Raw genomic sequence first — 54684 nt, forward strand, 5'->3', positions numbered from 1 at the left:
ATGATCGACCTGCGCGAGAGCGCTCAGAACGCGTTGAAGGCCTGCGGCGTCGAGGACGCCGCCCTGACCGGCGGGCTGACCGTCCGCACCCCGCTCACCGGCGTCGAGCTGCTGAGCGTGCGCGAGACCGCGGACGTCGACGCGGCCGTCACCGCGGCCCACGCCGCCTACCAGCAGTGGCGCACGGTGCCCGCGCCGGTGCGCGGCGCCCTGGTCAAGCGGCTCGGCCAGCTGATCGATGAGCACAAGGACGACCTGGCCACGCTGGTGACGCTCGAAGCGGGCAAGATCCGCTCCGAGGCGCTCGGCGAGGTGCAGGAGATGATCGACATCTGCGACTTCGCGGTCGGCCTGTCCCGGCAGCTCTACGGCCGGACGATGCCCTCCGAGCGCCCCGGCCACCGGCTCATGGAGACCTGGCACCCGCTCGGCGTCGTCGGCGTGATCTCCGCGTTCAACTTCCCGGTCGCGGTCTGGTCGTGGAACACCGCGGTGGCGCTCGTCTGCGGCGACGCCGTCGTCTGGAAGCCCTCGGAGAAGACGCCGCTGACCGCGCTGGCCTGCTCGGCGCTGCTCGACCGGGCCATCGCCGAGGCCTCCGCCCCGGCCGACCTGCACAGGGTCGTCATCGGTGGCCGTGAGGTCGGCGAGGCGCTCGTCGACTCGCCGCTGGTGCCGCTGGTCAGCGCGACCGGCTCGACGCGGATGGGCCGCGAGGTCGGACCGCGGGTGGCGGCCCGGTTCGGCCGCACGCTCCTGGAACTCGGCGGCAACAACGCCGCGGTCGTGACGCCGTCGGCCGACCTCGACCTCGCGACCCGCGCGATCGTGTTCGCCGCCGCCGGCACCGCCGGACAGCGCTGCACGACGCTGCGTCGTCTGATCGTGCACTCGTCGGTCGCCGACACGCTCGTCGAGAAGCTCGTCACCGCCTACCGGAAGCTTCCGATCGGGAGCCCGCTCGAGGCCGGCACGCTCGTCGGCCCGCTGATCGACGCGGCCGCCTGGGGCCACATGACCGACGCGCTGGACGCGGCTCGCCGTGACGGCGGCGAGGTGCTCGTCGGCGGCGGCCGGCGCGAGGTCGACGGCGACGGCTACTACGCCGAGCCGGCCGTCGTCCGCATGCCGGCCCAGACCGACATCGTGCGCACCGAGACGTTCGCGCCGATCCTGTACGTCCTGACCTACGAGACGCTCGACGAGGCGATCGCGCTGCACAACGACGTCCCGCAGGGGTTGTCGTCCGGCATCTTCACCCGCGACCAGCAGGAAGCAGAGCGCTTCCTGGCCGCCGACGGGTCCGACTGCGGCATCGTGAACGTCAACATCGGCACCTCCGGCGCGGAGATCGGCGGCGCGTTCGGCGGCGAGAAGGAGACCGGCGGCGGCCGCGAATCCGGCTCCGACGCGTGGCGCGCCTACATGCGCCGCGCGACGAACACCGTGAACGCCTCCGGTCAGCTGCTGCTGGCCCAGGACGTGTCGTTCCTCTGAGCTCTCGCGATCGCCTCCGCTTGATGGGGGAGTAGCCGCCCGCCGTAGTTCTCGACGATCGGTAGGAACGGATCCTCCACCTCGGTGCGGACACCGCTGAGTTCCTCGACGACGGCCAACCCGCAGAACGGCACCGCGAACGGCGAGTACCCACCCTCGTGGGTCAGCACCAACCGCCCTTCGCAGTGCCGTTCCGCGGCGGCCTTCACCCGGCCGGTCATCCACCGGAACGACTCCGAGCTCAGCATCTGACGGGCCAGCGGGTCGAACCCGTTCGCGTCGAACCCGCAGGCCACCAGGATCAGGTCGGGGGCGAACCGGTCCAGCGCCGGCTCGACGACGTCGGCGAACGCGGCCCGGTACGCGCCGTCCCCCGACCCGGCCGGCAGCGGCACGTTGACGATCGTGCCGTGCGCACCGGTGTCGGTCACCGGCCCGGACCGCGGCGGGTAGACACCGTCCTGGTGGATCGAGACCGCCAGCACCGACGGGTCGTCCCAGAACGTGTCCTGGGTTCCGTTGCCGTGGTGGACGTCCCAGTCCACGATCGCGATCCGTCCGACGCCCAGCGTCGCCTGCGCGTGCCGCGCCGCGACCGCGATGTTGTTGAACAGGCAGAACCCGCGCCCGTGCTCCGGCGTTGCGTGGTGGCCCGGCGGCCGCACCAGCGCGTACGCGTTCTCCACGGTGCCGCCGACGACCGCCTCCACCGCGGTGATCGTCCCCCCGGCGGCCAGCAGCGCGATCTCGTAGGAGAACTCGCCGAACGGCGTCCCGCCGCCGAGGTTCCCGCCGCCGGCGGCGGCCTGCCGCGCGATCTCGTCCACGTACGAGCGCCGGTGGACGCGGGTCAGCTCGGCGACGGTGGCCGGGCGCGGCGCGAGAACCGTCAGCCGCTCGAGCAGCCCGGACGCCGCGACCAGGTTCGCGAACCGGCGTTTCGCGTCGGGGCCTTCGATGTGCGTCATCGGCTCCACCCACCGGCTCACCGGCAGCGGCCCACCCGCCGTCCCGGCGTCGTGCCACATGTACCGCTCGCTCCACACCCAGCCGGTCGCCATGGCACCAGCTTTGCTCAGAACGGCCCGGGAGCGGCCGAAGAGGGAGTGAGAACTGACGAGGGGCGGCGGGGATGGCGCGGTTGCTGGTGGTGGAGGACGAGCCGGACCTCCGTGACCTGCTCGTCCACCGATTCGAGGCCGCCGGCCACGAGGTCGTCCCGGTCGCCACGTCCGCGGCCGCCCTCCGCACCGTCGAGGCCGACGGCCCCCCGGACGCCGCCGTGCTCGACGTCGACCTGCCGGGCCGGGACGGCGTCGACCTGCTCGCCGACCTGCGCCGACGCCACCCGGCGCTGCCCGCGCTGTTCATCACCGTGCTCTGGTCGGGTGAGCTGCTCGCCCGCATGAAAGCCACCGGCTGCCCCTACCTCACCAAGCCGTTCGCCGCGCGAGACCTCCGCGACGCCGTCGCCGATCTGCTCCACGGCGGAAACACGCCCGGATGAGCCCGGCGCTCGGCTCGGTCGGCTTCGCCACGCTGTTCGGGCTCGCCGCCGTCGCCGGGCGGCTCACGATCCTCGACGGCACGAACCTGAGCCTGGTCTGGCCGGCCGCGGGCGTCTCGATCGTCTGGTTCGTGGCCCGCCGCGCGACCGTGCTGGACTGGGCCCTGCTGGTCGGCGTCACGCTCGCGGTCAACCTGGTCACGCACGCCCCGCCGGTGCTCGCCGCGGGGTTCGCGGTGGCCAACGTCGTCCAGATCAGTGTCTTTCTCGCGGTTCTCGGCCGGCTCCGGCCGGACTGGCGCCGCGGCGGGGCCGATCCGCTGACCACGCTCTCGGACCTCTGGCGCATGATCGCGGCGACGGTCGCCGGCACGTTCGCCGGGGCGCTCATCGGACCCACTCTGGCCAACTGGTACGCCGGGTCCTGGAACTGGCTCGGGGAAGTCGTCTGGCTCACCCGCAACGTCTCCAGCATCCTCGCGATCGGCATCCTCGGGCTGCTGTTCCTCGGCGGCCGCACCGGCGAGCGGCTGAGCGGCTGGCGGCACGCGGAGCTGGTGGCGCTCGCGGCCTGCTCGGCCGCCGCCTACGCGCTCGCGTTCGCGCAGGCGCACGGGCTCCCGCTCGCGTTCCCGCTGCTCCTGGTCACGGTCTGGGCCGGAACCCGGTTCCCGGCCACGCTCGTCGCGCTGCACGGCGTCACGGTGGGCACGGCGGCGGTCATGTTCACCCTGCACGGTCAGGGCCCCTTCGCCACCGTCGAGTCGTATCCGGGGCGGGCGCTGATGGCCCAGGCGTTCGTCGCGATGGTGGCCGTACTCGGAACCGTGCTGGCCCTCGGGCGCGACGAGCGCCGGGTCCTCACCGGCGAGCTGGCCGAGACCGCCGCGGCCAGTGCGGCGCAGGCGGAGCTGCTCACCACGATCGTCGACTCGATGAGCGACGCGTTGATGGTCGTCGGGGCCGACGGGAAGATCCTGCTGCGCAATCCGGCCGCGCTGGAGCTGTGGCGCGGGGTGGGCCGGCGCCCGGAGCACGTGGGCGCCAGCGGCGAGTTCGAATTCGGCGAACCCGGCGGTGGCCCGATCCCGGTCTCCGATCTGCCGCACGCGCACGCGTTGGCCGGCGTGACCGTCGTGGACCGCGACGTCGTGGTGCGCCAGCGCTCCACCGGCACCGAGCGTGTCCTGCAGGTGTCCGCCGCGCCGCTGCCGGCCGAGGACGCCGGCCCCCGAGCGGTGGTGGTCTACCACGACGTCACCGTCGACCGCAGGCACCGCGACGAGCTCACCGCGTTCGCCGGCGTCGTCGCCCACGACCTGCTGAATCCCCTCACCACCGTGGAGGGCTGGACCGAAGCGCTTGCCGACACGCTCGGCGACGACCCCGACGCCCGCGACTGCATCACCCGGATCCGCCGCGGCTCCACCCGGATGCGTCACCTCATCAACGATCTGCTCGGCTACACCACCGCCCGGGACGGCGCGCTCACCTCGGCCCGCGTGCCGCTGGCCGAGCTGGTCGGGGAGATCGCGAGCGCCCGCATCGACCAGGCCCTGGCCGCGAGCGCGCTACCCCCACGCTTCACCGTGGGCGCGCTGCACGACGTGGAAGCCGACCCGGTGCTGACCCGGCAGCTGCTCGAGAACCTGCTCGGCAACGCGATCAAATACACCGCGCGCGGGGTCGTGCCGCACGTGACGGTCACGACCGACCTCGTCGACGACCGCGTCCGCCTCACGATCGGCGACAACGGCATCGGCATCCCGCCCGGCCAGCACGAGGCGATCTTCGCGGACTTCCACCGCGCCCACCGCGACGCCGGGTACACCGGCACCGGCCTGGGGCTGGCGATCTGCGCCCGCATCGTCGAGCGCCACGGCGGCACGATCGCGGCGTCCGACAACCCGGGTGGGGCGGGTTCCCGCTTCGTCCTGACCCTGCCCGCGGCGACGACGTCGGCACCGGCACGCGAGTCGGCCGGGGTGGATTCGTCCGGAGGCTGATCCGCGGGGCGCGGGGCGTCGGGGTCAGGTGCGGGTGCGTCGGATCGTGACCGGGGGCTCGTCGTCGTCCGGCGTCTGGTTCGGCGCCGTGCGGTGCTCCTCGGCGAAGATCTCGAACCGGGCCTCGTGAGCCGAGGGCCGGTACATCTCATCGAACACGTCGAGAATCGGCGCGCTGATACCCCGCTTCCGTACCCGGGCCGCGAGAACCACCAGGCCGACGATCACCCCGACGTAGCCGGCGGCGACAACGAGTGCTCCCACATCTTCCTGCGACGATCGAGCCCCGGCCGTAGTTCCCGAAGGTCTGGGGTTTCCCGGGGTGCCACTTCGCGGTGCCCGCTCCCGAAGGTGCCACCACCGGCCGAGCACCCCTCGCGACGCCCGTGCGCGGCGGTTTTGTGTGGCGGCTTGTATCGACCGTGTGCATCGGCCCTGCGCATCGGCCCTGCGCATCGGCCCTGCGCATCGGCCCTGTGCATCGATGGTGGGCGAGGCGGCGTGATGCGCGCGACGATGGAGTCTTCGTGCGGTGGCCTTCGTGCGGTGGCCTTCGTGCGGTGGCCTTCGTGCGGTGGCCTTCGTGCGGTGGCCTTGTGCGGTGGCCTTGTGCGGTGGCTCTGTGCGGCGATTCTGTGCGGCAGTCGTGCCCGGCGGCCCTGCGTCGGTGAGCTGCGGGGCTGCCGATTGGTATCGGCGGGGGAGGTGGTGATGCATTTCGTGAAGCGAGTACGGCCGGCGGGGTCGGTGAGCGCCAGAGCTGACACGAAGGTCGGCCGGGTCGCAGCCTCGGCACCAACGAGTTCCGGGGGCCTCGACCAGTTCCCGGGCCTACGCGACCCGAGGTAGACCCAAGCAATCGTCGTAGGCCCGGAAAGCTGCCGCGCAGGCCGAAGCTGAGCCGCTGAGCCGCTGAGCCGCTGAGCCGCTGAGCCGCTGAGCCGATAGCGCCGGGACCAACGGGATCACCGGGGCTACCGGGGTTACCGGGGCGATCGATGCAGTCAAGGCAGTCGGGGTTGTCGGGGCAGCCGGGTGATGAGGCTGCCGGGCGTGGAAGGTCAGGCAGGTCGCAGCCGTGGCCTGAGCGGTCCGGGCAGCCTTGCGTGGTCTCCACGGCTGACGTGTCCACTCCGGGTCGCCGAGATTCGTGGTGTCGATACGGATCAAGGCACTGGCGAGCGGGACGACCTCGTCCACGGCCCGTGGTCCGGTCGTCACGTGAACCTCCGGAGCAGCGGCTTGCTGCGCCGCTCCCAGTCGGTGTGGCAGTCGCGGCTGGAGTGAAAACCTGGGCGGGCGTGGTGGACATCGTGGGCGTGACACCTGCAGTATCGCGGCGGCGCTGGATCTCGCATTCGTTGCTGGCGTGACGGACCTGGTGGGCGTGCCACCTGTGACTGGCGAGGCGGCCGTGGCGTCCGTCAAGGCAGTGCGCGGTCCGCGTGTTGTGCTACGCCCGAACGGGTTGGGGCGGCACAGCGGCAGGGCGGGGCGTTGAGGCTGGGCGGGGCGCTGAGGCGGACTGCCCAACTGTGGTGGCGCCGAGCGGTGTGGTGGGGCTGAGCGGTGTGGTGGGGCCGACCGTGGTGGTGGGGCTGGGCGTTGTGGTGGCGCCGAGCGGTGCGGTGGGGCTGAGCGGTGTGGTGGGGCCGACCGTGGTGGTGGGGCTGGGCGTTGTGGTGGCGCCGAGCGTGTTGGTTCCGCCGCGTGTTGTCGTGGGGCTGGGGCCGCTTGTGGGGGTGGTGGGGCGCGGTGCGGGGGTGGGCTGGGGTGTGGGGAGGATCGCGGCGCGGGCGGCGGTGAGGACTGCGGCGAGGACGGTGGCTACGCCCAGGGCCTGGGTGAGGGTGAGCGCCTGGCCCAGCACCAGCCAGCCGGCGAGCACCGCGACCACCGGGCTCAGCAGGCTGAGGAACGACGTCGCGCCGGCGGGGAGGGCGGCGAGCCCGCGGAACCAGAGCGCGTAGGCGAGCGCCGTGCCGACCACCGCGAGGTACGCGTACCCGCCGACCGCGGCCGCGTCCAGGGCCGGCGGCGCGCCCTCGACCGCGAACGCCACCGGAGCCAGCACCAACCCGCCGGCCACCAGTTGCCAGGCCGTGCTGACCAACGGGGGCGGGGGCGTCCCCGCGCCCCGGGCGGTGCGGGTGGGGGAGGACCAGCGTTTCGTGAGGACGATCCCCAGTGCCATCGAGGCGGCGCCGCCCAGAGCGGCGGTGATGCCGAGGGCGTCCAGGCGTGCTTGGGCAGTGAGGACGACGAGCGCGACCCCGGCCACGCCCGCGGCGCCGGCGGCGACCATCCGGGGGCGCAGGCGTTCTCCCAGCGCGGGGACGGCGAGTGCGGCCACCAGCAGGGGCTGGATCGCACCGGCGATCGCGGCCACCCCGCCGGGCAGGCGGTACGCGGCCAGGAAGAGGAGGGCGAAGAACGCCCCGATGTTCAGGGTGCCGAGGACGGCTGAGCGCCACCACCACGAACCCCGGGGTAACACCCGCACGATCGCGAGCAGCAACAAGCCCGCCGGGAGGGCGCGCAGCACACCGGCGAGCAAGGGGCGTCCGGCCGGGAGGAACTCGGTCGTGACCAGGTACGTGGTGCCCCAGGTCGCCGGGGCGGCAGCGGTCGCGATCAGCACGCGAGCTCGATTGCTAAGCACTTAGCAATAATAGCTAAGTGCTTAGGTAAATGGCTAGGGTGGTGGGGTGAGCAAATCCGCGCCGGGACCCGACCACGTGGACCGGATCCTCGCCCAGTGGCACCGCGAACGTCCCGATCTGGACGTGTCGCCGATGGCGGTGATCGGGCGGCTGAGCCGTGCCGCGGCGGCGGTGCACGGGCGGCTGGATCGCACGTTCGCCGCGCACGATCTCGACCGGGGCTCGTTCGACGTGCTCGCCACGCTGCTGCGCAACGGCCCGCCGCACCGGCTCACCCCGGCCCAGCTCGCGGCCGACGCGATGATCACGTCCGCCGCGGTGGCGCAGCGACTCAACCGGCTCGAGTCGCGGGGCCTCATCACCCGCGCCCCGAATCCCGACGACGGTCGCGGCAGCCTCGTCTCGCTCACGCCGTCGGGCAAGGCCGCCGTGGAGGCCACGCTCCCGGCCCACCTGGCGACCGAGCAGGAGTTGCTGGCCGGCCTCTCCCCGGAGGAACGCGAAACCCTGGCTGCCCTCCTGTCCCGCGTGTCCCATGCCGCCGACCCGAAACGGCAAGCTCCGCCCACCGACTAAGCCCCGGCGCCCACTGCTGAGCGGTTTGGAGATGCCGAGCTGAGCGGCACATGGGTGTCGAGCCGAGCGGCGAGGGCTTGCCGGGCGGCGGGGGCGGGTGCGTCGGGTTCGGTGCCGACCTACGGGGTCGAGCTGCCGATCGGGTAGCGGTAGACGCGGATCCAGTCGATCAGGGCGGTCGCGGGCACCTGGGGCGCGGGGCCGTCGATCGCCAGTTCCAGGGCCAGGGTATGGGGGCGGCGGAACGAGGCCCAGGCGGCCCCGGCACCGGCGGCGCGGAGTTCCTGGGTGACGACGCCGTCCACGGACCAGCGCAGGTGGCCGTTCTCGCCGGGCTTCCAGTCCAGCGCGTAGACGTGCCAGTCGGTGGCGGCGCCGCGGGCCGGGAGGTCGTGGGCGCGGCCGTAGGCCAGGTCGGGGGTGCCGCCGTGGGCGAACTGGCGTACCAGGCCGGGTCGTTCGCCGGCGACTTCGGCGATGTCGATGCCGCCCGACTCCGGCCAGGCGACGCTCGCGGCGTCCGCGCCGATCGTGCGGAACGCCGGGCGCAGGCCGCGGCCGGCGGGCAGCTTCATCCGGGCCGCGAAGTAGCCGCCCTGCTGCGACCAGGCGGCCGCGCCGTCGTTGCCCGAGCGGTCGAGCATGCTGAGGCGGGGTGCCACCGGGCCGGGTTCCGCGGTCAGGGCCAGGCGGCCCAGGCCGTCGAGTTTCGCCTGGTCGAGTGAGTACCGGGCGTCGCCGCGGGGGTCGTCGAACCACATCGCGGTGGAGAGGCCGTAGTTCGGGCCGGCGCCGGCCGGGCCGCTGAACTCCTGGCGGAACGTCACCGGGTTGGTCCGCACGGTCAGGTACCGCGGTGGGGTGAGCGCCGTCCAGACGCCGGCGATGCGGACGGCGGCGGCGACCAGGTAGTCGCCGGGTGGGAACGTCCGTTGCCCGGTAGCGAACGTGTACCCGCCCGGCGGGACGGTGGCCGGCTGGACGCCGGGGAAGTCGAAGTTCGCGCCGTCGGAGTTGCGGACCGCGACGGTCAGGGCCTCGACCGCGACCGGCGTCGACTTCGCGTGGAGCCGGACGGTCGCGGCGATCGCCTGCCCGGACTCCGCGGTCGCCGGCACGCTCAGCCGGTCCAGCACCAGCCCGCTCGCCGCCGCCGTCCGCGCCGACCACACCGGAAACGCCCGCCCCGCGAGCGCCACGTCCCGCCCCCCGCCCGTCCGCGCGTCCCCGGTCCGCGCGTCCCCGGTCCGCGCGCCCGCGCCGACCAGCGCGCCGGCCCGGTCGGACGAGAGCGACGGCCAACCGCCCCGGTCGGACGGCAGCCGCACCCCGCCCCGATCGGACGGCAGTGGCGCGCCGGACGCGGCCGGTGGTGCGGACAGTGTGGCCAGCGCCAAGCCCAGTGCGGTGACCGCGCCGATGGTCCGTCGGTTCATCCCGGACACTCCCCTCCGAACGACCTGCTGGTAGCAAGCAGCGTCATACCGCACTGAAAGGGTGTAATTCGCGCGGCGCGCGCGAGCTGAGAGAATGCTGCGAACTTTATGCAGGTTCGCTCAATTACCACCGGAATCTGGCGTGTCGGTCACTCGCTGCAACGAGGACCATTTTGGGTGTCGTCATGCGCCTTCACCATAAAACGGGCATCATCTGTGCACTCGTCGTCGGCCTCCTGACGCCCGCCGTGCCTAGCGCGGCAATCGATCGCCCGGCGTTCAACCGGTACTCCGCCGCCCAGCTCGCGCAGCAGATCCTGGCGCTACGGGCCGCGGGCCGGATCCGCATCTACGACTACTCCGCCCACAAGGCCGCCGACCGCCGGGACCGGTCACTGGCCAGCCAGCAGCTGGCCGACATCGCCGCGGGCAAGCGTGCGAACCTGTCCCGTCGCTGCCACCGGGGCCGCCTGGTGAAGATCCGCCCCGACATCCGGATCCTGCGCTTCCTCGCCGACCTGGGGATGAGCTACGGCGGCTACACGATAAACGTCCTGTTCGGGCAGTGTCACTCGCGCCGTTCGCTGCACTACGCCGGCCGTGCGGTCGATCTCCGGTGCGGCCTCCGGATCACCAGGGCCGACACGAAAGCGATCACGTGGGGAGTGAAGCGAAACCTGGAGACGTGTCGGCGGAACGCGCACTGGCACTACTCCGTCGGCGGCCGATGACCACGGTCACGACCAGGGCCAGCACCGCACCGCACGTGCCGAGCGTCATGTCGCCGAGGGTGTCCTCGTAGGCCGTGTCGAGCTCGGTGCCGTGCCGGATGAACGCGTACCACTCGCCGAGCTCCCAGAGCAGCGCGAGCAGGGCGCCCCCGCCGACCACGACGATCGCGCGGGCCCAGGCCGGGCGCAGCGACGGGACGTCGAGCACCAGCGCGAGGCCCAGGCAGAGCAGGAACCAGTTGACGAAGTGGTTCGCGTCGTCCCACCACGAGATCGAGTCGTAGAGGTCGAGCGTGTTGCCGGTGACGTCGATCAGGAACGGGGTCATCGTCAACGTGAAGCCGGCGATCGGGGGACGCGTGCCCCGCTTCACCGTCCACCACCAGACCGGGACGACGAGCATCATCAGCGGGTAGAGCACCAGGCGGGCGCCGAAGCCCTTGCCGGCGAACTGGGGCAGGTCACTGGCGACGCTCGCGACGACCAGCTGGGCGATCGTGGCGATCAGCACCACCCCGGGCCCGGCCCACTTCTTCAGCTGCATTGCGGCAGTGTGCACGACCGGGCGGAGAGGCGGCCGGGCACCCTCCCGGTTCGCCGCAGAGCGTGAGAATCAGTCGTTGGCGAGGTCGCGCGAGACGGCGCGTGCCGCGTCACGCACGCGGTTGACCAGGGCATTTCTTGGCCGGAGGCCGGGGTCGCAGACGCGGTCGACGGCGCCGCTGACGCCGATGGCGCCGACCACCAGCCCGCCGTGGCCGCGGATCGGGACGGCGACGCCGGCCTGGCCGACGGTCATCTCCTCGATCTCGGTGGCCCAGCCGCGGCGGCGGACCCGGTCGAGGGAGGCGCGGAGCTCGTCGGGGTCGGTGATCGTGCGGTGCGAGTAGGGCGGCAGGCCCTGGGCGAGCACCACCGACGCGTTCGGCGCGTAGGCCAGCAGGGCCTTGCCCAGCGCGGTGGCGTGCACGGGGAGCGAGGAGCCGACGTCGAGCCGCTGCTGGGTGTCGTCGGGGCGGAACACGTGGTGGACGACGACGACCGCGCCGGCCTGCAGCGCCCCGATGCGGACCGCGAAACCGGTGCGTGCGGCCAGCGGGTCGGCCCAGTTGATGGCGTGCGACCGCAGTTCGTTGAGGTCGAGCGGGCCGCTGCCGAGATCGAGCAGGGAGGCGCCGGGGCGGTACTTGCCGCCGGAGCCGTCCTGGTCGACGAAACCGACGCGGTGCAGTGTCCGTAACAAGCCGTGCGTGGTGCCCTTGGCCAGGCCGAGCGCCTCGGCGATCTCGGTGACGCCCAGCGGGCCCGGAGCAGCGCCGAGCAGGCGCAGGATCGCCGCCGCTCGTTCGATGGACTGCACGGAGCCGGGCACGTCCCCAAAAGTATCGGTTCGACAATGTCGAACACGTGCCATTGAGACCGATAGCGGTGCTTTCTAACTTCGGGAATGCGCCGGGACGGCCAACGTCGGCTCCCGGCCCCAGCCCCGGGAGGTCCCATGGCGGAACGGTTGAAGATCCCGAAGGTCCCCGGCACGGTCGGCGAGATGGCGGCGGAGTTCGCCGGAACGTTGATCCTGATTCTGTTCGGATGTGGTGTGGTCGCGCAGGTCGTGGCCGGTGAGCTCGGCGATCACGACAGCATCGCCTGGGCGTGGGGGTTCGGCGTGACCCTCGGCGTGTTCGTCGCCGGGCGGATCAGCGGCGCGCACCTCAACCCCGCGGTGACGATCGCCCTCGCGGTGTTCAAAGGCTTTTCCTGGCGGAAGGTGCCGGCGTACATCGCCGCGCAGACGCTCGGCGCGTTCGTCGCCGCGCTGCTCGTCCGCTGGAACTACAGCGAGGTCCTGGCGAAGGTCGACCCGGGCAACACGATCAAGACCCAGGGCGTGTTCTCGACGTTGCCCGGCAACGGCGCGCTGCCGGTGTCGGAGTGGGGCGCGTTCCGCGACCAGGTCATCGGTACGGCGATCCTGCTGTTCGTCATCCTCGCGCTGACCGACCTGCGCAACAACCCGCCGCTGGCGAACCTGACGCCGCTCATCATCGGTTTCCTGGTGGTCGCGATCGGCATGGCGTGGGGCACCGACGCCGGGTACGCGATCAACCCCGCCCGTGACTTCGGCCCGCGTCTGGCCTCGTACTTGACGGGGTACGAAACAGCATGGAGCGACCAGTACGGGAACGTGTACTTCTGGGTGCCGATCATCGCCCCGATCATCGGTGGTCTTGTCGGTGCCGCCCTCTACGGTCTGCTCATCGGCCGGTTCCTGCCCTCGGACGAGCCGCAGGAGCCGGGCGACCTGCCGTCGGCCGATGCCCGTGACGCCCGTCCCTCCGAGAAGATCGCTTAACCCCGAGGAGCAATCCGCATGCCTGATTTCGTCGGCGCAGTCGATCAGGGCACGACCAGCACCCGGTTCATGGTCTTCGACCACGGTGGCAACGAGGTCGGCCGTCACCAGCTCGAGCACGAGCAGATCCTGCCGCAGGCCGGCTGGGTCGAGCACAACCCGGTGGAGATCTGGGAGCGCACCGCCTCGGTCATCCGCACCGCAATGAACAACCTCAACCTGTCCGCCTCCGACCTGGCCGCGCTCGGCATCACCAACCAGCGCGAGACCACGGTCGTGTGGGACAAGCGCACCGGCCGTCCGTACTACAACGCGATCGTCTGGCAGGACACCCGCACCGACCGGATCGCGTCGGCGCTCGACCGCGACGAGCGGGGACAGACCATCCGGCAGAAGGCCGGCCTGCCGCCGGCCACGTACTTCTCCGGCGGCAAGATCCAGTGGATCCTGGAGAACGTCGAGGGGGTCCGCGAGGCCGCCGAGGCCGGCCACGCGATCTTCGGCAACACCGACACGTGGCTGATCTGGAACCTCACCGGGGGCGCCCACGTCACCGACGTGACGAACGCCAGCCGCACGATGCTGATGGACCTCGAGACGCTGGACTGGGACGACGAACTGCTGTCGTTCTTCAACATCCCGCGCTCGATGCTCCCGGAGATCCGGCCGTCGTCGGACCCGGCCGGTTACGGTTCGCTGGAGGCCGGTGGCCCGTTCCGGGGTGACGTCCCGCTCACCGGTGACCTCGGCGACCAGCAGGCGGCCACCGTCGGGCAGGTCTGCTTCGCCCCCGGCGAGGCGAAGAACACCTACGGCACCGGCAACTTCCTGCTGCTCAACACCGGCAACGAGCTGGTGCGCTCGGAGCACGGGCTGCTGACCACCGTGTGTTACAAGTTCGGTGACCAGGCCCCGGTCTACGCGTTGGAGGGCTCGATCGCGGTCACCGGCTCGGCCGTGCAGTGGCTGCGTGACCAGCTCGGCATCATCAGCGGCGCGTCGCAGAGTGAGGCGCTGGCCCGCCAGGTCGACGACAACGGCGGCGTGTACTTCGTGCCGGCGTTCTCCGGGCTGTTCGCACCGTACTGGCGCTCCGACGCCCGGGGCGCGATCGTCGGCCTCTCGCGGTACAACACCAACGCGCACCTGGCCCGGGCCACGCTCGAGTCGATCTGTTACCAGAGCCGGGACGTCTCCGAGGCGATGGCGCAGGACTCCGGCGTCACGCTCGACGTGTTGAAAGTGGACGGTGGGGTAACCGCCAACAGCCTGTGCATGCAGCTGCAGGCGGACATCCTCGGCGTGCCGGTCAGCCGGCCGGTGGTGGCGGAGACCACCGCGCTCGGTGCGGCCTACGCGGCGGGGCTCGCGGTCGGGTTCTGGAAGAACACCGACGAACTGCGCGAGAACTGGAACGAGTCGGAGCGCTGGCAGCCGAGCTGGAGCGAGGAGCGGCGCACCGAGGGCTACGCGAAGTGGCGCAAGGCGGTCGAGCGGACGCTCGACTGGGTCGACGTCGACTGAGGGTTTCGCGCACGGCGGGGCGGCCTTCCGGCCGCCCCGCCCACACAAAGGAGACGGTATGGACACCGGTCGGCTTTCACCCGAGGCCCGGGAGGCGGCGTTCACCGCGCTGGCCGACGGTGACGAAGTAGATGTCGTCGTCGTCGGAGGGGGCGTGGTCGGGGCCGGGGCCGCGTTGGACGCGGTGACCCGCGGGCTCTCGGTGGCGCTCGTCGAGGCCCGCGACTTCGCCAGCGGAACCTCCAGCCGGTCGAGCAAACTCATCCACGGTGGCCTGCGCTACCTGGAGATGCTCGACTTCGGCCTGGTGCGGGAGGCGTTACACGAGCGAGGGCTGATGGTGCAGCGCCTGGCCCCGCACCTGGTGCGTCCGGTGCGCTTCCTCTACCCGCTCAAACACCGGGGGTGGGAGCGGCTCTACGCCGGCAGCGGCGTGGCTCTCTACGACGCGCTCAGCCTGTCCAGCGCCGGGCGGGGCCTGCCGCACCACCGGCACCTCACGCGCCGCGGCGCGCTGCGTGTCGCGCCGTCGCTGCGCAAGGACGCGCTGGTGGGGGCGTTGCAGTACTACGACGCCCAGGTCGACGACGCGCGCCACACGATGTTCCTGGCCCGTACCGCCGCGGCGTACGGGGCGCAGGTGCTCTCGCGGGCCCGGGTGGTCGGGTTCCTGCGCGAGGCCGAGCGGGTCACCGGTGTGACCGTGCGTGACCTCGAACACGACCGGGAGTTCACGATCCGCGCCAAGCAGGTCATCAACGCGACCGGCGTCTGGACCGACGACACCCAGGCGATGGTGGGGGAGCGGGGCCAGTTCCACGTCCGCGCGTCCAAGGGCATCCACCTGCTCGTGCCGCGCGATCGCATCCAGTCCTCCACCGGGCTGATCCTGCGGACGGCGTCGTCGGTGCTGTTCGTCATCCCGTGGGGGCGGCACTGGATCATCGGCACCACCGACACCGACTGGGCGCTGGACAAAGCCCATCCGGCGGCGTCGAGCCGGGACATCGAGTACCTGCTCGACGAGGTCAACAAAGTGCTCGTCACGCCGCTGACCAAGCCGGACGTGGTCGGCGTCTACGCGGGTCTGCGTCCGCTGCTGGCCGGGGAGTCCGAGTCGACGTCGCAGCTCTCACGCGAACACACGGTGGCCTCGCCGCAGCCGGGGCTGGTCGTGGTGGCCGGCGGCAAGTACACGACGTACCGGGTGATGGCCCGGGACGCCGTCGACGCGGCCGTGCACGCGTTGGACCGGGGCGCGCCGAAGTCGTGCACCGACACCGTGCCGCTGCTCGGGGCCGAGGGGTTCCGCGCGCTGCGTAATCAGCGGGCGACGCTCGCGGCCCGGTCCGGGCTCCACGTGGCCCGCATCGAGCACCTGCTGAGCCGGTACGGGTCACTGCTCGACGAGCTGCTGACCCTGATGGCGGCCGACCCCGATCTGCGTGCGCCCCTCGACGGCGCGGAGGACTACCTCCGGGTCGAGATCGCGTACGCGGCGTCGCACGAGGGCGCGCGGCACCTGGAGGACGCGTTGACCCGACGTACCCGCATCTCGATCGAGGTGCCCGACCGCGGTGTGGCCGCGGCCCGGCCGGCCGCCGAGCTGATGGCGGCGGTGCTCGGGTGGAGCGACGAACAGGTCGATCGCGAAGTAGAGCATTATTTACGACGAGTCGAGGCTGAACGCGCGTCCCAGGACCAACCGGACGACGAGACGGCCGATGCGAAGCGACTGGGTGCCGAAGATGTGGTTCCTCTGATCACTGGGTAATAGGATCGTCACTGCGGCGACCGGGAGGAGGCCGACATGGTTTCGCGGTATGTGATCGCGATCGACCAGGGAACGACCTCCACCCGGTGCATCGTGTTCGACCAGGCCGGCCGGCTGGTGTCGGTGTCCCAGCGCGAGCACCGCCAGCTCTACCCCAAGCCGGGCTGGGTCGAGCACGACGCCGCGGAGATCTGGCGCAACGTGCAGCGGATCGTTCCCCGTGCGGTGGCCGAAGCCGGTATCGAGGCCTCGCAGGTCGTCGGCATCGGCATCGCCAACCAGCGGGAGACGTACGTGCTGTGGGAGCGTTCCTCGGGACGGCCCATCGGGCAGGCGCTGGTCTGGCAGGACACCCGGGCCGACGCGCTGGTGGACGACCTGTCGTCGCACGCCGACGCGAAGGACGTCGAGGCGCGCTGCGGGTTACCGCTCGCCACGTACTTCTCGGCCCCGAAGCTGCGCTGGCAGCTCGATCACGTGCCGGGGCTGCGCGAGCGGGCCGAGCGCGGCGAGGTCCTGTTCGGCACGATGGAGACCTGGCTGATCTGGAACCTCACCGGCGGGGTGCACGTCACCGACGTCACGAACGCCAGCCGCACGATGCTGATGGATCTGCGGACGCTGCGGTGGAGCCCCGAGCAGCTCGATTTCTTCGGCATCCCGGCCGCGATGCTGCCGGAGATCCGGTCGTCGGCCGAGGTGTACGGGGTGTGCACGTCGGTGCTGCCCGGGGTGTCGATCACCGCGGCGCTCGGTGATCAGCAGGCCGCGCTGTTCGGACAGGTGTGCTTCGCGCCCGGCGACGCGAAGTGCACCTACGGCACCGGGTCGTTCCTGCTGCTCAATACCGGTTCCGAGGTCGTGCAGTCCACGCACGGGCTGCTCTCGACGGTCGGCTACCAGATCGGTGGCGCGCCGGCGACGTACGCGCTCGAGGGGTCGATCGCGATCACCGGGTCGCTGGTGCAATGGTTCCGCGACTCGCTCGGGCTGATCAGCACCGCGCCGGAGATCGAGACGCTGGCGCGCACCGTCGAGGACAACGGCGGGTGTTACATCGTGCCGGCGTTCTCGGGCCTGTTCGCGCCGTACTGGCGGAGCGAGGCGCGCGGCGTGATCGTCGGGCTGACCTCGTACATCACCAAGGGGCACCTGGCGCGGGCGGTGCTGGAGGCCACCGGCTGGCAGACCCGCGAGGTCGTCGACGCGATGAACGCCGACTCCGGCCTCGATCTGCGGACGCTGCGCGTGGACGGGGGGATGACCTCGGACAACCTGCTGATGCAGTTCCTCGCCGACGTGCTCGACGTGCCGGTGGTGCGGCCGATGGTGGCCGAGACGGTGTCGCTGGGGGCGGCGTACGCGGCCGGGCTGGCCGTCGGGTACTGGGCCGACCTCGCGACGCTGCGCCAGAACTGGCACCGCGCGGCGGAGTGGCGGCCGGCGATGGCGGCCGACCGCCGCGCCGAGGAGTACGACAACTGGCAGCGCGCCGTCGAGCGCACGTTCGGCTGGATCAAACCGGGCGCCCACCACCCGGGGTAGCGGCGTGTCGTCAGGGCGCCACGCCGTGGCGAAGGCCCGGGTCGGTGACGGTGATGGGCCGTCGAAGGCGCGGAACGCCCCGCTGCGGCCCGGTCGCCGCGACCACGTGGACGCCGGTCGCCCGGGACACCGTCACCAGGGAGCTAGTGGATCTCGTCGAGGCCGGGTGTGCTCAGGTGGAGCACCTCGTACCGCGTGCCGGGGTGGGTTCCGCCGAGCGTGAAGCGCGTCAGCACCCAGTGGTGCGTGTCGATGACCAGGGCCGCCGAGTGGACGTCCGGCCCGGGCACCAGCTCGTCGATCGCGCGCCGGATGACGTCCGAGGGGTCGCCGTCCGGAAGGTGGACGTCCAGGCGGGTCGCGGTCCGCGCCTCGGACGCGGGGCCACGCGCGAACGCGAGGCCGGTCCACTGCCGTACCGGTGGCCGCCCGAAATCGCGGATGATGTTCGCGAAGCCGCCGCCCCAGAGGAACGTGTTCATCCCGGACATGTCGTTCCAGAGGTAGAACGGCGCGTAGGCGTGCTCGCGGATCAGGTAGGCCTTGAGGCCCAGGCCGGGGAAGTGGTCGAGCGCCGCGCCGCGGGTGGCCACCCGGCGGCGGATGATGCCCATGTCGTAGTCGGTGGGCAGCGGGATCTCGTACTGCATCGCGTGCATCAGCGCCGCCCTCCGAGCAGGGCCAGCGCGCCCTCGGCGGCCCGGGTGAACAGCTCCGGGTCGTCCGCGGACCGGGCCAGGACGTAACCGCCCTGCACCACGGCCACCAGGGCGGCCGCGACGTCGTCGGGGTCCAGTTCGGACGAGATCTCGCCGGACGCGATGCCCTCGCGGATCAAGCCGCTGATCCGGTGACGCAACCAGCCGAGCGTCTCCTCCAGCGGCTCGCGCAGCTGCGGGTTCGCGACGACGTCCGGATCCTGGGTGAGGCGCCCGACCCGGCACCCGCGGAGCACGTCCCGGTCGCGCCGCAGGTAGGCCGCGATGCGGTCGTAGGCCGACCCGGGGCCGGCGAACGTCTCCTCGGCCAGCCCGCGCAGTTCGGTGGCGCTGCGGTCGATCGCGGCCCGCGCGAGGTCGGGCTTGCCGGTGAAGTGGTGGTACATGCTGCCCTGCCCGGCGCCGGCCCGCTGCTGGATCGCTTTCGGACTGGTGCCGACGTAACCCCGCTCCCAGAGCAGCTCCTGTGTGCTGGCGACGAGTCGTTCCGCGGCGTCCATGCGAGCACCGTACATACTAGTAGGTACAGAAGTCCAGCCGAATACGATGGGCCGGTGACGCTTCCTACGGACCGGTTGTTCGACGGCTGGTGCCCGGATCCGGGGCACCCGCGGCTCGAGGAGTCGATCAACCCGGTCAGCGAACGGGACGCCGGTTGGTGCACGGAGTGCCAGGCCTGGTGGGCACCGGATCCGTCGTGGGCGCTCGGGATCGAGTCGGTCGATCTCACGGTGCCGGGTCGCGGCGGCGACTTCACGCTCTGGCGCGTCGACGCCGGGGAGCTGAACGCGAGCCGGGGAGGAGTTCCGGCGGTCCTTGCGCGCTACCGCGACCGGACGCTGACCGGGTGGGGCGAGACCGAGTGACGATCGTCGAGCAGGTGGCCGCCCTCGTCGACGAGCACTACGTGTTCCCCGCGGTCGGGCCACGGATCAGCGCGGTGCTGCGCCGCCGTCTCGACGAGGGTGCCTACGCGGGCCTGGAACCCGAGGCGCTGGCCACCCGGGTGACCACGGACCTGCAGTCGGTGAACGGTGACCGCCACACCCGGCTGGTGTTCCACGCCGACGAACTGCCCGCCGACCACGGCGACGACGCGGCGGACGCGGTGCGCCGCGGTGCGCTCGCGGCGCGGTGGGCCGGGGGCGTGACCCGGGCCGAACTGCTCGAGGGGAACGTCGCCGTGGTGGCGCTGGCGCCGATCCTGTTCCCGCCCGCGGCGGCCGGGGAGAGCGTGGGGGCCGCGATGACCTGGGCTCGGCGCTCGTCCGCGCTGATCCTCGACCTGCGCCGCTGCCTGGGCGGTGACCCGCGGACGGTCACGCTGGTCTGCGGCTACCTGGTCGGCGACGAGCGCGTGCACGTCAACAGCCTGCGTGACCGGCACGGGGACCTCACCCAGTTCTGGACCAGCCCGGCGCTGCCCGGGCGGCGGTTCGGGCCGGAGCGGCCGGTGGCCGTGCTGACCGGTGCGGACACGTTCTCGTCGGCCGAGGAGCTCGCCTACGACCTGCAGCAGCTGGGCCGCGCCGAGGTGATCGGGGAGCGGACGCCCGGCGGAGCCCACAACCGGCGGGCGTTCCGGGTGCACCCGCACCTGGAGGCCACGATCTCGGTCTCCGCGGCGGTCAATCCGGTGACCGGCACGAACTGGGAAGGCGTCGGGGTCGTCCCCGACGTCGAGGTGCCGGCGGCGGATGCGCTGGACGTCGCCCACCGGCGTCTTAGGGTGGCCCCATGACGCCGGACGAGTGCTTCGACGACATCCTCGACGAGCTGACCCCCGAGGGGGTGCACACCGCGACGATGTTCGGCAGCCGGGCGCTCAAGCGGGAGACGAAGGTCTTCGCGGTGGTGCACACCGAGGACGCGGTGTTCCGGCTGGGGCGCGGGACCCCGGCGCACGCGGACGCGCTCGCGCTCGACGGGGCCGAGCTGTTCGACCCGTCCGGCCGGGGCCGCCCGATGAAGGACTGGGTACGGGTCCCGGCCGAACACACCGACCACTGGCTGCCGTTCGCGCAGGCCGCGCTCGCCTACCTCCGGGGGGCCTGACCGTGGCCACCTGGGACGACGTGCGGCGGATCGCGCTCGCGCTGCCGGAGAGCAGCGAGGGGACCTCGTACGGCGCGCCGGCCTGGAAGGTGCGCGGCAAGACGTTCGTCTGGGATCGCCCGGTGCGCAAGGGCGACCCCGAGCCGATCCTCGGCGTGCGCGTCGCCGACGAGGGCGTCAAGGCGGCACTGATCGCCGACGACCCGGACGTCTGCTTCACGATCCCGCACTTCGACGGCTACGCGGCCGTGCTCGTGCGCCTCGACCGCATCCCGCTCGACGAGTTGACCGAGCTGATCACCGAAGCGTGGCTCCTCCGGGCCCCGAAGCGGCTGGCCGCCGAGTACCGCCCCTAGGCCGGGGCCAGCTCGTCCCCGACGCGGATCTCGCCCGGCTCCACCACGTCGGCGTAGACACCGAAGTGGATGCCGCGCCCGAGCTCGCCCACCGTCACCCCGCGATACCCCTTGATCAGGTGCAACGTCTTCAGGTCGGTCGCGCCGCCGTCGGGGTCACGGGTGGTCGCCGCGCACCGCGGCACTGGGCCGCCGACACGCAGCACCACCGACCCGGCGCGGAACTCCGCACCGGCCCAGCCGTCCTCGGCGTGCGGCGCACCGCCGGCGAACTCCACCGACATCCGGAAGCGGCGCGAGTCCACCGGCGCCACCCCGGCCCGGGACGCCAGCTCACCCACCGACGCCTCGCCGAGCAGCGTCAGCGCGTGCACGTCGCAGCCGCCGTTCGGCTCGTCGGCGTGCACCAGCCGCACGGGCTGACCGGCCCGCTCGGTGAAGTACGCCGACCACGGCCCGAGCACCTCGTGCGCCGCGACGTGCTTGAGACCGTAGAAGTCGGCCTCCACGGCCGGCCCGAGCTCGATCGGCGCCCGGACCCCCGACACGTCCAGGAAGCCCGGCGACCAGGACGCCCGCGCCCCGAGGAAGGCCCCGGTGCGCGAAGCGGAGAACAGCTTGCCGTCCGCGTCGACCAGGAAGAACTGCCGGTCGCCGACGATGCCGGTGGGCGTCACCACGACCGAGGCCGGGTGCTCGGCACGCAGGCCCTTGACCGGGACGACGGTTAGCCGGCTCACGCGCACGGGCTTAGCGTAGTCAGCATGATCGACGAGGCGGTCCGTGGTCGGCCCGCCCCGGCGCTGCGGCCGTACGTCGCCTGGTACTCCGGTTACCGGCAGGCCGGCATCGCGCCGGGGCGGCACCGGGGCCTGCCGTCGCCGTACCTCACGCTCATCGTCACGATCGACGACCCTCTCGTCGTGGCGGCGCACCCCGACCCGGCCCAGCCGGCCGAGCAGTACACGACGCTCGTCGGCGGGCTGCACACGGTTCCGGCGCTGATCACCCACGACGGACGGCAGTCGGGGGTGCAGCTCGCGCTCCGTCCGCTGGGCGCGCGGGCGCTGCTCGGGCTCCCGGCCGGCGAACTCGGCCACCTCGACGTCCGCGGCGAGGACGTGCTCGGCCCGTTCGCCGCCGAGCTGCACGAACGCCTCCGCGCGGCGTCGAGCTGGCCGGCCCGGTTCGCCGCGGTGGACGCCGTCTTCCTGAAGATCTGCCGGCCCGCGAACGCGCCGCTCCCCGAGATCACCGCGGCCTGGCGTCTCCTGACCGGGGGCGGGCACACGGTCGCCGCGGCCGCGGACGCCGTCGGCTGGAGCGTGCGTCGCCTCTCCGACCGCTTCGGCACCGAGCTCGGCGTCTCCCCGAAGACCGCGGCGAAGATCGCCCGCTTCGACCGGGCGCGGCGGCTCCTGCTGACCACCGACCGCGGCCTCGCCGACGTGGCCGTCGCCTGCGGCTACTACGACCAGGCGCACCTGGCGCGCGACTTCCGCGACCTCGCCGGCGCACCGCCCAGCCAGTGGCTGGCCGAGGAGCGCCGATTCGTCCAAGCCCACGACGACGACGCGGGGGAAAGCTGAGGTCATGACACAGACCGTGTGGCCCACCCTCCGCGCTCGCGACGCCCGGGCGCTCATCGACTTCCTGGTCACTGCGTTCGGGTTCGAGGAGGTGGTGGCGCACTCCGGGGACGACGGCGTCATTCAGCACGCCGAACTGGCCTGGCCCGGCGGCGGCGGGATCATGCTCGGCCAGGAGCGCGACGACCCGGACAACCCGTGGAAGCTCCCGCCGGGAACGTTCGGCGCGTACATCGTGACGAGCACGCCCGACGCGCTGCACGAACGCGCGGCGGCGGCCGGCGCGGAAATTCTCCGGAAGCCGTTCGACACCGACTACGGGTCCCGCGACTTCGCCGTCCGTGACCCCGAGGGCAACCTCTGGTCGTTCGGGACCTATCCCGGCCACGCGCGCTGAGGCCGAGTCGGCGGCGCATCCCGTGCCGCCGACTCAAACCCCGATGTATTGACTTGTCACCATTAGGTCGTTCTTACTCAGCGTGGGGATGCCGTAGTCACGGTCCGCTGGGGGACGGCGTGCGAATACTTCTGGGGATGAGTGTGCTCGTCGTGGCGGCTGTGGCGGCCGACCGCGTACTTACGGTGACGGGGATGCCGTTACCGGTCTACGTCGCGATCGTGTTCGGCCTCACGCTCGTCGCTCCGTTCGGGGTCCGGAGCTGGCACCTGCGCCATCCCGACCGCTGCGAGCACTGCCGCGGCCGCGGCTCGACGACGTTCGTCGCCGCGCGTCGCTTACGCACGCGGATGTGCTCGTTCTGCCACGGCAGCGGCCGGATGAGCGTCTGACGCGGCATTTTGTTCCCGCCGCACATTTACGCGCCGTCCATCCCACTCATACCCTGACGTCCGGTCGGCGGAAGGGAAACGACATGGCCTCGACGACGCTCTCCCCGGTTACCGGACCATCCGCGTGGCGCGGTGACCAGTTACAACACGACCGCAGCTGGATCTATCACCTCACCGAGGAGCAGATCGCCGAACTCGAGGCGGTCGGGCGGAAGTTCGTCCTCGACGACCCCGACCTGCGCACCGTGACCCGTGAGGACTACCCGCTGCCGGTCTGCGCGCCGGCGATCGAGCAGTGGGGTCACGACATGTCGCGCGGGCGCGGGTTCGTGCTCATCCGCGGCCTGCAGACCGAGCTCTACTCCGACGCGCTCTCCGGCGCCATCTTCTACCTGACCGGGCTGCACCTCGGCTCGCCGATGCAGCAGAACGGCATGGGCGACCTGATCGACCACGTGGTCGCGACCTCGGACAAGACGATGGACGACCCGACGGCCCGGTCCTCCCGGGTGCGCGACAAGCTGGTGTTCCACTCGGACAGCTCCGACGCGGTCGCGCTGTTCTGCCTGCGCCCGGCCAAGCAGGGCGGGGCGTCGAGCCTGGTGTCGGGCGCGCAGATCTACAACGAGATCGTGGCGCGGCGCCCCGACCTCGCGCCGCTGCTGCTCGAGCCGGTGCACTTCGACTGGCGGCGGCAGGACTCCAACGCGCCGTCGAACACCTACGTGTCGCCGATCGTCAGCATCGTGGACGGCGTGTGCAGCATCTACGCCGGATCGACGTACATCCTCACCGCGCAGAACTACCCCGAAGTGCCGAAGCTGACGCCCGAGCAGCTCGAGGTCATCGCGATGTTCGACGCGATCACCTACGAGCCCGGGATGGCGCTGGACATGGACTTCCAGCCCGGCGACATCCAATGGGTGTCGAACTTCGCGGCGCTGCACTCGCGCACCGAGTTCACCGACCACCCGGAGTGGCAGCGGCGCCGGCACCTGCTGCGGCTCTGGGACGAGCGGGACCGGGACCGGCCGCGCGTGCCGAACTTCGGCAAGCCGGTCGTGGCCCGCGACCAGAAGCGCGAGGACGACCTCGCCGCGATCCCCGACGTCGGCCAGTTCTCGGTGAAGACCGCGGTCATCCCGCGTCCCGTCGCCTGATCGCCCCCCTCGGCGGCGCCCCGGAAATTCACTTTCCGGGGCGCCGCGGCGTTCGTACCCTGATTCACGTGAGCACGCAGCAGCAGGGACAACGGCGGGAGTAACGCGCGGGCAGCCGCGTCAGCGCCTCCTTCATCGAGAGGCCGTCGCGGGCCGCGCGGATCGCGCGAGCGGCGGTCCCCACCAGCGCGAGGCCCCGGGCTCATCACCCGGAGAGCGCCGCCGGGTTCGTTGCGCCCCGGCCGCGCCGCCCGCGCTGGTACCGGCCGGCGGGACCGCTACCCCCGCCGGCCGGCCCGAACCATGCGGGCTGGTGTAACCAGGCAGCACGACCGGCTCTGGACCGGTCGGTGGAGGTTCGAATCCTCCGCCCGCAGCAACCTCAGCCCTTGGTGCCGGTCAGCGCGATGCCCTCCACGAACTGGCGCTGCATGACGACGAACACCGCGATCACCGGCAGGGACGCCAGCAGCGACCCGGCCATCAGCAGCGGGTAGTCGGTGAGGAACTGGCCCTGCATCGACGCCAGGCCGGCGGAGAGCGTCATCTTCTCGGGGTCGTTGTTGACCACCAGCGGCCAGAAGAAGTCGTTCCAGGACCAGATCGTCGTCAGGATGCCGAGCGCGATCATTCCCGGGCGGGCCAGCGGCACCATCACCGACCACCAGATCCGCAGCGGGTTCGCCCCGTCGAGGCGCGCGGCCTCGTCCAGTTCGGCCGGCAGGCCGAGGAAGAACTGACGCAGCAGGAACGTGCCGAACGCGCTGAACAGGCCGGGCACGATCAGCGCCGGCAGGCTGTTGAGCCAGCCCAGGTCGGCGATGATCTCGTACTGCGGAATGATGAACAGCTGCGGCGGCACCATCAGCACCGAGAGGAACAGCCCGAACAGCACGGTGCGCCCGGGGAACCGCAGCCGCGCGAACGCGTACGCCGCGAGCGAGCACATCAGCACCTGCCCGAGTGCCCGCGCCGCGACCATCACCACGGTGTTGAGGAACTGGGACCCGAACGGCACCAGATCGAACACCTTCGTGTAGTTGCTCCACTGCCCGTCGGGCACGAGCGTCGGCGGCACCGACGTGGCGTGCTCCAACGTCTTGAGCGATGTCAGGAACTGCCAGATGAACGGGGCCACCATGGCCAGCGCGCCGATCGTCAGCAGCAGGTGCGTGAGGCCGAACTTCCTAGTCATAGGTCACCCACCGCTTCTGGAGGCGGAACTGCACCGCGGTCAGGGCGACGATGAGCGCGAGCAGGATCATCGCGATCGCGGCGCCGTAGCCCTTGTCGTTGTTCTGGAACGCCTCGGCGTAGAAGAGGTAGACGATCGTCTCCATGCTCTCGAACGCCGGGTTCGCGCGCGACGCCTGGTTCGAGCCCCCGGCGAGCACGTAGACCAGGTCGAACAGCTGCAGCGATCCGATCACCGACACGACCGAGACGAAGAAGATCGTCGGCGAGAGCAGCGGCACCGTGATGCGGAAGAACTGCTGGACCGGGCCGGCGCCGTCGATCTCCGCGGCCTCGTAGTAGTGCCGGGGGATACCCTTCACCGCCGCGATGAAGATGACCAGGTTGTAGCCCAGCCCCATCCAGATCCCGACGATCACCATCGCGATCAGCGCGGTCCGCGAATCGGCGATCCAGTGCGGACCTTCGATGCCGACCAGCGACAGCAGGTAGTTCAGGATCCCGAAGTCACCGCTGTAGATCCAGCGCCAGATCATCGCGACCGCGACCGGCGTCGTCACGACCGGCAGGAAGAAGAACGTGCGGTAGACGGCGACGCCGCGCAATCCGGGGCGTGAGAGCAGCGCGGCGATCACGACCGCGATCGGGATGCCGATCAGCCCCAGCGCGGTGTACGCGAGGGTGTTGACGAGCGACCGGCCGACCTCCGGGTCGCTGATCAGCTCCTGGTAGTTCTCCAGGCCGACCCACTCGGACGGGCCGCCGAACGGGCCGGCCTCGGTGAACGAGAGGTAGGCGGTCTGCAGCACCGGCCAGAGGTAGAACACCGCGAGGCCGATTCCGGTCGGGGCGATCAGCGCGTACCCCCAGAGCGCCTCGCGCCAGTCCGTGCGCCGCCGCCGGCGGCCACCCGCGGCGGCCCCTACCGCCGCCGCGGGTGGCTCGGCGCCGGTGGCAGGCACTTTCCCCCGCCCGCCACCGGTGTCCAGGAGAGCCACGCTACTTTTCCTCGGCCAGAGCGTCGTCCATCGCGGTGGCGAGCTCCTTCGAGGCGGCCGCCACGTCGGTCGTGCCGTTCCAGGCCGGCGTGAGGTACTTCGTCTCCAGCTCCTGCCAGGCGGCGGTGTTGCGCGAGACCGGGTAGGGCACCGAGTACTCGACCTCGTCGAGGAACGCCTGCAGGTTGAACTCGGGGTGCGACTTCACCCATGCGTCCTGGGTGCCGTTGAACGCCGGGATGACGCCGTTCTGCGCGAGCAGCTCAGCGGCTTCCTTGGAGCCGAGGAACTTCACGAACTCCTTCGCCGCGGCGGGCGACTTCGTCTTCGCCGCGACGACGTTCGCGAGGCCGTGGATGATCGTCGCGCGCTTCTTGCCCTGCGGCAGCACCGCGACGTCGGCGCGGGTCTTCGTGTACTCGTTCGTCGAGAACTCCGCGGCGTTCCAGGAGCCGCCGTAGTACATCGCGATCTTGCCCGACTCGAACAGGTTGATCGCCTGGGTGTCGGTGAGCGTCTTGAGGCTCGGGGACTGGCCGGCCTTGATCAGGTCGGTCCAGAACTTCAGGCCCTCGATCGTCGCCGGGTCGGCGTAGCCGGACTTCGTGGCGTCGTCGGAGAGCACCGTGCCACCGGCCTGGTAGATGGTGTTGTACTGGTACTCCTGCGCCGAGGTGAGCGTCGAGCCGATCGCGTACTGGCCCTTGGCCTTGTTCGTCAGCTTCGCCGCGGCGGCCTTGAAGGTGTCCCACGTCCACGTGTCGTCCGGGTACTTGACCTTGGCCGCGTCGAAGAGCTCCTTGTTGTACCAGAGCCCGACGGTGTCGAAGTCCTTCGGCACCCCGTAGGTCTTGCCCTCGACCGTGTAGAGGTCGACGAGCGACTTCGGGTAGTTGCCGGTGTCGACGCCGTCGAGCGGCAGCAGGACGTCGTTCGTGGCGTAGAGCTGGAAGTTCGGGCCGTTCATCCAGAAGACGTCGGGCGCGGCGCCGCCGGTGGCCGCCGCCTTCATCTTCGTCCAGTACGTCTCCCAGGGGGAGAGCTGGACGTTCACCGTGATGTTCGGGTGGGTCTTGGTGAAGTCCGCGGCGAGCTTCTGCATCGCCGGCACCTGGTTCTTGTCCCAGACCGCGTACGAGATGGTCGCCTTCGCGTTCGGGTCGTCGTTGGTGTCGGAGTCGCCACCGCAGGCGGCAGTGGCCATCACTGCGACTAAGCCGACCAGAGCGCCGGTGCGTCGGAACCATGACATGGGGGAGTCCTAGGGGTGAGCCCGGCCGCGACGCCGATCGAGCGCCGCAGGATTTCCACTATTAATGGACTCCAGTAAAAAGATGTCAAGGGACCAGCTGGGGCTGCACGTGGTCGAGCGCGAGTTTCACGGCACCCAGCGCGACGCTCTCCTCGCCGAGCGTGGAGGCCAGCACCTCCGGCGTCCGAATGCAGTGCTTATCGAGCTCTTTGCGCAGCGGCTCGAGCAGGACGTCGGCGGAGCGTGAAAAACCTCCGCCGAGCACGACCATCTGCGGATCGAGGGCGAGCACCAGCGCGGCCGTGCCGACCGAGAGGTCACGCACGTAGCGACGTACCGCGCCGAGCGCCGACCGGTCGCCGGCGCGAGCGGCCGCGAACAGGTCGGCGGCCTCGCCGTCCCACGCCTGCAGGTGCTCCTGGGCCCGGATCCAGCCGACGTTCGGCAGCGCGCCGATCTCGCCGGCCGCCCCGCCGAAGCCGCGGTGCAGCTTGCCGTCGATGACCAGGCCGACGCCGGTACGCAGGCCGGCGAGCAGGTGGACGAAGTCCTTCGCGTACCGGGCGACACCGCGCCACTGCTCGGCCAGCGCGGCCAGCCGGCTGTCGTTGTCGACCACGACCGGGCCGCGGAACGTGGTGCCGAAATGCTGTGCGAGGTCGAGGCCGGTCCACTCCGGGATCGCGACCGACAGCACGACGCGGCCACCGGGGTCGACCAGCCCGCTGCTGGCCACGCCGACCGCCCACAGCTCACCGGCGGGCAGGCCGGCGGCGCGCAGGCCCTCGCTGACCACGCTGTCGGCCGCCGCGAGCCGGGTCGCCCGCCCCGCGGTCTCCGCCACCGCGGTCTGGGCCCGCCCGAGCACCGTGCCGTCCAGGTCGGTGACGAGCGCACGCACCCGGTGCCCACCGATGTCGACGCCGAGCACGTGACCGGCGTCGCCGCGGAACCGGTAGCGCCGGGCCGGGCGACCCATCGCGCCGGCGACCGGGGGCACCTCGGCCACCCAGCCCTGCGCCACCAGCGCGCCCACCACGTCCTCGGTCGAGGCGCGGGAGAGGCCGGCGCGCGCCGCCAGCTCGGTGAGCGTCGCCGGTTCCCCGGCGCGCAGCACCCGCACCATGGTCAGCGAGTTGAGCTGCCGCAGGCGCGACAAGTCGCCGCCCGCGATCTCCTCGGCCATCCACACTCCCTTGACCTGAAGCCGCACCGGGGGTTACTAATCCTGGAGAGGATAGAAAGTAGGCTCCCGTGAACCAAGTCAGTTTAGTTGTCGTCGGTGCGGGTCTCCGTGGGCAGGGCTACGCCAGACGCGCGGTGAGCAGCGGCGGCGCGCGGATCGTCGCGGTCGCGGAGCCGGACCCGGGTCGCCGGGAGCGGTTCGCGGCCGAGTTCGGGGTGGCGCAGGTCTTCGAGGACTGGACCGGGCTGGCCGCCGCCGGCCGCATCGCCGACGGCGCGATCATCGCCACCCCCGACCAGCAGCACACCGGGCCGGCGATCGCGCTGGCCGACCTCGGCTACCACCTGCTCGCCGAGAAACCGATGGCCCCCACCGAGGACGAGGCCGAGCGCATCGTCGACGCGGTCGAACGCAACAAGGTGATCTTCGCGCTCTGCCACGTGCTGCGCTACACGGCCTACACACGCGGGCTGATGGACGTCGTCGGCTCCGGGCGGATCGGCGAGATCATGAGCATCGAGCACCTCGAGCCGGTCGGGTGGTGGCACCAGGCGCACTCGTTCGTCCGCGGCGAGTGGAGCAACAGCCGCACGTCGACGCCGATGCTGCTGGCCAAGGCGTGCCACGACCTGGACTGGATGTTGTACGTGGTCGGCCGGCCGGTGGAGCGGGTGAGCTCGTTCGGCCGCCTGTCGCACTTCCGCCCCTCGGCGCGGCCGGAGGGGGCCGCGGCCCGGTGCCTGGACTGCCCGATCGAGCCGACCTGCCCGTACTCGGCCAAGCGGCTGTACTTCGACTGCCTCGGTGACCCGGACAAGGAGTTCTGGCCGCTCTCGGCGGTGACCTCCGACCACACGGTCGACGGGGTCACGCGTGCGCTGCGCGAAGGGCCGTACGGGCGGTGCGTCTACGACAGCGACAACGACGTCGTCGACCACCAGGTCGTCTCGCTGGAGTTCGAGGGCGGTGCGACCGGGTCGTTCACGATGACCGCGTTCTCGCCGTTCGAGCTGCGCAAGACCCGGCTGTTCGGGACGCACGGGTACGTCGAAGGGGACGGCGTGCGGTTGCGGGTGGTGGACTTCCGGGACGGCTCGGAGACGGTGGTGGAGACCGGCGGCTCGTCGGTGGACGCCGACCACACCGACGGCGACCACGCGCTCGTCGACACGTTCGTCGAGGCGGTCGCGACCGGTGACCCCACGTTGCTCAACTCCGACGCGACGACCAGCCTGGCCGGGCACCGGGTGGTGTGGGCGGCCGAACGCGCCCGCGCCGCGGGCACGGTCGTCACGCTGTAGTGGAGACCGTCCTCGCCGTCGACCTGGGCGGCACCACCCTCAAATGCGCGGTGTTCGACGCCACCGGCGCCCCGCTCTGGGCCGCGCGCCATCCGACCGGGCGGGAGCGGGGCGCCGACGCCGTCGTCTCGACCGTGCTCGAGGTGCTGACCTCGATGCGCGAGCGGGCGGTGGCCTCCGGCTGGCCCCCGCGGGCAATCGGGCTGGCGGTGCCGGGTCTGGTGGACGCGGCGGCCGGGGTGGCCGTGTGGTCGGTGAACGTCGGCTGGCGGGACGTACCGCTGCGCGACCTCGTCGAGGCGCGGGTGGGGCTGCCGACCGTGCTGTCGAACGACGTCCGCGCGGGTGGTCTGGCCGAGGCCGCGGCGAGTGGGAGCGACGACGTGCTGTTCGTCCCGATCGGCACGGGGATCGCGTCGGCGCACGTGGTCGCGGGTGCGGTGGTGACCGGGGCCAGCGGGGCCGCGGGGGAGCTCGGGCACGTCGTCGTGCGGCCGGGGGGCCGGAAATGCGGCTGCGGGCGCCGCGGGTGCCTGGAGGCCGAGGCCAGCGCCTCGGCGATCGAGGCCCGGTACCGGGAGGCCGGCGACTCCGTTCAGTCCGGGGGCTCCGTTCAGTCCGGGGGCTCCGTTCAGTCCGGGGACTCCGTTCAGTCCGGGGGCTCCGTTCCGGCCGCGATCTCCGCGGCGGGTGCGAGCGCGGCTGAGGTGGCGCGGCTCGCGGCGGCGGGCGACCCGGTGGCGGCCGGGGTGTGGGGAGAGGCCGTCGAGGCGCTCGCGGACGGGTTGGTGAGCGCGGCGGCGCTGTTGGATCCCCGGGTGATCGTGGTGGGCGGCGGGCTCGCGCGGGCCGGCGAGACGCTCTTCGGGCCGCTGCGTGCGGCGGTCTCGGCTCGCGGCTCGTTCCTCCCGGCCCCGGAGATCGTGCCGGCCACCCTCGGGGACGAGGCCGGGTGCCACGGGGCCGCTCTGCTGGCCCGCCCGCTGCTCGCCGGCGTCTCGGGGCTACCCGCGCCGTCGTAGACCTGGAAACCCGTCGTAGGCGCGGAACCGGTCGTCGACCCGGAAAGCCGGCATAGGCCGGAAAGCCGGGGCCTACTCGGCGGGGAGGCCGCCGGGCCAGCCCAGCGCGCGGGAGATGCGGTCGGCCGTCTGGACCACGTGCGGAACGTAGGTGCGCCGCGCCTCCGCGGTCAGGCGGTTGATCGGGCCGCACACCGAGATCGACCCGATCACCTGCCCGTCCAGATCGAAGACCGGAGCCGCCACCGACCCGGCGCCGGGCTGCCGCTCGCCGCCCGACTCGGCGACCCCGTTCTTGCGTGTCTCGGTGAGCAGCGTCCGCAGCTGCTCGGGGTCGACCTGCGTCGCCGACGTGAGCGTGCGCAGCTCCCCGTGGAGCACGTCCTCCCGCTCCCCGGCCGGGAAGAACGCGAGGATCGCCCGCCCCGATCCACCCGCGTGCAGCGGGAACCGGCGCCCGAGCTCCACCGTCATGTTGATCTCGTGGGTGCTCACGACCTGGTCGAGGTACACCCTCCCGCCGGGTACCCGCGCGGACAGCGTCGTGGTCTCGCCGGTCGTGACCTGGAGTTCGCGCAGCAACGGCAGGGACACCCGGCGCAGCTTCGAGTCACGCAGCGCCCGCGCGCCGATCGCCGCGGCCGCGGGCCCCAGTGAGTAGGTCCGCGACGTCGAGTCGAGCGTGAGCAGGCCACGGTCGACGAGCGAGCGCATGATCCGGTGCACGACGGCCTTGCTCAGGTCCAGCTCGCGCGCCATCGCCGAGACGCCCCACGACTGCGGCCCGTCGACGAAGCGGAGCAGGACGTCGGCGACCCGACCGGCGCCCTCCGTGCCGTCGCTGACCATACGGCTCCCTCCTGTCGAAACCGGCCCGTAGACCGTACCGTCTTCGCATCGTTCCTCTAGCAGGAACAGTAGGGCACGAGTCGTCAACGCGGTGTAAATGCTGCGTCTCGGAGGGACAGAACACTTGACGGCTCCACCGGAGGGTGGAACGGTCTGCGTTAACCAAAGCAGCTGTTCCGATTAGCGGAACGCAGCCCTGCACCTTTCGAGGGAGCGACATGGGTAGGCGGACTCTTCCGTTACTGGCGCTGGTGTGTTCCGTCTCGCTCGCTCTGGCCGGGTGTGGTGGCGGGTCGACCGGAACCGGCGACTCCGGCGGCACGATCAAGATCGGCACCCTCCACCCGCTCACCGGCCCGTTCGCGGGCGACGGCCAGCAGATGGAGAACGGCGTCAAGCTGGCGATCGAGGACATCAACAAGGCCGGCGGGATCAAGGCGCTCGACGGACGCAAGCTCGAGCTGGCCGGCGGTGACACGCAGGGCAAGCCCGACGTCGGGCAGAGCGAGGCCCAGCGCCTGGTCACCGAGGGCGTCACCGCGCTGGTGGGCACCTACCAGAGCGCGGTGAGCGCGAATGTCGCCCCGCTCGCCGAGCGGAACAAGGTGCCGTTCGTCATCGACATCTCCGGCGACGACGGGATCCTCTCGCACGGCTACGAGTACGCGTTCCGGATGCAGCCGCGCAACAGCGTCTTCGGTACCGCCGGGGCGAAGTACCTGCAGGAGATCTCGAAGGCGGCCGGCAAGCCGCTCACCAAGGTCGCCTACCTGCACGAGAGCACCGCGTTCGGCACCGGCGTCTTCAAGGCGTTCAAGGCCGAGGCCGAGAAGGCCGGCATCACCGTCGACCCGGAGATCAGCTACGACGCGGCCAGCGTCTCCGACCTGACGACGCAGATCACGCAGGTCAAGGCGTCGGGCGCCCAGGCGCTCGTGGTCACCGGCTACTACAAGGACGGGGTGCTCGCGGCGAAGGCGGTGTCGACCGTCAAGCCGACGCTCGACGCGGTGTACGGCATCGCGAACGGCGCCTTCGACCAGCCGCAGTTCCCGACCGACGCCGGTGCGGCCTCGGCCGGCTACTTCGACGTCAACTACCACCTCAACGACAAGAGCCCCGAGGCGACGAAGTTCGCCCAGGCCTACCAGGCGAAGTACGGGCAGCCGCCGCGCACGGGCGCCGCGCTGGCCTACGACTCGGTGCGGGTGATCGCCGCGGCGCTGGAGCGCTCGAAGTCGGTCGACGGGTCGAAGCTGCGGGACGCGATCACCGACACCGACCTCACGCCGCTGACGCTCAACGACGGCCCGATCAAGTTCGACGACAAGGGTGAGAACTCGACCGCGCTGCCGGCGCTCACCCAGGTGGTCGAGGCCAAGCCGACCGTCGTCTACCCGGCGGAGTTCGCGACCGCGAAGGTCACGTACCCGGCCGCCCCCGGCGCATGAGTACGGCCGAAGCCCTCACCGCGCGGTGGCGGTCGGTTCCGGCCGCCCCTGCGGTCGCGGTCGGGCTGGTGTTCGTGTTGATCGCGGCCGCGCTGCTCAAGTCCGGCAGCGGCACGATCACCGGGCAGGCCGTGCTCACCGGGCTGGTCAACGGCGGGGTGTACAGCCTGCTCGCGATGGGGCTGACGCTGATCTTCGGCGTCCTCGACATCGTCAACTTCGCGCACGGCGCGTTCCTCGCGGTCGCGCTGTTCACCACGTACCAGTTCGTGGCGACCACCGGAGCCAACCCGTACGTCGCGCTGCCGATCGCGATCGCGGCGCTGTTCGCGCTCGGCGCGCTGGCGCAGTGGGCGCTGCTCAACCACACGATGGGCCGGCCACTGGAGAGTCAGCTCCTGCTGACGCTCGGCCTGTCGCTGCTGGTGTCGAACCTGCTGCTGCTGGCGTTCGGCGGTGATCCGCTGTCGGTCGCGGTGGCCGGCGACCACGGCATCAACGTGCTCGGGGCAGTGGCGAACCAGACGCGCCTGGTCGCGTTCGGCGGCGCCCTGGTGCTGGCGGCCGGTCTCTACCTGCTGCTCGGACGCACCCGCCTGGGCCGCGCGATCCGGGCCGTTGCGGCCAGTCGGCAGGGCGCCGGGCTGGTCGGCATCGACGTACGGAAGATCTACGTGCTGACGTTCGGCCTCGGCACCGCGTGCGCCGGCGCGGCGGGCATGCTGATCGCGCCGTTCACCACGATCACCCCCACCGCCGGCGACCAGTTCAACATCCTCGCGTTCGTGGTCGTCGTGATGGGCGGCCTCGGCAACGTCGCGGGCGCGCTGATCAGCGGCATCATCGTGGGCCTGGTCGAGCAGCTGGGCGGCGTCCTGCTCACCGGGCAGAGCCCGCTGTTCGGCGTATTCCTGGTGTTCATCCTGATCCTGGTGGCCCGGCCGCAGGGCCTGTTCGGGGCACGACAATGACATTTCAGACGGTGACGGCTCCCGACGCGGGGGAGCACGAGGGCACGGTCCGCCGTCGCCCGAGCCGGGCGAGGGGCACGCTCGGGGTGCTCGCGGTGGTCACCGTCGTCGCCGCCACGATGCCGTTCGTGCTGCCGGAGTCGCAGCAGGCGGTCGCGATCCGCGTGCTGATCTTCGCGTTGATGGCCACCGGCTGGAACCTGATGAGCGGGTACGGCGGCATGTTCAGCTTCGGCAACGCGGCCTACTTCGGCGTCGGTGCCTACGCCGACGTGGTGCTGCTCGTCGGGTTCGACGTGTCGCCGTGGATCGCGATGCTGGCCGGCGCCGCCCTGGCCGCCGCCCTGGCCGTGGGTACGGGCTACGTCGCGTTCCGGTACAAGGTGCGCGGCGCGTACTTCGCGTTGGCGACCTTCGCGATCGCGGAGATGCTCCGCCTGCTGGCCACCGACACCACCTGGGTGAACGGCACGATCGGCTACCACGTGCCGCTCCTCCAGGAGGAGTCCTGGTGGAAGTTCCAGTTCGAGGCCAACGCGCCGGAGTACTTCTGGATCGGCCTGGCTCTCGTCGTCGTCGCCTTCCTGGCCGTGTTCTTCTACCTGCGGTCGAAGGCCGGTCGCTACGCGGTGGCGATCCGCGACGACGAGGACGCGGCCGCCGCGCTCGGCATCCCGGTGATGCGCTACAAGCTCACGACGATGGCGCTGGCCGCGGCGATCACCGCGGTGGCCGGGGCCTTCTACGCGCAGTACTACATGTTCGTGGACCCCGACATCGTGCTCGGGCAGGCGCAGTCGATCCAGGCGATCGTGCCCGCCGTGGTCGGTGGCGTCGGGACGCTCTGGGGTCCGGTCATCGGCGCCGTCATCGTCGGCCCGTTGTCCACGGTGACGGCCACGCTGCTGCGGGAGCCCCCCGAGGCGCTGTCGTTCCTGGCCGGCCGGGGCGGGCTGGACGTCGTCCTGTACGCCGTGCTGGTGATCGTGATCGTGCTGGCGCTCCCGAAGGGCCTGTACGGAACGATCCGCCAGCTCGTGATCGATCGGTGGCGGTCGCGGTGAGCTCTGTGCTGACGGTGAAGGGCCTGAGCAAGTCCTTCCGCGGGATCGCCGCGCTCAGTGACGTCGACATCGACGTGACGGAGGGGACCGTGCTGGGCATCATCGGTCCCAACGGCGCGGGGAAGACGACGTTCTTCAACGTCGTGGCCGGGGCGTTCAAGCCCGACACGGGAAGCGTGACCCTCGACGGGAAGGACATCACCGGGTTCCCGGCGCACAAGGTGGCGCGGGCCGGGATGACCAGGACGTTCCAGCTGATGCGCCCGTTCGCGACGCTGAGCGTGCTGGAGAACGTGGCGATCGCGGCCTCGGTGGGCGGAGGATCGCAGCGGGCGGCGCGCAGACGGGCCGAGGAGGTCGTCGCGTCGGTCGGGATGGACGAGTGGGCCGACACGGTCGCCGGCACCCTGCACACGGCCGCGCTCAAGCGGCTCGAGCTGGCGCGGGCGATCGCGACCAGGCCGCGGGTGCTGCTGCTCGACGAGGTGCTGGCCGGGTTGGTGCCGACCGAGCGGCAGCCGGTGCTCGACCTGCTGGCGAGCCTGCGCGACGAGCAGGGGCTGAGCCTGGTGTTCGTCGAGCACATCATGGCGGCGGTGATGCGGCTGTCCGACTCGGTCGTGGTGTTCGACCGCGGCCGGGTGATCGCCCGCGGAGCGCCGGCCGAGGTCGTCGACGACCCCGCGGTGGTCGAGGCGTACCTGGGTACGGCCCCGTCGACGGGGGAGACGACCGATGAGTGACCAGGGACTGCGGATCGAGGAGGTCTCGGCCGGGTACTCCGGGCTGCAGATCCTGCACGGGATCTCGCTGCACGTCGACGCGGGCGAGCTGGTGTCGATCGTCGGCGCCAACGGCGCCGGGAAGTCGACCACGCTGCGGCTGATCAGCGGACTGCTCCGCGCGTCCGCGGGCACCGTGACCTACGCCGGGGAACGCATCGACGGGCGGCGCCCGCACGAGATCGTGCGCCGCGGGGTCGTGCAGGTCTCGGAGGGCCGGGACCTGTTCGGCCCGATGAGTGTGGACGAGAACCTGCGCCTCGGCGCCTGGACCGTCCGGTCCGGCGTGGACGAACTCCTGGACGAGGTCTACGCGCTGTTCCCCGCGCTCGCCGAGCGGCGCAGGCAGGCCGCGCAGACGATGAGCGGTGGCCAGCAGCAGATGCTGGCGATCGGGCGGGCGCTGATGAGTCGTCCGAAGCTGCTGATGCTCGACGAGCCCTCGACCGGGCTGTCGCCGAAGCTCACCTGGGAGGTGCTCGAGGCGGTGCGCTCGATCCGGGACCGCGGCGTGGCCGTCCTGCTCGTCGAGCAGAACGCCGCCCAGGCGCTCGGCATCTCCGACCGGGCGTACGTGCTGGAGAGCGGCACGATCGTGCTCGACGGCCCGGGATCCGCGCTGGCCGAGGACGCCCGGGTGCGGAAGGCTTACCTCGGCCTATGAGCACGTCACCGGTGGACGACCTGGCCGCCTGGGCGGCCGGGCTCCGCACGGTCGACCTGCCCGGTGGGGTCACCGACCGGCTGGAGACCGTGCTGGCGAGCGTGCTCGGCGTGACGCTCGTCGGATCGGCGGGGCGCTCGGCGCTGGTCGAGGCGTGGGATCCGCCGCCGGGCCCGAGCGTCCTGATCGGAACCGGCCGGTCGACGACGCCGGACGCGGCGGCCTGGCTGAACGCGACCGCGCTGGTGAGCCTGGAACTCGACGAGGGCAACCGGTTCGCCGGTGGGCACCCGGCGGCGCACGGCTGGCCGGCGGTGCTGGCGCTGGCCGGTGCCCGGGACGCGGACGGGCCGACGACGGCGGCGGCGCTCGTCGTCGCGTACGAGGTGGCGGCGCGGTTCGGCCGGGCGACGCGGCTGCGCCCCGGCACCCATCCGCACGGGACCTGGGGCGCGACCGGTGCGGCCGCGGGGTGTGCCCGCCTGCTCGGGCTGTCTGCCGACGCGATGGCCGCCGCGATCGACACCGCGGCCGGGATGGCGATCGCGGGGCCGTTCGTGGCGGCCCTCGACGGCAACCCGGTGCGTGACGAGTGGGTCGGCGCCGCCAACCAGAGCGGGCTGGCCGCCGCCCGCCTGGCCGCCGCCGGGGCGGCCCGCGACACCGGCATCGCCCGGCACTCGCTCGGCGGCCTGCTGGGAACGTTCGACCCGGGCCCGCTGAACGAGGGGCTCGGGGAGCGGTGGGACCTGGAGCTGGGGTACTTCAAGCGGCACGCGTCGTGCGCGTACACCCACCCGACCGCCGACGCGGTGCTCGACCTGCGGCCCCGCGTGCCGCTCGAGGACGTCGAACGCGTCGACGTCGAGACCTACACCGCGGCCGCGGCCCTCGACCGGGTCGACTGCCCCACCCGGCTGGCCGCGATGTTCTCGGTGCCCTTCGTCGTCGCGACCGCCCTGCGTGAGGGGGCCGTCCGCCCCGACGCGTTCGCCCGGATCGACGCCGCCCGGCCACTGATGGCGCGCGTCCACCTGACCGTCGCACCCGACCTCGACGCCGCCGTGCCCGAGCACCGCGGCGCACGGGTCCGGGTGACGCTGCGCTCCGGCGACGTCGTGACCGCCGCGGTCGCCGACCCGATCGGCGACACCGCCCGGGGCCCGTTCGGCGCCGCCGACGTCGAGGCCCTGCTCGCCGACCTGCTCGGCTCGGCCGCCGACGCCGAACGCGTCTGCGCGGTCGCCAGGGAGCTGCCCTGGCTGGGCTCGGTCCGTCGGGCGCTGCGTGAGCTCCCGTGATCCCAGGAGGTACTGACATGCGGATCTACGCCGTGACACCCCTGCACGTCGGCGCCCAGGAACTCGCCCGGCGGCAGGAGCGCTACGACTGGATCGCGCCGGACGGCGTCGTCGTGGACCTGCACGACCTGCCGTTCGGCGCGCCGATGTCGCTCGAGACGCCCGCGGACATGCGGTCCTCGGAGCGGTACGTCGTCGAGGCGCTGGCCGGAGCGCCGGCGGGATACGACGCGGTGATGCCCGACTGCGTGCTCGACCCCGGGGTCGCGGCCATGCAGGCCGACCCGGCGTTCGGGATCGTGATCGGCGTCCTGCGGGTGACGGTCGCGCACGCCGCGGCGGTAGGGGAGACGGTGGCCGCGGTCGTCCGGAACACCGCGATCGCCGACGAGATGCGCGCGGTCGTGGACGGGTACGGCTGGGGTGCGGTGGTCACCCCGGTGCGGACGCTGGACCTGGACTTCGCCGCGGTCGCCGACGGGGACCGATGGCGCGAACGACTGGCCGGCGCCGCGGCCGAACTGGCGGGCTCCGGCGCGGCCGCGCTGATCAACGGCTGCTCCGCGGTCGGGCTCGGTGCCGCCGAGGGGGCGGCGCCGATCCCGGTCGTCGACCCGGTGATCCGCACGCTGCGCCTGGTCGCCGCGGGAGCCGCGGCATGAGCGCCGACGGGCCGGACCTCGTGGTGGTGGGCGCGGGGGGCGGGTTGTTCGCGGCGCTGCGCGCGGCCGAGCGGGGGCTGAGCGTGCTCGTGGTCGAGGCCAGCCCGCACTACCGGCGGGGCAACAACACCTCGATGTGCACCGCGATGGTGCCGGGCGTCGGCACGCGGTGGCAGCGCGCCGCCGGCATCGAGGACTCCGTGGAGCTCTTCGTCGACGACGTCCGCCGCAAGACCGGCGGCGCCGGCGACGAACGGCTGGCGCGGGCGCTGGCCGAGGTGAGCGCCGAACTGGTCGAGTGGATGGCCGACACCGCCGGCTTCGAGATGTCGCTGATGACCGACATGAACTACCCGGGGCACTCGGTCGAACGCTGCCACACGATCCCCGAACGCCACGGCGCCGCGCTCGTCGACCGCCTCACCCGCCTGGCCGACGCCAGCGAGCTGATCGACGTGCTGGTGCCGGCCCGCGTCACCGACGTCCTGCTCGACGACGACGGCGCGGCGCGTGCGGTCGTCGCCGGGGACGAGGAGATCCCGACCCGGGCCGTGCTGCTGGCCACCAACGGCTTCGGCGCCGACCGCGACCTGGTCCGCGAACACCTGCCGGAGATCGCCGCGGCGACCTACCACGGCAGCGAGACCTCCCGCGGCGACGCGTTGCGCATCGGCACCGGCCTCGGTGCCGACACCGCGTTCCTCGACGCCTACCAGGGCCACGCCGCCCTCTCGGCGAAGGCCTCGACGCTGCTCGGCTGGGCGACGATCGTCCACGGCGGGATCATGCTCGACGCCACCGGACGGCGCTTCGGCCGCGAGACCAGCGGTTACTCCGAGTTCGGCCCCGCCCTCGCGGCGCGCCCCGGCGCGACCGGCTGGATCGTCTACGACCAGGGTGTGCACGACGAGTGCCTGCCGTTCACCGATTTCCGGCACTGCGTCGAGGCGGGTGCGGAGCTCCGGGCGTCCTCGCCGGAGGAGCTGGCCGACGTGACCGGGCTGCCGGTGGAGGGCGTCCGGTCCGAGCTGGCCGAGATCGAGCGGCTGGACGGGAAGCCCGACCGGTTCGGGCGCACGTTCACGCGGGCGCTGCGGGCGCCGTACGCGGCGGTCCGGGTGCTGCCCGCGTTGTTCCACACCCAGGGTGGCCTGGTCGTGGACGGCCGGGCCCGGGTGCTGCGCCCCGACGGCGGCACGATCCCCGGCCTCTACGCCTCCGGCGGGGCCGCGGCGGGCATCTCCGGGCACGGGGCCGCCGGTTACCTGGCCGGCAACGGCCTGCTCCCGGCGTTCGGCCTCGCGTACCTGGCCGCCGACGCGGTCGCCGACGAAAGGGCAGCGCGGTGATCCGGCCGGTCCGCAGTTACCTCTACGTGCCGGGCGACCGTGCCGACCGCCTGCTCGGCGCGCGGACCCGCGGTGCCGACGCGCTGATCGTCGACATGGAGGACGCGGTCGCGCCGGCGAACAAGCAGGCCGCCCGCGAGCTGGTGGCCGACTGGCTCACCCCGGAGCCCGGGCCCCAGGTGTGGGTGCGGATCAACGCCGAGAGCACCACCGACGACCTGGCCGCGGTCGTGCGGCCCGGGCTCGACGGCGTCGTCGTGCCGAAAGCCGACCCGGACGTGCTGGCCGCGGTCGACGCCCGCCTCACCGCCCTCGGCTCGGACGCGGCCGTGCTGCCGCTCGTCGAGTCCGCGGCCGGCCTGGTCCGGGTCGCGGAGATCGCGGCGGCGCCCCGGGTGCTCCGGCTGGGCATCGGCGAGGCCGACCTGATCGCCGACCTCGGCCTGCGCCCCGGCCCGGACCGCGCCGAGCTGGCCCCGGTCCGCCTGCAGGTCGTGGTCGCCTCGGCCGCGGCCGGCATCGCGCGCCCGGTCGGCGCGACCTCCACCGACTTCCGCGACACCGACGCGTTCCGCGAGAGCGCCCGCACGCTGGCCCGCCAGGGCTTCCGCGGCCGCACCGCGATCCATCCCGCGCAGGTCCCGGTGATCCACGAGGTGTTCACGCCCACCGACGACGAGGTGGCGACCGCCCGGGACGTCCTCGATCGCTTCGACGCCGCCGGCGGCGGTGGCGCGGTGGACGCCCGGGGCCGGTTCATCGACGCCGCCGTCGTCCGCTCCGCCCGCGAGGTGGTGGCGCTCTCGGCCGGCCGCTGAGCCACGCTGTGCCACAGTGGACGCCTCTGGCGCAGGGAGCACGGGAGGCGAGGCCGGATGGCGCGGTTGTCGGCGGGGAAATGGCTCGGCGTCGTGGCGGTGAGCACGGCCGTGTCGGCCGCGGCCGGGTACCTGGTGTCGGCGGCCCAGGAGAGCCCCGGCCTCACCGCCGGGGCCGTCGCGATCGGCGTCGTGCTGGGTCTCGGCTTCGGTGTGGTCGTCACCGGTGTCGGCGCCGGGCTCGTCTGGTTCCTCCGGCGGCGCGGTACCGGGCTGACGTCACCCGTGGCCGACCTCGGCCCGCGGGGGGTGCCGGCACGCGGCGCGGAGACCGGGGTCACGCTGGCCTCACCGCTGCGTGATCTGAGCCGGACCGACTCGCGCACCGTGCGCGACGCGCTGAAACGCACCGAGCCGCCGGAAGACCCGGAACTCCACGCGATCGCCCGGTACGAGGCGCGGCGGTTGACCAAGTACCTGACCTTCGCCGTGTGGTTCTACCCGGTGGTCCTCGTCCTGCAAGGCGTGCAGGTGGTGTCCGGCGACCGGCTCTGGCAGCGTCTCGTCGGCGGCTACTGCGTCGTCTTCTTCGGCGCGCTCCTGGTCGTCTCGATCGTGCAGTTGCGTCGGGCGCGTCGGTACCTGACCCTCGACGGCTGAACCGGTACGGACGACGAACCGCTGTCCACGATGGAGCAACGCTGGCAGACTCCGCCTTCCCGTGATGGCAAGGAGGCCCACGTTGCGATTACTCATCAGTGGTGCGGTGGCCGTAGCCCTACTCGCCCCGGCCGGAACCGCCTCCGCCGCACCCACCGTCACCGCCACCCCGCTGCCCGTCCCGGACGGCACCACGAACTCCGTCGTCTCCGACCTCAACGACGCCGGTGTCGCGGTCGGGCGCGCGGACGTCGACGGCACGTCCCGGGCGCTGCGCTGGGACGCCGCCGGCTACACCGCGCTACCGGCCCCGGCGCAGCGCCCGGGCGCGTCGGCGGCGCGGGTCTCCGAGTCCGGCGTGGTCGTCGGCTCGATCGGCGAACCCGACGTCAACCAGCGGTCGATCCGGCACTGGCGCCCGGACGGCACGACCGGCGACTGCCCGCTCACGCTGTGGGCTCCGCTCGGCGTCGAGGACGCGAACGAGAGCGGCGACGCGCTGGTGGGCACGGTGACGTCGGGGCGGCGGTTCAGCGCGACGGTCTGCCGCGCCGACGGCGGCACGGTGAACACCGACCTGGCCGTCGCGCACGCGCTCAGCGACGACGGGAGGGTGGCCGGCGCCCGCCCCGGCAGCAGCGCCACCAACTACAACTACGTCCCGACCGTCCTCTCGGCCGGCGGCACCGCGACCACCCTGCCGGTTCCGGCCGGACAGGCCGGGGTCGCGTACGACTTCGGCCCCGGCGACGCGGTGGTCGGCGCGCTCGGCACCATGCGCTTCGGCACCGGGCCGTCGATCACGTTCGTTCCGCGGGTCGCGGTGATCTGGAGCGGTGGCCGGATCACCGAGCTCGGAACGCTCGGGGGCGACACGAGTGTCCCGGCCGACACCGGCCGCGCGGTGAACGCCGCCGGTGACGTGATCGGCACGAGCACGACCGCGTCCGGCGAGACGCACGCGTTCCGCTGGCGCGCGGGCACGCTCACCGACCTGGGCACGCTCGGCGGCCCGAGCAGCGCGCCGACCGCGATCAACGACCAGGGTCAGGTCGTCGGCGCCAGCCGGACGGCAGCCGGCGAGACGCACGCGTTCCGCTGGGACGACGGCGAGCTCACCGACCTGGGGGCGCCCGGAGGCACCGCCAGCTCCGCGGCCGACGTCAACGCGTCGGGCGTCGTGGTCGGCACCGTCACCACGACGACCGGTACGCAGGCCGTGCGCTGGACGGCGAGCTGATGCGATCACTGCTCTGCGGGGTCGTCGCCGCCGCGCTGCTCGTCCCGGCCGGAACCGCCTCGGCCGCCGACCGGGCGATCGTCACGGTCACCCGGCTCCCGGTCCCGGCCGGGACGACGGGCTCGAGCGCCGCCGACGTCAACGACGCCGGCGTCGTGGTCGGGACCGCCGACGTCCGCGGCGTCTCGCAGGCGCTGCGCTGGGCCGGGGGCTCGTTCACCCGCCTGCCGGCGTCGGCCACGCTTCCCGAGGCCCGGGCCGCCCGGATCACCGACTCGGGCCTGGTCGTCGGGTCGATCGAGTCGGCCGACACCACCCAGCGGGGCATCCGGTACTGGGCGCCCGGCGGCGCGACCACCGACTGCGCCCTGGCCACCGGTTTCCCGCTCGGCGTCACCGACGTCAACGACCGGGGCGACGCGCTGATCTGGGTGGGGACCGGCCCCCGGGCGTTCACCTACGCGGTCTGCCACCCCGACGGCACCAGCACCGCCACGAACCTGCTGGGCGCCGGCGGGATCGACGACACCGGGCGGGTGGCCGGCTTCCGGAACGCCGGTGCGTCGACGAACTTCCAGTACGTCCCGGTGGTCGCCGCGGACGGCACCGCGGCCGACCTGCCGGTGCCCGCCGGCCAGTCCGCGGTGGCCGACGACATCGCGCCGGACGGCACGGTGGTCGGCTCCCTCGGTACGTCGACCTGGGGCAGCTTCGGCCCGGTCTACACGCCTCGGAAAGCCGTGGCCTGGATCGACGGCGAGATCGTCGAGCTCGGCGGCACCAGCGCGACCGGGATCTCCCGGACCGGGGACGTCGTCGGCACGCTCACCACGGCGGGCGGGTCGACCCACGCGTTCCTCTGGCGGGCCGGCCGCCGGACCGACCTGGGCACGCTCGGCGGCGATCGCAGCTTCCCGAACGCGGTCAACGATCGCGGTCAGGTCGTCGGCACGAGCACGACCGCGAGCGGGGCCACGCACGGGTTCCGCTGGAGCGCGGGCCGCCTGGTCGACCTCGGCGGCCCGTCCGGCACCGCCGCCGCGGTGAACGACGCCGGGGTCGTGGTGGGCTCCGTGACCACGACGTCCGGCGTCACCCGCGCCGTGCGGTGGACGATTCGCTAGTCAGCCGGTGGGGCGCCGCACGTACTGTCCGCGCGGCGCCCCCACCACGGCCCCGTCGCGCAGCACGGCGTCGCCACGCAGGTAGGTGTCGGTGACCCGGACGGAGAGCTCGAACCCCTCGAACGGGGAGTACTCCTGCGCCGACTCCGAGTCGGCGGCGCGCACCACCCACGAGGACCCGTCGTCGACCAGGCAGAAGTCCGCGTCGTAGCCGGCCGCGACCGTGCCCTTGGAGAACAGCCCGAAGCGCTGCGCCGGGTTCCAGGACGTCAGCGCCGCGATCTGCCCGTGCGAGAGCCCTCGCCGGCGTCCCTCGCTCACCAGCGCGGGCAGCAGGTACTCGGTGCCGCCGAACCCGCTCTTCGCGGTGAAGACGTCCTCGCGCGGGTCGCCGAACTTCTGCTCGTCCTTGCAGCACGCGTGGTCGCTCGTCACCCAGGAGAAGTTCCCGGCCAGCACGTGCTCCCAGAGCGCCTCGACGTCCTCGCGCGGGCGCAGCGGCGGGTTGACCTTGCCGCCGAGCCCGCTCGCGGTCGAGATGTCGGCGACCAGGTGCCCGATCGTCACCTCGCGCCGGAAGTTCACGTGCGGGAACGCCGTCTGCATCAGCATCGCCGCCTCGATCGCCTTGCGCGAGGAGAGGTGCAGCAGGTTGATGTTCGGCAACTGGGTCTCGTGGGCCAGGTACGACGCGATCGTGATCGCCAGCCCCTCCGAGTGCGGCGGTCGCGAGGCACTGTAGGCGGCCAGGTCGCGGGGCCCGCCGGCCTCCTCGACGATCTTGGTGTAGGCGCGCATGATCTCGGCCGTCTCGCAGTGCAGCGACAGCGAGATCGCGTCGGCGAAGCCGGCGAACCGCGGGTCCTCACGGGCGGCCTGGATGCCGCGCATGACGAACTCGAAGTGCGCGTAGTCGTACGTCTCGTCCTCGGGCAGCATCAGGAACGAGCCCTGCTCGTTCGAGCGGCCGTGCAGCCCGTGCGTGCCGTAGAACATGAAGATCTTGAACGAGGGGACGCCGAACTCGCTGATCATCGTCGGGATCTCGTCGATGTGCCTGCGCAGGATCGGCGCGACGTGGAACGCGTAGTCCACGTACGCGTGCCCCTCGGTGGCCTTGAGCACGTCCGGGAAGATCTCGGTGTAGGGCCCGGTCCGGTTCAGGTAGTACTGGCCGGTGCGGATGTAGGTGATCCCGGTGGTGACGCCGCCCTGGGCGGAGGCCCGGCTCTCGGTGCGCGCGTCGTCGGTGAGGTCGTTGTAGATGCCCCAGTGCTGGTGCACGTCGACCACGCCCGGGTAGAGCAGCTTGCCACCGGCGTCGAGCACGGTCCCGGCTTCCGCCGGGTCCAGCGTCCCCAGCGCGGTGAACTTCCCGTCCTTGATGCCGACGTCGGTCGAGCGGGGTTCCGCCGCGTCCGGCGTGACCACGCGGGCGTTCGTGACGATCAGGTCATAGTTCATGGGCGTCGACCTCCCGGAGCGGTTCGAGCAGGGCGGACAGATCAGTGATGTCGTGCAGGCCGGCGATCGCCTCCGCGAGCGCCCCGACGGCCTCGGCGGGAAGTGCTCGTCCGGCATTGTCGCGAAACTTGGTTGCGAGCTCGTCGAACGAGAGCGGATCACCCGGCCCGCCCCGGTTGACCAGAACCTCCTCGGTGAGCTCCGTGCCGTCGTCCAGCCGGAGGGTGACCACGGCCGGGAACTGGTACGGGAAGATCGCGGTGCACTTCTCGTCCGGTTCCACCTCGACCAGCCGCATCAGCGCGCGCCGGTGCGGGTCGCGGGCCAGCTCGTCGGTGAAGTCGTCGAGCCCGACGCCGAGCCCTCCGCCGCCGAGCAGGCCGGCGACGAGCGTGTACGGGCCACTGAACTGGGCCATGTAGCCGGTCTCGGGGGCGCGCTTGACCTCGATCGGCTGGCCGACCGTGGGGAGGTTCTGCCGGGGCACGCCGAGCCGGATCGACCGGATCGCCGCCGGGTCGACGCCCTTCGCGCGCAGGCGGCGGGCGGCGTCGATGCCGGCGTGGGTGAAGTGGTTGGCCGGGTACGGCTTGAAGAAGATGCCGGGCACGGCCCAGCTCTCCCCGAGGCCGTCGGTGATCTGGCTCGCGTCGAACACGCCGTGCAGCCAGGCCTGGAAGAAGCCGAACCGGCCTTCGAGCACGGTGGGCGGGCCGGTGAAGCCGTGACGCACCAGCCCGACCGCGCTCAGCGCCGCGTGCGCGGCCCAGCCGCAGTGCATCCGTTTCACGGTGCCGCCGGTGCGGTTGGCCTCGATCAGCCCGGACGCCATCGACGCGACGACCCCGATGACGTCGGTGGTGCGGGCGGCGTCCATCCCGTGCAGTCTCGCCGCGGCGACCGCAGCACCGACCGCGCCGCAGATCGACGTGGCGTGCTGGCCGTGCTCGAAGAACACGGAGTTGTTGGACTCCTGGTCGTAGCCGGCCATGCCGAGCCGGACCGCGGTCTCGAGCCCGACCGCGATCGCGGTCTCCAGCTGGGCGCCGCTCGCGTGCGTGGCCTCGGCGGCGGCGAGCGCGGCCGGGACGACGACCGCGCTGGGGTGCAGGACGGACGGCAGGTGGGTGTCGTCGTAGTCGAGCGAGTGGGCCAGCACGCCGTTGACGAACGCGGCCTGCGTGGCCGGGAGCTTCTCCGGCCGGCCGATCGCGGTGGCCTCGGGAGTGCCGCCCTGTTCGGCGGCCCAGCGCCGGGCCGCCCGGCTGGTCTCCAGCGACGCGGCCGCGACCGCGATGCCGAGGATGTCCAGGACGCGTTTGCGGACGCTGTCGGTGACCTCGCCCGGGAGATCGGCGGCGTCGGCCGCGAAGGCCCCGAGCCGCTGCGCGAGCGTCGGCTCAGCCACGTGCGCCGCCGTCGGAGACCAGGGCCAGCGGACGCACGGGGGAGCCGGTGGCGCCGAGCAGCTTCAGCGGCGCGAGCACGAACGTGAACTCGGCGACGCCGGCCGCGGCGAGCTCCTCGAGCGCCATCGCCTCGATCAGGTAGATGCCGTGCTCCACGAGCAGGACGTTGTGCGCGGGTAACGACGCGTGCCCTCCGCCGGGCGCGAGCCGCTCGAACGCGATCGTGTCGGCGCCGGCGGCGTGGATGCCCTTGGCGGCCAGCCACTTCGCCCCGGCCTCGGAGATCCCGGGCACGCCGGAGTCCCGGCCGACGTAGGCCTCGGCGCCGTCGTCGAACCGGCGCCCCCACCCGCTGCGGATCAGCACGACGTCACCGGGGCGCACCTCGGCCCGGGCGGACGCCTCCAGATCGGACACCGTGATCTCGTACCCGGGCTCGCACTCGGCGCCCAACGCCGCGGGCACGTCGAGCAGTACCCCGCGGCGCACCATCGGCGCGATCGTGTGCACGCCGTGCTCGAGGTACCTGCCCCCGGCCACCGCCTCGTGCGCGTCCGCACCGCCGTGCAGTTTGCCCTGGAAGCTGACGTGCGCGAGCGCGTCGATGTGGGTTCCGACGTGGGTGCCGAGCACGATCAGGTCGTTGGCCGCCGACGCGCCGTCGGCCCGCACCATGTCACCGTGCCGCCGGGGCAGCGTGTGGGTGTACGCGGGGTGGTTCGGGGACTGCGGCATGCCGGGGAAGAACGTGCGGCCGAGGTCGTGGATCGTCACGCCGGCCGCGACCGCGTCCAGTAACGCGTCGCTCATCGGATCACCTCACGGTCGCGCAGGGCCTGGATCTCGTCGGCGCTGAGGCCGGCCTCGGTGAGCACCTCGTCGGTGTCGGCGCCCAGCGCCCGGCCGGGGAACCGGATCCGCCCCGGTGTCTCCGACATGCGCCAGAGGACGTTGTGCTGGAGCACGCGCCCCAGCTCGTCGTCGTCGACCTCGGTGAGCATCTGCGTCTCGCGCACGTGGACGTCCTCCACCAGGTCCTTCGCGGTGTAGACCGGGGCGATCGCCGCACCGGCCCCGGTGAACGCGGCGAGCACGTCGTCGCGGGTGCGTGCGCCGATCCAGTCGCCGACGTACGCGTCGAGCTCGTCGACGTGCGCCGCCCGGCCGCGGCCGGTCGCGAACCAGGGCTCCTCGATGACCTCGGGGTGCCCGACCAGGCGCAACACCCGCTCGGCGATCGACTGCGCGCTCGTCGAGATCGCGACCCAGCTGCCGTCGGCGGTGCGGTAGGTGTTGCGCGGGGCGTTGTTCGTCGAGCGGTTGCCGTGGCGCTGCTCGATCTCGCCGGTCTGCTGGTAGACGGTGGGCCCGGGCCCGACCGCGGTCATGATCGGCGCCAGGATGCTGAGGTCGACGACCTGACCCCGGCCGGTGCGGTCGCGGTGCCGGAGCGCCATCAGCGCCGCCGACGACGCGGCCAGCCCGCAGATGCTGTCGGCGAGGCCGAAGCTCGGCAGCGTGGGCGGCCCGTCGGCGGCACCGGTCAGCGCCGCGAACCCGCTCATCGCCTCCGCGAGCGTGCCGAACCCGGCGCGGGAGGAGTACGGGCCGGTCTGACCGAAACCGGTGAGGCGCACGAGCACGAGCCCGGGGTTCACGGCGTGCAGCGTCTCGGGGCCCAGCCCCCAGCGCTCCAGCGTGCCGGGACGGAAGTTCTCGACCAGCACGTCGGCGCGGGCCGCGAGCTTCGTCAGCGCGGCGGCACCGTCCGGATCGGAGAGGTTGAGCGCGACCGTGCGCTTGTTCCGGCTGATCTCTTTCCACCAGATCGGCACGCCGTCCTTCTGGCCGCCGTGCCCGCGCATGCTGTCGCCGGTGCGCGGGTGCTCGATCTTGATCACGTCGGCGCCGTAGTCGCCGAGGATCTGGCACGCGAGCGGGCCGGCCAGGATCGTCGAGACGTCCAGGACTCTCAGCCCGTGGAGCGGTCCGTTCTCCGGTGGGCCCGTCATCGTTCCGCTCCAAGAAACGCCATGCGGGGACTCTATACCCGCGTGGAGGGCATGGTGAAGGTCATGGACCCGTCAATGTCGTTTCTCCGTACCGGCCAGCGGAACGCTTGAGTTGTAGTGTGTGATCGTCATACAATCGACGAATGGATTCGACGGCGGTGGTCACCGGGGCGGCGCGGGGTATCGGACGGGAGGTGGTCCGGCGGCTTCGCGCGGAGGGCTACCGGGTGGTCGCGGTCGACCGGGACCCCGGGGTGGCCGCGCTGGCCGAGGACGGCCGGGTGGTGACCGTCACCGCGGACGTCACCGCGGACGACACGCCCGCCGCGGCGATCGGCCGGGCGGTGAGCGAATTCGGGCGGCTCGACCTGCTGGTGAACAACGCCGCGCGCTTTCTCCGCCGGTCGATCGCCGACACCACCGACGACGACTTCGACACGTTGTTCGCGACGAACGTCCGGCCGGCGTTCCGGCTCGCCCGGGCCGCCCTCCCGCACCTGGAGCGCACGCGCGGCAGCATCGTGAACACCGCGTCGATCTCCGGGCTCGTCGGCGTCGCGAACCAGAGCGTCTACGCGATGACGAAGGGAGCGATCGTCCAGCTCACCCGGCAGCTCGCGATCGAGTACGCGGCCCGCGGCGTGCGGATCAACGCGGTCGCGCCCGGCGCCGTCGACACCGGGTTCATGGACGAGGCACGCCGGGCCGACCCGGACCCCGCGGCGAGCCTCGCGGTCACGCTGGGCAACCATCCGATCGGACGGATGTCGACGCCCGACGAGGTCGCCCGCGCGATCGTGTTCCTGGCCGCTCCGGAGTCGTCCGGCATCACCGGCACGATCCTGAGCGTCGACGGCGGCTACGTCGCGCGCTGAGCCTCCTCCAGCAGGATCGGGGCGGCCGAGGTGACCGAGTGGATGCCGAGCACGGAGGCGATCTCCATGACCTCGAGGATCTCCCGGGGGGTCGCGCCGTACCCGATCGCGTTCTCGATGTGCAGCTTCAGCCCGCTGACGTACAGGTGCGTGGCCGCCGTGTCGAACGCGATGTAGACGAACTCCTTGACCTTCGGCTCGAGCGTCCCGCTCCGCCACGGCAGCGAGGAGAACTCGGTGTACGCGGCGAACATCTCGGGGTCGAGTTCCAGCATCTCGTCCCAGAACGAATGCCAGTAGCCCCGCGTCGCGGTGAAGTCCGCCTTCAGCCGTTCCTGGTACTCGTCCAGCGGCGCCGGCCCGTTCCGCAGGCCCTTCTCCTCGAGCACCTGGACGAGAACCGGCACGCCGACGTTCATCGCGTGGATACCGAGCGTCGCGGTGAGCTCCAGCACCTCCATGATCTCGGCCGGGGTGGCGCCCAGCGACAGCGCCGCCCGGATGTGCTGACGCACGCCCGGCAGGTACAGGTGCGTGGCGTTCGCGTCGATCGCGATGTAGAGGAACTCCTTGACCTTCGGCTCGAGCGTGCCGGTGCGCCACGGCACGGCCGACAGGTTCAGGTACGCGGCCAGGAACTCCGGGTCGAGCCGGAGCACGCTCTCCCAGGTGTCGCTCCACGTTCCGCGCACCCGGACGAACTCCTGCTTGATCTCTTCCTGCCGTGCGGTGAGGGTCATGCCGACGCGTCCTTTCGCAGCCAGTTCACGATCTCGGTGTGGTCGGCGTTCGGCTCGAGTGCCTCGGCCGCGCGGGCCCACAGTTCGACGGCCGCGTGGCCGAGCGGGTCGGGCGCGCCCACCTGGTCGGCCAGGCCGGTCGCGATCCGCATGTCCTTGAGCATCAGCCGCAGCCCGAAGCCCGAGTCGTACGTGCCGGGCAGGATGAAGTTCGGCCACTTGTTCTCGGTCGATCCGCTCCGGCCGCTGGAGCCGTTGAAGATCGACACCATCGTCTCCGGGTCGAGGCCGAAGCGTTCGCCGGCCAGGATCGCCTCGCTGGTCACCAGCAGGTGGGTGGCCGAGAGCAGGTTGTTCAGCGCCTTGACCGCGTGGCCGCTGCCGACCGCGCCGGTCCGGGTGACGGTGCCGAGCGGCGCCAGCACCGGCGCTACGCGGTCGAGGTCGGCCGGCTCGCCACCGGCCATGATCGTGAGCGTCCCGGTGCGGGCCCTGGCGACCCCGCCGGAGACCGGGGCGTCGACGAGCGTCACGCCCCGGGCGGCCAGCTCGGCCGCCAGTTCGCGGGTACGCAGGGGCTCCGACGAGCTCATGTCGACCACGACCGTGCCCGGCCCGGCGACGAATCCCTCGTCGTGCAGGGTCGCCCCGACGGCGGAGGAGCCGGGCAGCATCAGCACGACGACGGAGGCGTCGCGGACCGCGTCGGCCAGGGTGTCGGCTGCCGTTCCGCCGAGCTCGGCGAGCGCGCGGAGGGCCGCCGGGTCCAGGTCGAACCCGTGTACGGCGTGATCCGCGCCGAGCAGGCGCGCCGCCATCGGCGCACCCATGTTGCCCAGGCCGACGAACGCGATCGTCATGACGTGTACTCCGCGTCGGAGACCTCGTCGGCCCACCGGGTGACGCCGAGCGAGATCGCGGTGTGCGAGAGGAACGAGTCGGTGGTGGCGCCGTGCCAGTGCCGTTCACCGGCGGGCACCCACACCGTGTCGCCGACCGCGAGCGCCTGCGGCGAGCCCCCGTCGGAGCAGATCAACCCCCGGCCGGCGAGCACCTGGAGGATCTGCCCGTGCTCGTGGGTGTGCCAGAACGTGCGCGCTCCGGGCGTGAAGAAGACCGTGGTGATCGTCGTGCCGTCGGTCCCAGGCAGCACCGGATCGAACCACGCCTCGCCGGTGATCGTCGCCGGACGCTGCTCGGACGGACCTGGTCCACGGACGATCTTCATGACGTCTCCTCATCCGGAGTGTGCAGGCGGACCCCACCGGAGAGGTCGCCGATGGCGTCGACGACCCTGTTGCTGATCTCGTCGGCGTAGCCGAGCGCCCGGGCCAGCCCGAAGCTCGCCAGCGGACCGGCCGAGTTCGGGCTCGCGACCCCCAGCCGCGCCACGAGCTCGACGTAGAGGTTGACGTCCTTGAGCATCAGCGTGTTCGTCAGCCCACCGCGCAGGTAGTCGCCGTGGACGATCTTCGGGAACCGGTTGAGCGTCGCGAAGTTGACGCCCGATCCGGCGTTGAGCACGGCCAGCAGCACGTCGAGGTCGAGCCCGGCCTTCTTGCCCGCGACCATCACCTCGGCGGTGGCCGACAGCGCGATCGCGTTGAGGAAGTTGTTCAGCAGCTTCACGGTGTGCCCCGACCCGCTCGGCCCGCAGTGGAAGATCGTCGCGGCGAACAGCTCCAGCACCGGCCGCGCCTGCTCCAGCACGTCGGGTGCGCCGCCGACCATCAGCGTCAGCGTGCCCTTCTCGGCCGCGGCCGCCCCACCGGACACCCCGGCGTCGAGGTAGGCGGCACCGCGCTCGGCCAGCCGCCGGTGCATGCGGACGGTCGATTCGGGCGCGGCGGTCGAGAGGTCCACGACGATCTGCCCCGGCCGTGCGCCGGGCAGCACCCCGCCGAGCACGACGTCCTCGACCGCGGCGCTGTCGGGCAGCGACAGCAACACCAGGTCGCTGGCGGCGGTGACGTCCGCGACCGAGGACGCGGGGGACGCCCCGGCGTCGACCACGTTCGACGCGCGCACGTCGAAGCCGAGCACGGGGCGACCCGCGCCGGTGATGCGGGCCGACACCCGCCCGCCCATGTTGCCGAGCCCCACGAAGCCGACCCTCATCAGCACTCCTCTCCGATCGTGGCCGCGAGCCCGGCGAGCACGCCGCCGGTGACCGGCGTGAACCGGCGCAGCGTGTCGGGGTCGTGGCCGGTCACCAGGTGGCGCACCGCGCCGGACGCGAGCTGCCCGCGGATCCGCGCGAACGCGTCGTACATCGCGACCACGTCGGCCACCTGCGTGAACGGCATGTCCCGCTGGTACTCCTCGTAGTAGTGCACCGAGTCCGAGGCCAGCAGGACGACGCCGTCGCTGGTCTCGGCGGTGACGACGCTCTGCCCCGGCGTGTGGCCACCGACCCGCGTCACCAGGACGCCGGGGGCGACCACGACCGAATCGGTGAACGGGCGCAGCCGGCCCTCGGCCCCCGCCTGACGCAACCGGTCGATCTCCGCGTCCTCGACCGAGTGGTGCACGAGCGTGCGGCCGGCGTGCGGGCCGGTCCAGAACGCGTACTCGGCCGCCGCGATCGTCAGCGGGGACGCCGGGAACAGGTCGAGGTTGCCGATGTGGTCGTAGTGCGCGTGGGTGATCACGACCGGTGGACCGGCGCCCCGGTCCACTCCGAGCGCGTCGAACGCCGCCACCGGTTCGACGAGCGTCGTGCGGTTGCGGCGGGCGCCACCCGCCGCGGAGAAGCCGGTGTCCACCACGACCGTGCGTGCGGAGTTGCGCAGCACCCAGAAGAAGTAGTCCATGCCGATCGGCCCGTCCGGCTCGGCGTACAGGTGGTGGTTGAGGTAGACCTCGCTGCGCACGGTCTGCCGGGTCCCGTAGCGCACGATCGTGAGCTGGTACCGCTCGCTCATGTCAGGAGCAGCCGGCCGCCGTTGCCGCCCAGCAGCCGCCGGATGTCCGCCTCGGCGAGACCGGCGTCGAGCAGCCCGCGCGCGGCCCGCCGGTAGAGCGTCACCGGCAGCGGGTTGGTCTTCTGGCCCGAGTCCGAGGACAGGATCGTCTGCTCGACGCCGACGGCCTTGATGAACGAGAGGAGCTCGTCGAGGCTGCGCCGCCGCTCGGGCTTGCCCCAGTACATGATCGCGCAGTGCTCGATGTAGACGCCCTGGCGCGCCCACGCGGCCGCCTGCTCCACCGACGCCCCGACGACGAACACCGGGTGGTTGATCAGGATGCGTCCCACCCCGGCCTCGATCGCGGCGTCGATCAGCGCCTGCGACTCGGTGACGCCGAGGTGCCCGCAGGTCAGCACGGCGTCCTCGGCGGCGATCACCGCGAGGATGTCACGCACCTCCGGCAGCACCGCGCCGTTCTCGCCGAGGATCGAGATCACCTCGTTGTCGCGCAGCCGCACCTCCGGCGTCGGGAAGCCGGTGTCGTGGTGCTCGTGGTGGCTGACGTGGGCCGCCGACGAGAGCGTGGGGAACCACACCATCCGCCCGCCCATGCGCAGCGCGAGTTCGACCGCGTACGGGTTGAGGCCGCCGACCGTGCGGTTGAGCGCGATCCCGCCGTAGACCTCGGTCGGGAGGTCGTCGAGCCCGGCCGCACGCAGCGCCAGGATGTCGGTGACCATGCTGTGGTGGTGCGACTTCGCCACGATCGCGCGGAATCCGGCCGCCGACGCGTCCCGGGCGGCGTCGAGGATGCTCATCCGCCGCGGGAACGGGCTCGGCCCGGGGTGCTGGTGCAGGTCCACCGCGCCGACGAGCAGCGCGTCGGCCTCCGGGTCGGGTGTCGCGCGGTCCTCGTCGGCGGCCGGGTTGAACGGGTAATCGACTGCAGTCACGTGGAACGTCCTCACCTTAGGAAGAGACCGGGATCTGGTCCTCGGGGCGCCAGTGGGCGATCACCGGTGTGCCCGGCGCCGGTGCCGGCGGCGAGCCGGCGGGCAGCACCCCGCAGCCGACCGAGTCGTCGCCGAACGCGAGCTCGATCCGCGA

The 54684-nt window shown here is 72.3% G+C and carries 57 protein-coding genes, 1 tRNA gene and 1 pseudogene (2 of these 59 running past the window's edge); 34 read left to right on the plus strand and 25 right to left on the minus strand.

Annotated elements, in window-relative coordinates:
* A protein-coding gene (gene hglS, locus CRYAR_RS13265; protein ID WP_211247425.1) for a 2-oxoadipate dioxygenase/decarboxylase crosses the window boundary here: on the plus strand, positions 1-4 show its final stretch. Its footprint begins 1340 nt before the window's first position; 4 of the gene's 1344 nt are visible here — the last part of the coding sequence; the start codon falls outside the window, past its left edge; it ends in the stop codon at positions 2-4.
* Positions 1-1497, plus strand: coding sequence for an L-piperidine-6-carboxylate dehydrogenase (gene amaB, locus CRYAR_RS13270; RefSeq protein WP_035850951.1), 1497 nt, complete (start codon positions 1-3; stop codon positions 1495-1497). Before hglS ends, amaB begins: the two co-directional genes overlap by 4 nt.
* Here amaB and CRYAR_RS13275 read toward each other — a convergent pair.
* The gene (locus CRYAR_RS13275) at positions 1461-2558 is read right to left on the minus strand and encodes a class II histone deacetylase (protein WP_035850954.1); all 1098 of its coding nucleotides are present in this window, start codon (positions 2556-2558) and stop codon (positions 1461-1463) included. The two genes, amaB and CRYAR_RS13275, sit on opposite strands and share 37 nt — an antisense overlap.
* 71 nt (positions 2559-2629) lie before the next feature.
* Here CRYAR_RS13275 and CRYAR_RS13280 point away from each other — a divergent pair, with 71 nt between their 5' ends.
* Together CRYAR_RS13280 and CRYAR_RS13285 are read left to right on the plus strand one after the other, a co-directional pair.
* Positions 2630-3004, plus strand: a complete 375-nt coding sequence (locus tag CRYAR_RS13280; protein WP_051570121.1) for a response regulator — start codon at positions 2630-2632, stop codon at positions 3002-3004.
* Positions 3001-5010, plus strand: a complete 2010-nt coding sequence (locus CRYAR_RS13285) for an ATP-binding protein (protein ID WP_035850956.1) — start codon at positions 3001-3003, stop codon at positions 5008-5010. Before CRYAR_RS13280 ends, CRYAR_RS13285 begins: the two co-directional genes overlap by 4 nt.
* A gap of 24 nt (positions 5011-5034) precedes the next feature.
* Here the strand turns inward: CRYAR_RS13285 and CRYAR_RS13290 are convergent, their stop codons facing one another.
* Positions 5035-5274: a hypothetical protein gene (locus CRYAR_RS13290; protein ID WP_035850958.1), complete on the minus strand. Its 240-nt coding sequence runs from the start codon at positions 5272-5274 to the stop codon at positions 5035-5037.
* Between the two features lie 1528 nt (positions 5275-6802).
* A pseudogene (locus CRYAR_RS13295) lies at positions 6803-7672 on the minus strand (EamA family transporter); the annotation flags it as partial.
* A gap of 46 nt (positions 7673-7718) precedes the next feature.
* Between CRYAR_RS13295 and CRYAR_RS13300 the strand changes: the two are divergent.
* Complete coding sequence (locus CRYAR_RS13300; protein ID WP_051570123.1) at positions 7719-8249, plus strand: MarR family winged helix-turn-helix transcriptional regulator; 531 nt, start codon at positions 7719-7721, stop codon at positions 8247-8249.
* A gap of 119 nt (positions 8250-8368) precedes the next feature.
* Here the strand turns inward: CRYAR_RS13300 and CRYAR_RS43020 are convergent, their stop codons facing one another.
* Positions 8369-9685, minus strand: coding sequence for a glycoside hydrolase family 16 protein (locus CRYAR_RS43020; protein ID WP_051570125.1), 1317 nt, complete (start codon positions 9683-9685; stop codon positions 8369-8371).
* Between the two features lie 185 nt (positions 9686-9870).
* Between CRYAR_RS43020 and CRYAR_RS45225 the strand changes: the two genes are divergently transcribed.
* Positions 9871-10416: a hypothetical protein gene (locus tag CRYAR_RS45225; protein ID WP_157017628.1), complete on the plus strand. Its 546-nt coding sequence runs from the start codon at positions 9871-9873 to the stop codon at positions 10414-10416.
* Here the strand turns inward: CRYAR_RS45225 and CRYAR_RS13315 are convergent.
* Positions 10340-10960: a DUF2238 domain-containing protein gene (locus CRYAR_RS13315; RefSeq protein ID WP_063725709.1), complete on the minus strand. Its 621-nt coding sequence runs from the start codon at positions 10958-10960 to the stop codon at positions 10340-10342. The two genes, CRYAR_RS45225 and CRYAR_RS13315, sit on opposite strands and share 77 nt — an antisense overlap.
* 69 nt (positions 10961-11029) lie before the next feature.
* Positions 11030-11788, minus strand: a complete 759-nt coding sequence (locus CRYAR_RS13320; RefSeq protein ID WP_035850961.1) for an IclR family transcriptional regulator — start codon at positions 11786-11788, stop codon at positions 11030-11032.
* A 126-nt stretch (positions 11789-11914) separates the two neighbouring features.
* Here CRYAR_RS13320 and CRYAR_RS13325 point away from each other — a divergent pair, with 126 nt between their 5' ends.
* Genes CRYAR_RS13325 through glpK (CRYAR_RS13340) form a run of 4 tightly spaced genes read left to right on the plus strand, consistent with a single transcriptional unit; the run spans position 11915 to position 17612 of the window.
* Entirely contained in the window at positions 11915-12769 is an 855-nt protein-coding gene (locus tag CRYAR_RS13325; protein WP_035850962.1) for an MIP/aquaporin family protein, read from the plus strand.
* An 18-nt stretch (positions 12770-12787) separates the two neighbouring features.
* Positions 12788-14293 carry a glycerol kinase GlpK gene (gene glpK, locus CRYAR_RS13330; protein WP_035850963.1) on the plus strand — a complete coding sequence of 502 codons (1506 nt, stop codon included), beginning with the start codon at positions 12788-12790 and terminating at the stop codon, positions 14291-14293.
* Positions 14294-14351: 58 nt separating this feature from the next.
* Positions 14352-16067: a glycerol-3-phosphate dehydrogenase/oxidase gene (locus tag CRYAR_RS13335; protein ID WP_035850964.1), complete on the plus strand. Its 1716-nt coding sequence runs from the start codon at positions 14352-14354 to the stop codon at positions 16065-16067.
* 36 nt (positions 16068-16103) lie between these two features.
* Positions 16104-17612, plus strand: coding sequence for a glycerol kinase GlpK (gene glpK / locus CRYAR_RS13340; protein ID WP_035850966.1), 1509 nt, complete (start codon positions 16104-16106; stop codon positions 17610-17612).
* Positions 17613-17755: 143 nt separating this feature from the next.
* Here the strand turns inward: glpK (CRYAR_RS13340) and CRYAR_RS13345 are convergent, their stop codons facing one another.
* Together CRYAR_RS13345 and CRYAR_RS13350 are read right to left on the minus strand one after the other, a co-directional pair.
* Positions 17756-18271 (minus strand): DUF4865 family protein, encoded by a 516-nt coding sequence (locus CRYAR_RS13345; RefSeq protein WP_035850969.1) that lies wholly within the window; start codon positions 18269-18271, stop codon positions 17756-17758.
* Complete coding sequence (locus CRYAR_RS13350) at positions 18271-18831, minus strand: TetR/AcrR family transcriptional regulator (protein ID WP_157017630.1); 561 nt, start codon at positions 18829-18831, stop codon at positions 18271-18273. The genes CRYAR_RS13345 and CRYAR_RS13350 overlap by 1 nt, the downstream gene beginning before the upstream one ends.
* Before the next feature lie 54 nt (positions 18832-18885).
* On the opposite strand from CRYAR_RS13350, the gene CRYAR_RS13355 reads away from it, so the two are divergent.
* Genes CRYAR_RS13355 through CRYAR_RS13370 form a run of 4 tightly spaced genes read left to right on the plus strand, consistent with a single transcriptional unit; the run spans position 18886 to position 20742 of the window.
* The gene (locus CRYAR_RS13355) at positions 18886-19197 is read left to right on the plus strand and encodes a hypothetical protein (protein ID WP_157017632.1); all 312 of its coding nucleotides are present in this window, start codon (positions 18886-18888) and stop codon (positions 19195-19197) included.
* Positions 19179-20072, plus strand: a complete 894-nt coding sequence (locus CRYAR_RS13360) for a S41 family peptidase (protein ID WP_035850976.1) — start codon at positions 19179-19181, stop codon at positions 20070-20072. Before CRYAR_RS13355 ends, CRYAR_RS13360 begins: the two co-directional genes overlap by 19 nt.
* Entirely contained in the window at positions 20069-20386 is a 318-nt protein-coding gene (locus CRYAR_RS13365; protein WP_035850978.1) for a hypothetical protein, read from the plus strand. Before CRYAR_RS13360 ends, CRYAR_RS13365 begins: the two co-directional genes overlap by 4 nt.
* A gap of 2 nt (positions 20387-20388) precedes the next feature.
* A complete protein-coding gene (locus tag CRYAR_RS13370) occupies positions 20389-20742 on the plus strand; it encodes an MmcQ/YjbR family DNA-binding protein (protein WP_035850982.1) in 354 nt (117 codons plus the stop codon).
* Here the strand turns inward: CRYAR_RS13370 and CRYAR_RS13375 are convergent.
* Positions 20739-21482 carry an MOSC domain-containing protein gene (locus CRYAR_RS13375; protein WP_169745024.1) on the minus strand — a complete coding sequence of 248 codons (744 nt, stop codon included), beginning with the start codon at positions 21480-21482 and terminating at the stop codon, positions 20739-20741. The genes CRYAR_RS13370 and CRYAR_RS13375 overlap by 4 nt on opposite strands.
* A gap of 24 nt (positions 21483-21506) precedes the next feature.
* On the opposite strand from CRYAR_RS13375, the gene CRYAR_RS13380 reads away from it, so the two are divergent.
* The 5 genes from CRYAR_RS13380 (at position 21507) to CRYAR_RS13400 (ending at position 24657) form a co-directional block, all read left to right on the plus strand.
* Entirely contained in the window at positions 21507-22331 is an 825-nt protein-coding gene (locus CRYAR_RS13380; RefSeq protein WP_035850988.1) for a helix-turn-helix domain-containing protein, read from the plus strand.
* A gap of 4 nt (positions 22332-22335) precedes the next feature.
* Positions 22336-22728: a VOC family protein gene (locus CRYAR_RS13385; protein WP_035850990.1), complete on the plus strand. Its 393-nt coding sequence runs from the start codon at positions 22336-22338 to the stop codon at positions 22726-22728.
* A 194-nt stretch (positions 22729-22922) separates the two neighbouring features.
* Positions 22923-23120 carry a hypothetical protein gene (locus CRYAR_RS13390; protein WP_035850993.1) on the plus strand — a complete coding sequence of 66 codons (198 nt, stop codon included), beginning with the start codon at positions 22923-22925 and terminating at the stop codon, positions 23118-23120.
* Positions 23121-23203: 83 nt separating this feature from the next.
* Positions 23204-24280, plus strand: a complete 1077-nt coding sequence (locus tag CRYAR_RS13395) for a TauD/TfdA family dioxygenase (protein WP_035850996.1) — start codon at positions 23204-23206, stop codon at positions 24278-24280.
* A gap of 304 nt (positions 24281-24584) precedes the next feature.
* Positions 24585-24657 (plus strand) — tRNA-Gln (locus CRYAR_RS13400).
* 5 nt (positions 24658-24662) lie between these two features.
* Here the strand turns inward: CRYAR_RS13400 and CRYAR_RS13405 are convergent.
* The 4 genes from CRYAR_RS13405 to CRYAR_RS13420 form a co-directional block, all read right to left on the minus strand.
* Positions 24663-25475, minus strand: a complete 813-nt coding sequence (locus CRYAR_RS13405) for a carbohydrate ABC transporter permease (RefSeq protein ID WP_035850999.1) — start codon at positions 25473-25475, stop codon at positions 24663-24665.
* Entirely contained in the window at positions 25468-26463 is a 996-nt protein-coding gene (locus CRYAR_RS13410; protein ID WP_425389391.1) for a carbohydrate ABC transporter permease, read from the minus strand. The genes CRYAR_RS13405 and CRYAR_RS13410 overlap by 8 nt, the downstream gene beginning before the upstream one ends.
* Positions 26464-26473: 10 nt before the next feature.
* Positions 26474-27676, minus strand: coding sequence for an ABC transporter substrate-binding protein (locus CRYAR_RS13415; protein ID WP_211247427.1), 1203 nt, complete (start codon positions 27674-27676; stop codon positions 26474-26476).
* Between the two features lie 133 nt (positions 27677-27809).
* Positions 27810-28910: an ROK family transcriptional regulator gene (locus CRYAR_RS13420; protein ID WP_035851003.1), complete on the minus strand. Its 1101-nt coding sequence runs from the start codon at positions 28908-28910 to the stop codon at positions 27810-27812.
* A 68-nt stretch (positions 28911-28978) separates the two neighbouring features.
* Between CRYAR_RS13420 and CRYAR_RS13425 the strand changes: the two genes are divergently transcribed.
* Together CRYAR_RS13425 and CRYAR_RS13430 are read left to right on the plus strand one after the other, a co-directional pair.
* Positions 28979-30211: a Gfo/Idh/MocA family protein gene (locus CRYAR_RS13425; protein WP_035851005.1), complete on the plus strand. Its 1233-nt coding sequence runs from the start codon at positions 28979-28981 to the stop codon at positions 30209-30211.
* A complete protein-coding gene (locus tag CRYAR_RS13430; RefSeq protein WP_035851007.1) occupies positions 30211-31233 on the plus strand; it encodes an ROK family protein in 1023 nt (340 codons plus the stop codon). Before CRYAR_RS13425 ends, CRYAR_RS13430 begins: the two co-directional genes overlap by 1 nt.
* Before the next feature lie 72 nt (positions 31234-31305).
* On the opposite strand, the gene CRYAR_RS13435 is transcribed toward CRYAR_RS13430, so the two are convergent.
* Complete coding sequence (locus CRYAR_RS13435) at positions 31306-32082, minus strand: IclR family transcriptional regulator (protein ID WP_035851009.1); 777 nt, start codon at positions 32080-32082, stop codon at positions 31306-31308.
* A 218-nt stretch (positions 32083-32300) separates the two neighbouring features.
* Between CRYAR_RS13435 and CRYAR_RS13440 the strand changes: the two genes are divergently transcribed.
* The 12 genes from CRYAR_RS13440 (at position 32301) to CRYAR_RS43030 (ending at position 44168) form a co-directional block, all read left to right on the plus strand.
* Positions 32301-33533, plus strand: coding sequence for an ABC transporter substrate-binding protein (locus CRYAR_RS13440; RefSeq protein WP_035851011.1), 1233 nt, complete (start codon positions 32301-32303; stop codon positions 33531-33533).
* The gene (locus CRYAR_RS13445) at positions 33530-34504 is read left to right on the plus strand and encodes a branched-chain amino acid ABC transporter permease (protein ID WP_051570127.1); all 975 of its coding nucleotides are present in this window, start codon (positions 33530-33532) and stop codon (positions 34502-34504) included. The genes CRYAR_RS13440 and CRYAR_RS13445 overlap by 4 nt, the downstream gene beginning before the upstream one ends.
* Before the next feature lie 11 nt (positions 34505-34515).
* On the plus strand, positions 34516-35568 hold the full coding sequence (locus tag CRYAR_RS13450; protein ID WP_063725710.1) for a branched-chain amino acid ABC transporter permease: 1053 nt from the start codon (positions 34516-34518) through the stop codon (positions 35566-35568).
* Complete coding sequence (locus CRYAR_RS13455; RefSeq protein WP_084701884.1) at positions 35565-36311, plus strand: ABC transporter ATP-binding protein; 747 nt, start codon at positions 35565-35567, stop codon at positions 36309-36311. Before CRYAR_RS13450 ends, CRYAR_RS13455 begins: the two co-directional genes overlap by 4 nt.
* Positions 36304-37014 (plus strand): ABC transporter ATP-binding protein, encoded by a 711-nt coding sequence (locus CRYAR_RS13460; RefSeq protein WP_035851017.1) that lies wholly within the window; start codon positions 36304-36306, stop codon positions 37012-37014. Before CRYAR_RS13455 ends, CRYAR_RS13460 begins: the two co-directional genes overlap by 8 nt.
* On the plus strand, positions 37011-38315 hold the full coding sequence (locus tag CRYAR_RS13465; RefSeq protein ID WP_035851019.1) for an MmgE/PrpD family protein: 1305 nt from the start codon (positions 37011-37013) through the stop codon (positions 38313-38315). Before CRYAR_RS13460 ends, CRYAR_RS13465 begins: the two co-directional genes overlap by 4 nt.
* 17 nt (positions 38316-38332) lie before the next feature.
* The gene (locus CRYAR_RS13470) at positions 38333-38977 is read left to right on the plus strand and encodes an aspartate/glutamate racemase family protein (protein WP_035851021.1); all 645 of its coding nucleotides are present in this window, start codon (positions 38333-38335) and stop codon (positions 38975-38977) included.
* Positions 38974-40326 carry an FAD-dependent oxidoreductase gene (locus CRYAR_RS13475; protein ID WP_035851022.1) on the plus strand — a complete coding sequence of 451 codons (1353 nt, stop codon included), beginning with the start codon at positions 38974-38976 and terminating at the stop codon, positions 40324-40326. The genes CRYAR_RS13470 and CRYAR_RS13475 overlap by 4 nt, the downstream gene beginning before the upstream one ends.
* Positions 40323-41144, plus strand: a complete 822-nt coding sequence (locus CRYAR_RS13480; protein ID WP_051570129.1) for an HpcH/HpaI aldolase/citrate lyase family protein — start codon at positions 40323-40325, stop codon at positions 41142-41144. The genes CRYAR_RS13475 and CRYAR_RS13480 overlap by 4 nt, the downstream gene beginning before the upstream one ends.
* A 57-nt stretch (positions 41145-41201) precedes the next feature.
* Positions 41202-41804, plus strand: a complete 603-nt coding sequence (locus tag CRYAR_RS13485; RefSeq protein WP_035851023.1) for a hypothetical protein — start codon at positions 41202-41204, stop codon at positions 41802-41804.
* Between the two features lie 82 nt (positions 41805-41886).
* The gene (locus CRYAR_RS43025; RefSeq protein WP_157017634.1) at positions 41887-43044 is read left to right on the plus strand and encodes a hypothetical protein; all 1158 of its coding nucleotides are present in this window, start codon (positions 41887-41889) and stop codon (positions 43042-43044) included.
* Positions 43044-44168, plus strand: coding sequence for an HAF repeat-containing protein (locus CRYAR_RS43030; RefSeq protein WP_051570133.1), 1125 nt, complete (start codon positions 43044-43046; stop codon positions 44166-44168). The genes CRYAR_RS43025 and CRYAR_RS43030 overlap by 1 nt, the downstream gene beginning before the upstream one ends.
* Here CRYAR_RS43030 and CRYAR_RS13500 read toward each other — a convergent pair whose 3' ends face one another.
* Genes CRYAR_RS13500 through CRYAR_RS13515 form a run of 4 tightly spaced genes read right to left on the minus strand, consistent with a single transcriptional unit; the run spans position 44169 to position 49053 of the window.
* The gene (locus tag CRYAR_RS13500) at positions 44169-45632 is read right to left on the minus strand and encodes a dihydroorotase (protein WP_035851024.1); all 1464 of its coding nucleotides are present in this window, start codon (positions 45630-45632) and stop codon (positions 44169-44171) included.
* Positions 45622-47040, minus strand: a complete 1419-nt coding sequence (locus CRYAR_RS13505) for an MmgE/PrpD family protein (RefSeq protein ID WP_035851025.1) — start codon at positions 47038-47040, stop codon at positions 45622-45624. The genes CRYAR_RS13500 and CRYAR_RS13505 overlap by 11 nt, the downstream gene beginning before the upstream one ends.
* On the minus strand, positions 47033-47851 hold the full coding sequence (locus CRYAR_RS13510) for a cyclase family protein (protein WP_035851027.1): 819 nt from the start codon (positions 47849-47851) through the stop codon (positions 47033-47035). The genes CRYAR_RS13505 and CRYAR_RS13510 overlap by 8 nt, the downstream gene beginning before the upstream one ends.
* The gene (locus CRYAR_RS13515) at positions 47848-49053 is read right to left on the minus strand and encodes a CaiB/BaiF CoA transferase family protein (RefSeq protein WP_035851029.1); all 1206 of its coding nucleotides are present in this window, start codon (positions 49051-49053) and stop codon (positions 47848-47850) included. Before CRYAR_RS13515 ends, CRYAR_RS13510 begins: the two co-directional genes overlap by 4 nt.
* A gap of 143 nt (positions 49054-49196) precedes the next feature.
* Between CRYAR_RS13515 and CRYAR_RS13520 the strand changes: the two genes are divergently transcribed.
* Complete coding sequence (locus tag CRYAR_RS13520) at positions 49197-49928, plus strand: SDR family NAD(P)-dependent oxidoreductase (RefSeq protein ID WP_035851031.1); 732 nt, start codon at positions 49197-49199, stop codon at positions 49926-49928.
* Here the strand turns inward: CRYAR_RS13520 and CRYAR_RS13525 are convergent.
* The 7 genes in view from CRYAR_RS13525 to CRYAR_RS13555 are tightly spaced (at most 16 nt apart) and all read right to left on the minus strand, a layout consistent with a single transcriptional unit that may run on beyond the window.
* Positions 49913-50668 carry a carboxymuconolactone decarboxylase family protein gene (locus CRYAR_RS13525; protein WP_035851033.1) on the minus strand — a complete coding sequence of 252 codons (756 nt, stop codon included), beginning with the start codon at positions 50666-50668 and terminating at the stop codon, positions 49913-49915. The two genes, CRYAR_RS13520 and CRYAR_RS13525, sit on opposite strands and share 16 nt — an antisense overlap.
* The gene (locus CRYAR_RS13530; RefSeq protein WP_342673828.1) at positions 50665-51564 is read right to left on the minus strand and encodes an NAD(P)-dependent oxidoreductase; all 900 of its coding nucleotides are present in this window, start codon (positions 51562-51564) and stop codon (positions 50665-50667) included. The genes CRYAR_RS13525 and CRYAR_RS13530 overlap by 4 nt, the downstream gene beginning before the upstream one ends.
* Positions 51525-51896, minus strand: coding sequence for a cupin domain-containing protein (locus CRYAR_RS13535; RefSeq protein WP_035851037.1), 372 nt, complete (start codon positions 51894-51896; stop codon positions 51525-51527). Before CRYAR_RS13535 ends, CRYAR_RS13530 begins: the two co-directional genes overlap by 40 nt.
* Complete coding sequence (locus CRYAR_RS13540) at positions 51893-52786, minus strand: NAD(P)-dependent oxidoreductase (RefSeq protein WP_035862197.1); 894 nt, start codon at positions 52784-52786, stop codon at positions 51893-51895. Before CRYAR_RS13540 ends, CRYAR_RS13535 begins: the two co-directional genes overlap by 4 nt.
* Positions 52786-53592: an N-acyl homoserine lactonase family protein gene (locus CRYAR_RS13545; protein WP_035851040.1), complete on the minus strand. Its 807-nt coding sequence runs from the start codon at positions 53590-53592 to the stop codon at positions 52786-52788. The genes CRYAR_RS13540 and CRYAR_RS13545 overlap by 1 nt, the downstream gene beginning before the upstream one ends.
* Entirely contained in the window at positions 53589-54530 is a 942-nt protein-coding gene (locus tag CRYAR_RS13550; protein WP_211247428.1) for a DUF6282 family protein, read from the minus strand. Before CRYAR_RS13550 ends, CRYAR_RS13545 begins: the two co-directional genes overlap by 4 nt.
* A 16-nt stretch (positions 54531-54546) precedes the next feature.
* Positions 54547-54684, minus strand: partial view of an ABC transporter ATP-binding protein gene (locus tag CRYAR_RS13555; protein WP_211247429.1) — the final stretch only. The gene runs 885 nt beyond the window's last position; 138 of the gene's 1023 nt are visible here — the last part of the coding sequence; its start codon lies beyond the right edge, outside the window — the gene reads right to left on this strand; the stop codon is at positions 54547-54549.

This window comes from Cryptosporangium arvum DSM 44712, assembly GCF_000585375.1.
Classification (GTDB): Bacteria; Actinomycetota; Actinomycetes; order Mycobacteriales; family Cryptosporangiaceae; genus Cryptosporangium; species Cryptosporangium arvum.

What these genes read in the sequence shown, in the direction of transcription:
- amaB (WP_035850951.1), top strand. Translation starts at nt 1, where the DNA reads ATGATCGACCTGCGCGAGAGCGCTCAGAACGCGTTGAAGGCCTGCGGC.
- CRYAR_RS13275 (WP_035850954.1), bottom strand. Translation starts at nt 2,558, where the DNA reads ATGGCGACCGGCTGGGTGTGGAGCGAGCGGTACATGTGGCACGACGCC.
- CRYAR_RS13280 (WP_051570121.1), top strand. Translation starts at nt 2,630, where the DNA reads ATGGCGCGGTTGCTGGTGGTGGAGGACGAGCCGGACCTCCGTGACCTG.
- CRYAR_RS13285 (WP_035850956.1), top strand. Translation starts at nt 3,001, where the DNA reads ATGAGCCCGGCGCTCGGCTCGGTCGGCTTCGCCACGCTGTTCGGGCTC.
- CRYAR_RS43020 (WP_051570125.1), bottom strand. Translation starts at nt 9,685, where the DNA reads ATGAACCGACGGACCATCGGCGCGGTCACCGCACTGGGCTTGGCGCTG.
- CRYAR_RS45225 (WP_157017628.1), top strand. Translation starts at nt 9,871, where the DNA reads ATGCGCCTTCACCATAAAACGGGCATCATCTGTGCACTCGTCGTCGGC.
- CRYAR_RS13315 (WP_063725709.1), bottom strand. Translation starts at nt 10,960, where the DNA reads ATGCAGCTGAAGAAGTGGGCCGGGCCCGGGGTGGTGCTGATCGCCACG.
- CRYAR_RS13325 (WP_035850962.1), top strand. Translation starts at nt 11,915, where the DNA reads ATGGCGGAACGGTTGAAGATCCCGAAGGTCCCCGGCACGGTCGGCGAG.
- glpK (WP_035850963.1), top strand. Translation starts at nt 12,788, where the DNA reads ATGCCTGATTTCGTCGGCGCAGTCGATCAGGGCACGACCAGCACCCGG.
- CRYAR_RS13335 (WP_035850964.1), top strand. Translation starts at nt 14,352, where the DNA reads ATGGACACCGGTCGGCTTTCACCCGAGGCCCGGGAGGCGGCGTTCACC.
- glpK (WP_035850966.1), top strand. Translation starts at nt 16,104, where the DNA reads ATGGTTTCGCGGTATGTGATCGCGATCGACCAGGGAACGACCTCCACC.
- CRYAR_RS13345 (WP_035850969.1), bottom strand. Translation starts at nt 18,271, where the DNA reads ATGCACGCGATGCAGTACGAGATCCCGCTGCCCACCGACTACGACATG.
- CRYAR_RS13350 (WP_157017630.1), bottom strand. Translation starts at nt 18,831, where the DNA reads ATGGACGCCGCGGAACGACTCGTCGCCAGCACACAGGAGCTGCTCTGG.
- CRYAR_RS13365 (WP_035850978.1), top strand. Translation starts at nt 20,069, where the DNA reads ATGACGCCGGACGAGTGCTTCGACGACATCCTCGACGAGCTGACCCCC.
- CRYAR_RS13380 (WP_035850988.1), top strand. Translation starts at nt 21,507, where the DNA reads ATGATCGACGAGGCGGTCCGTGGTCGGCCCGCCCCGGCGCTGCGGCCG.
- CRYAR_RS13385 (WP_035850990.1), top strand. Translation starts at nt 22,336, where the DNA reads ATGACACAGACCGTGTGGCCCACCCTCCGCGCTCGCGACGCCCGGGCG.
- CRYAR_RS13390 (WP_035850993.1), top strand. Translation starts at nt 22,923, where the DNA reads ATGCCGTTACCGGTCTACGTCGCGATCGTGTTCGGCCTCACGCTCGTC.
- CRYAR_RS13395 (WP_035850996.1), top strand. Translation starts at nt 23,204, where the DNA reads ATGGCCTCGACGACGCTCTCCCCGGTTACCGGACCATCCGCGTGGCGC.
- CRYAR_RS13405 (WP_035850999.1), bottom strand. Translation starts at nt 25,475, where the DNA reads ATGACTAGGAAGTTCGGCCTCACGCACCTGCTGCTGACGATCGGCGCG.
- CRYAR_RS13415 (WP_211247427.1), bottom strand. Translation starts at nt 27,676, where the DNA reads ATGGCCACTGCCGCCTGCGGTGGCGACTCCGACACCAACGACGACCCG.
- CRYAR_RS13420 (WP_035851003.1), bottom strand. Translation starts at nt 28,910, where the DNA reads ATGGCCGAGGAGATCGCGGGCGGCGACTTGTCGCGCCTGCGGCAGCTC.
- CRYAR_RS13435 (WP_035851009.1), bottom strand. Translation starts at nt 32,082, where the DNA reads ATGGTCAGCGACGGCACGGAGGGCGCCGGTCGGGTCGCCGACGTCCTG.
- CRYAR_RS13440 (WP_035851011.1), top strand. Translation starts at nt 32,301, where the DNA reads ATGGGTAGGCGGACTCTTCCGTTACTGGCGCTGGTGTGTTCCGTCTCG.
- CRYAR_RS13445 (WP_051570127.1), top strand. Translation starts at nt 33,530, where the DNA reads ATGAGTACGGCCGAAGCCCTCACCGCGCGGTGGCGGTCGGTTCCGGCC.
- CRYAR_RS13460 (WP_035851017.1), top strand. Translation starts at nt 36,304, where the DNA reads ATGAGTGACCAGGGACTGCGGATCGAGGAGGTCTCGGCCGGGTACTCC.
- CRYAR_RS13465 (WP_035851019.1), top strand. Translation starts at nt 37,011, where the DNA reads ATGAGCACGTCACCGGTGGACGACCTGGCCGCCTGGGCGGCCGGGCTC.
- CRYAR_RS13470 (WP_035851021.1), top strand. Translation starts at nt 38,333, where the DNA reads ATGCGGATCTACGCCGTGACACCCCTGCACGTCGGCGCCCAGGAACTC.
- CRYAR_RS13475 (WP_035851022.1), top strand. Translation starts at nt 38,974, where the DNA reads ATGAGCGCCGACGGGCCGGACCTCGTGGTGGTGGGCGCGGGGGGCGGG.
- CRYAR_RS13485 (WP_035851023.1), top strand. Translation starts at nt 41,202, where the DNA reads ATGGCGCGGTTGTCGGCGGGGAAATGGCTCGGCGTCGTGGCGGTGAGC.
- CRYAR_RS43030 (WP_051570133.1), top strand. Translation starts at nt 43,044, where the DNA reads ATGCGATCACTGCTCTGCGGGGTCGTCGCCGCCGCGCTGCTCGTCCCG.
- CRYAR_RS13500 (WP_035851024.1), bottom strand. Translation starts at nt 45,632, where the DNA reads ATGAACTATGACCTGATCGTCACGAACGCCCGCGTGGTCACGCCGGAC.
- CRYAR_RS13510 (WP_035851027.1), bottom strand. Translation starts at nt 47,851, where the DNA reads ATGAGCGACGCGTTACTGGACGCGGTCGCGGCCGGCGTGACGATCCAC.
- CRYAR_RS13515 (WP_035851029.1), bottom strand. Translation starts at nt 49,053, where the DNA reads ATGACGGGCCCACCGGAGAACGGACCGCTCCACGGGCTGAGAGTCCTG.
- CRYAR_RS13520 (WP_035851031.1), top strand. Translation starts at nt 49,197, where the DNA reads ATGGATTCGACGGCGGTGGTCACCGGGGCGGCGCGGGGTATCGGACGG.
- CRYAR_RS13525 (WP_035851033.1), bottom strand. Translation starts at nt 50,668, where the DNA reads ATGACCCTCACCGCACGGCAGGAAGAGATCAAGCAGGAGTTCGTCCGG.
- CRYAR_RS13535 (WP_035851037.1), bottom strand. Translation starts at nt 51,896, where the DNA reads ATGAAGATCGTCCGTGGACCAGGTCCGTCCGAGCAGCGTCCGGCGACG.
- CRYAR_RS13540 (WP_035862197.1), bottom strand. Translation starts at nt 52,786, where the DNA reads ATGAGGGTCGGCTTCGTGGGGCTCGGCAACATGGGCGGGCGGGTGTCG.
- CRYAR_RS13545 (WP_035851040.1), bottom strand. Translation starts at nt 53,592, where the DNA reads ATGAGCGAGCGGTACCAGCTCACGATCGTGCGCTACGGGACCCGGCAG.